This window comes from Blastococcus sp. VKM Ac-2987 (genome assembly GCF_026967805.1).
In the GTDB taxonomy this organism is placed as follows: Bacteria; Actinomycetota; Actinomycetes; order Mycobacteriales; family Geodermatophilaceae; genus Blastococcus.
In genome coordinates this window covers 1-57671 of record NZ_JAPVBG010000001.1, presented here as the reverse complement: position 1 = coordinate 57671, position 57671 = coordinate 1, and the positions used below count along the sequence as shown (strand labels likewise).

Genomic DNA, 57671 nt, shown 5'->3' with positions numbered 1-57671 from the left:
CGGCGCCGGCACCTCGAGGAGGGCTTCGACTACGTCGGGACCCCGCACATCAGCAAGAGCGGGTTGTTCGAGACCTCCGGTCACCTCCCGTACTACGAGGAGACCATGTTCCCGGGCATGGACCTGGACAACGCGAAGTACTACCTCAAGGCAATGAACTGCCCGATGCACAACCTGATCTTCCGGTCGCGCGGGCGGTCCTACCGCGAGCTGCCGCTGCGGCTGTTCGAGTTCGGGTCGGTCTACCGGTACGAGCAGTCCGGCGTGGTGCACGGCCTGACCCGGGTGCGCGGCTTCGCCCAGGACGACTCGCACAGCTACGTGACCCCCGAGCAGGCCCCGGGGGAGATCCGGCACCTGCTGCACTTCGTGCTCGGTCTGCTGCGCGACTTCGGCCTCGACGACTACTACCTGGAGCTGTCCACGCGCGACGACTCCGACAAGTTCATCGGGTCCGACTCGGAGTGGGCGGTCGCCACGACCGTCCTCGAGGAGGCGGCGAAGGAGACCGGCCTGGAACTGGTGCCGGATCCCGGCGGGGCGGCCTACTACGGGCCGAAGATCTCCGTCCAGGCCCGGGACGCGATCGGGCGCACCTGGCAGATGTCGACGATCCAGTACGACTTCAACCAGCCCGCGCGGTTCGGCCTCGAGTACACCTCCGCCGACGGCGGCCGGCAGCAGCCGGTGATGATCCACTCGGCGAAGTTCGGCTCGATCGAGCGGTTCTTCGGCGTCCTCACCGAGCACTACGCCGGCGCCTTCCCGGCCTGGCTGGCGCCGGTGCAGGTGGTCGGCATCCCGGTCACCGACGAGCAGGTGCCCTACCTGACCGACGTGGCGCTGAAGCTGCGCGCCCGCGGCATCCGGGTGGAGATCGACGACTCCGACGACCGGATGCAGAAGAAGATCCGCACCGCCAGCAAGCAGAAGGTGCCGTTCGTGCTCATCGCGGGCGGGACCGACGCCGAGGCCGGCGCGGTCTCCTTCCGGTACCGCGACGGCAGCCAGCGCAACGGCATCCCGGTGGACGACGCCGTCGGGGAGATCGCCGCCTGGGTCGCCGCCCGGAGCAACGCCGACCCCACGGCCGGGAACACGGCGGTCCCCGGATGACCACCGGCCCGAACGAGCCGTACCGGGTCGCCGTGTCCTCCGACGACGGCGGCCCGGCGACGGTGTTCGAGCACCTGTGGACGCCCTACCGGATGGCCTACATCCGCGGCGAGGGCAAGCCCACGGGCACCCACGACTGCCCGTTCTGCGTCATCCCGACCCTCGGCGACGAGGACGGGCTGATCGTGGCCCGGGGCGCGTCGGTGTTCGCCGTCCTCAACCTGTACCCGTACAACGCCGGGCACCTGATGGTCGTCCCGTACCGGCACGTGCCCGACTACACCGACCTCACCACCGACGAGGTGGCCGAGCTGGGGGCCTTCACCCAGACGGCGATGCGGGTGGTGCGGGCGGTCACCGGCGCGCACGGCTTCAACATCGGCATGAACCAGGGCTCGGTGGCCGGGGCCGGCATCGCCGACCACCTGCACCAGCACGCCGTGCCGCGCTGGGGCGGCGACACCAACTTCATGCCGGTCATCGGCCTCACCCGGGTGCTGCCGCAGGTGCTGCGGGAGACCCGGGAACTGCTGGCCGGTGCCTGGGCCGAGCAGGCCACCGAGCCCTCGTCGCCCGAGCCCACCACCCCGGTGTCGTCCGCCCACCCCACCACCCCGGCGGAGGCCTGAGTGCTCGGCGTCAACGCCCGGCCCGTCGTGGCCAAGGTGGTCAACCCGATCGTCACCCGGCTGGCCCGGGTGGGGGTCACCCCCGACATGGTGACCATCACCGGAACCGTCGGCGCGATCGCCGGGGCCGCGGGGCTGATCGCCACCGGGCACCTCCTCTGGGGCGCCTTCACCGTCACGGTCTTCGTGCTGCTCGACATGCTCGACGGCGCCCTGGCCCGGCTGCGCGGCGGCGGCTCGGTGTTCGGCGCGGTGCTGGACTCCGTGGGCGACCGGGCCGCGGACGCCGCCATCTTCGGCGCGCTGGTCTGGTGGTTCGCGGGCGCCGGGGACAACCGGCTGCTGGTCTTGCTCGCCCTGCTCTGCCTGGTCCTCGGCGTGCTCACCTCCTACATCAAGGCGCGCGCCGAGGGCGTGGGCCTGTCCTGCGACGTCGGGGTCGTCGAGCGCACCGAGCGGCTCATCCTGGTCCTGGTCGGCACCGGCTTCACCGGCCTCGGCATCCCGTACGCCGTGCACGTGGCGCTCTGGGTGCTGCTGGTCGGCAGCGCGATCACGGTGGGTCAGCGCGTGCTCGCCGTGAAGCGAGCCGCCGGCGGACGGCGGATCACGCCGTGAGCGGCGCCCGCGCCCGGCTGGCGGAGCGGCTGACCGACACCGGCTACGCGGCCGGCTGGCGCGCGGTGCGGATGTTGCCCGAGCCGGTCGCCCGGGGGGCGTTCGACCGCGCCGGCCGCTGGACGGCGGAGCGGGACGGGCGCGGTGTGCGGCAGCTCCGGGCGAACCTGCGCGTCGCCACCGGGGGCCGGCTGCCCGAGGCGGAGCTCCAGGACCTGACCGTCCGGGCGATGCGCTCCTACGCGCGCTACTGGCAGGAGGCCTTCCGGCTGCCCGCGCTCGGCACCGACCGGATCCTCGACGGCAGCGTGATCGTCGGCGCCGAGCACCTGGCGGCCGCCCGCGACCAGGGCCGCGGCCTGGTGGTCGCCCTGCCGCACAGCGGGAACTGGGACGCCGCCGGGGTCTGGTTCGTCGACTGGCTGGGTGGGCCGTTCATGACGGTGGCCGAGCGGCTGCGGCCCGAGTCGCTCTACCGCCGGTTCCTCGACTACCGGGAGACCCTCGGCATGCGCGTGGTCCCGCTCACCGGAGGGCCCCGGCCGAGCACGGAGGTGCTCCGTGACTGGCTGAAGGACGGCGGGGCCAGCTGCCTGCTCGTCGACCGCAACCTCGGCACCGGCGGCGTCCCGGTCAGCTTCTTCGGGCGACCGGCCACGATGCCCGGCGGCCCGGCGCTCCTCGCCGACCAGACCGGCGCCGCGCTGCACCCGGCCGTCTGCCGGTTCAGCGAGCACGGCTGGCGGATGCACGTCTACCCGGAGGTACCGGTGCAGGGCCCCGGCCGGCTCCGGGACCGGGTGGCCGGTGCGATGCAGGGCGTCGCCGACGCGTTCACCGAGGGGATCGCCGAGCGGCCCGAGGACTGGCACATGCTCGGTCGCATCTGGCCCGACGTGCCGCCGGATCCGCCGCGGGACGGCCGGGAGGGGATCCGCTGATGCGCATCGGCCTGGTGTGCCCGTACCGGTGGGACGTCCCCGGGGGCGTGCAGTACCACGTGCGCGACCTGGCCGAGACGCTGCGCGGCATGGGGCACCACGTCGAGGTGCTGACGCCCGCCGAGCGGGAGGAGTCGGTCAGCGATCCGTTCCTCACCTTCGCCGGGCGGACCGTCCCGGTGCCCTACAACGGCTCGATGGCGAGCCTGCAGTTCGGGCCGGTGTCGGCCGCGCGGGTGCGCCGCTGGCTGCGCGAGGGCCGCTTCGACGTCGTCCACGTGCACGAGCCGGCCACGCCGTCGGTGTCGCTGCTGGTCTGCATGATCGCGACCGGCCCCATCGTGGCGACGTTCCACGCCGCGACCACCCGGTCCAAGTGGCTGGCCGCCGTCGGGCCCATGACGCGGCCGTGGCTGGAGAAGATCAGCGGCCGGATCGCCGTCTCCGACTTCGCGCGGCGGGTGCAGGTCGAGCACCTCGGCGGGGACGCGGTGATCCTGCCCAACGGGGTGCACGTGCCGTTCTTCGCCGAGGGCCCCGGGCTGCCGGGGTTCGGGCGGGGCACCGGCGGGCCGCCGACCATCGGCTTCCTCGGCCGCTACGACGAGCCCCGCAAGGGCCTGCCGGTGCTGCTCCAGGCCATGCGCGGCGTGCTCCGGCGGCACCCCGGCGTGCGGCTGCTGGTCGCCGGGCGGGGGGACGCCGACGAGCTGTGGCGGCTGGTGGGGGAGGAGCTGCGCCCGCACGTCACGCTCCTGGGCGAGGTCTCCGAGGCGGACAAGGCGGCCTTCCTCCGCTCCGTGGACGTGTACTGCGCGCCCAACCTCCTCGGCGAGTCCTTCGGCGTGATCCTCATCGAGGCGATGGCGGCCGGCGCACCCATCGTGGCCAGCGATCTCGACGCGTTCTCGCGCGTGCTCGACGGCGGCGACGCGGGGGTGCTGGTGCGCCGCAACGACGCCGCGGCGCTGGGCCGGGCCCTGGACGAGCTGCTCGCCGACCCGGGGCGCCGGGCGGAGCTCGCGGCGCGGGGCTCGGCGGCGGCCGCGCAGTACGACTGGCAGGTGCTGGCCCGCCGGATCCTCGCCGTCTACGAGACCGTGCTGCCCGCGGGTGGCGGTGTGGTGACGGCGGGTACCGACGACGACTTCCCCGCGGTTCCGCCGACAGGCACCGCGGCGCGACCTCCCCACATCAGGCGGCCGCGCCGCTAGCCTCGCCACCGTGACGCCCGAGGCCTGGTCGCTGCTCGCCACCGGAGTCCTCCTGGTCCTGCTCGGCTGGGCCATCTGGACCCTCACCCGCCTGCGGCGGCTCGCCGCGCGGGTGGACCGGGCGTGGGCGGTGCTGGACGCCCAGCTGCAGCGCCGGGCCGGTCTGGCCGAGGAGCTGGCCCGCAACCACCCGGCGGCCCTGGGCCCGGAGCTGGCCGCCCGGCTGGCCGTGGGCGCCGCGCAGGCGCGCGCCTCGCGGACCGACGGCGACCGGGAACTGGCCGAGAACGCCCTCGGCCACGACCTGCACCAGCTGCCCGCGGACCTGCCGGGCGTGCCCGCCGCGCTGCGCACCGACCTCGCGGGCACCCAGACCCGGGTCGCGCTGGCCCGGCGCTTCTACAACGACGCCGTCCGCGACACCCGGGAGCTGCGCGGCCGCCGGTTCCCCCGCTGGACGGGGCTGCACCGGACCCATCGGCTGCCCCGGTACTTCGACATCGACGACCGGCTGGGCGCGGTGATCAGGGACGCCGACCCGGCGGGGCACCGGGGCGGCTGACGGCCGTATGGTCGGGCGCAACTCGACGCGTCCATGCAAAGGCAGACACCAGTGGCAGAGCACCTCGACCAGACGGACACCACGACCGGCACCGACCGGGTGAAGCGCGGGATGGCCGAGCAGCTCAAGGGCGGCGTGATCATGGACGTCGTCACCCCGGAGCAGGCGAAGATCGCCGAGGACGCCGGCGCGGTCGCGGTCATGGCGCTGGAGCGGGTGCCGGCCGACATCCGCGCCCAGGGCGGCATCGCGCGGATGAGCGACCCCGACATGATCGCGGGGATCATCGGGGCGGTCTCGATCCCGGTCATGGCCAAGGCCCGCATCGGGCACTTCGTCGAGGCGCAGGTGCTGCAGGCCCTCGGGGTCGACTACATCGACGAGTCCGAGGTGCTGACCCCGGCCGACGAGGCGCACCACATCGCCAAGAGCGCGTTCACCGTGCCGTTCGTGTGCGGCGCCACCGACCTCGGCGAGGCGCTGCGGCGCATCTCCGAGGGCGCGGCGATGATCCGCTCCAAGGGCGAGGCCGGCACCGGCAACGTCGTCGAGGCCACCCGGCACATGCGCGCCCTCCGCGCCGGGATCAAGCGGCTGGCCACGCTGGACGAGACCGAGCTGTTCGTCGCGGCCAAGGAGCTGCGCGCGCCGTACGACCTGGTGGCCGAGGTGGCCCGGCTGGGCGAGCTGCCCGTCGTCCTCTTCACCGCCGGTGGCATCGCCACCCCCGCCGACGCGGCGATGATGATGCAGCTCGGCGCCGAGGGCGTGTTCGTCGGCTCGGGGATCTTCAAGTCCGGCGACCCCGCCCAGCGGGCGGCGGCCATCGTCCAGGCGACGACGTTCTTCGACGACCCGGACGTCATCGCCAAGGTCTCCCGCGGGCTGGGGGAGCCGATGGTGGGCATCAACGTCGCGACGCTCCCGGAGAGCGAGCGGTACGCCACCCGCGGCTGGTGAGCGAGGAGGGCCGGCGCCGGATCACCGGGCTGGACGTCGCGCGCGGGCTCGCCGTGCTCGGCATGTTCGCCGCGCACATGCGGCTCGGCGACGAGCTGCGGCCCGATCCGCAGACCTGGTCCGCGCTGGTCGACGGCCGCTCGTCGATCCTCTTCGCCACCCTGGCCGGCATCTCGGTCGCGCTCCTCTCCGGGCGCACCCGGCCGCCCGCCGGTGCGGAGCTGTCCCGCGTGCGGCTGCGGATCCTCGTCCGTGCGCTGTGGGTGTTCGCCATCGGCTGGGCGCTGGAGCAGCTGGACACCTTCGTCGCGGTCATCCTCGGCGTGTACGGGGTGCTCTTCGTCCTGGTGCTGCCGTTCCTGCGCTGGCCGGTGCGCCGGCTGCTCCTCGCTGCGGCCCTCGTCGCCGTCGGGGTCCCGCCGCTGCTCGTCGTCGCCGGTCAGGTGCTCGTGGCGGCGGACGTCGCCGACGGGCTCGTCCCCTCGCTGCTGGTCACCGGCTACTACCCGGCGCTGCTCTGGATCTCCTTCGTCCTGGTCGGTCTGGCGGTGGGCCGGCTGGACCTGGCCTCCGGCGCGGTCCGGCGCAGGCTGGCCCTGGCGGGCGGCGCGGCCGTGGTGGTGGGCTACGGCGGGGGCTGGGCGAGCACCCGGCTGCTGGCCGACGGCGTGCCGTCCGCCGGCCCGGAGACCGGGTTCACGGTCCCCGGGGCCTTCGACGTCCGCTGGCTGACCGGCGCCGAACCGCACAGCGGGACGACCTTCGAGGTGGTCGGCTCCACCGGCCTCGCCGTCCTGGTGGTGGTGACCTGCCTGCTGCTGGCCGAGCGGCTGCCGCGGCCGGTCTCGCCGCTGGCCGCGGTGGGAGCGCTGGCGCTGACCGTGTACTCCGCGCACCTCCTGGCGATCCGGGTGCTCATGGAGGTCGTGCCCGGCCAGGTGGAGGGGCCGGGCCTGTGGCTGCGGTTCGCCGTCGCCGCGCTGGCCGGGGCGTGGCTGTGGCGGCGGATCCTGGGCCGCGGACCGCTGGAGTGGCTGCTCACCTGGACCTCGAGCCGGGTGGCCGGGCTCGCCCCGTCGTCACCCGCCGTCTGAGGGGCGCCGTAGCGTGGACCGTCGTGTCCACCGGATCCGCACGTCCCGTCATCGGGGTCCTGGCGCTGCAGGGCGACGTCCGGGAGCACGTGGCCGCGCTGCGGGCCGAGGGCGCCGAGGCCCGGCCGCTGCGCCGCCCGGAGGAGCTCGCCGACGTCTCCGGCATCGTCGTCCCCGGCGGGGAGTCGACGACGATGACCAAGCTGGCCGGCCGGTTCGGCCTGCTGGGACCGCTCCGCGAGGCGGTCCGCGCGGGGCTGCCCGCCTACGGCACGTGCGCCGGCATGATCCTGCTCGCCGACCGGCTGCTGGACGCGCCGCCGGACCAGCCGACCATCGGCGGGCTCGACGTCACCGTGCGGCGGAACGCCTTCGGCCGGCAGGTCGACTCCTTCGAGACGCGGGTCGACCTGGCCGGTCTGGACGGCGGTCCCCTGCACGCGGTCTTCATCCGGGCACCGTGGGTGGAGCAGGCCGGGTCCGGGGTGCAGGTCCTCGGGCGGGTCGTCGGTGGTCCGGCCGACGGTAGGATCGTCGCGGTCCGCCAGGGGAACGTGGTGGCCACCAGCTTCCATCCGGAGTTGACCGGGGACCGCCGGGTGCACGCGCTGTTCGTCGACATCGTGCGCCGTCACCTGGCCGAGAAGGCCGGCCCGGGCGCCGGGGACGAGAGAGGACTGCCGAACAGATGAGCGGCCATTCCAAGTGGGCGACGACCAAGCACAAGAAGGCCGGCATCGATGCCAAGCGCGGCAAGCTCTTCGCCAAGCTGATCAAGAACATCGAGGTCGCGGCCCGCACCGGCGGTGGTGACCCCGCGGGCAATCCGACGCTGTTCGACGCCATCCAGAAGGCGAAGAAGAGCTCGGTCCCGAACGACAACATCGACCGCGCCGTCAAGCGCGGCGCGGGCCTCGAGGCCGGTGGCGTCGACTACCAGGGCATCACCTACGAGGGCTACGCCGCCGGCGGCGTCGCCGTCCTCATCGAGTGCCTGACCGACAACAAGAACCGCTCGGCCATGGAGGTCCGCACCGCCATGACGCGCAACGGCGGGTCGATGGCGGACCCGGGGTCGGTCTCCTACCTCTTCTCCCGCAAGGGCGTCGTGGTCGTGCCCACCGCCGACGGCGTGGACGAGGACAGCGTGCTCATGGCCGTCCTGGACGCCGGCGCCGAGGAGGTGCGGGACCTCGGCGACACGCTGGAGGTGCTCTGCGAGCCCGGCGACCTGATCCCCGTGCGCACCGCCCTGCAGGACGCCGGCATCGACTACGACTCCGCCGAGGCCGGCTTCCAGCCGAGCGTCCAGGTGGAGCTGGACGTCGACGGCGCGGGCAAGGTGTTCCGGCTCATCGACGCCCTCGAGGACCTCGACGACGTGCAGAACGTGTACGCGAACTACGACGTGTCCGACGAGGTCATGGAGCAGGTCGCGGCCGACGCCTGAGCAAGGATTCCGGTGCCCCCCACCGCTCGCAGGCTCGCGGCGGGTCCCTGCGCCGGGGCCGTTCCAGGACGTCGCCTGGCGTGTTGGGGGCCTGTCGTCCCCGTCGCCGGTTAGCGTGGGTCGAACACCAGTTCGGCTGACGGGAGCGTGACCATGCGGGTGCTCGGCATCGACCCGGGCCTCACCCGGTGCGGGTGGGGTGTGGTCGACGGTCGCCCCGGCGCGCGCCCCGCGGCGATCGGCGTCGGCGTGGTCCGCACCATGCCGGAGCTGGACCTGGAGCTGCGCCTGCTGGAGCTGCACACCGCCGTCACGGCGCTGCTGCGGGAGCACCGGCCCGACGTCGTGGCGATCGAGCGGGTCTTCACCCAGAACAACAAGGGCACCGCCACGGGGACGGCGCAGGCGGCCGGTGTCGCCGCGCTGGCCGCGGCGCAGGCGGACCGGCCGGTCGCCTGGCACACGCCCAGCGAGGTCAAGGCGGCCATCTCCGGCAACGGCCGCGCGGACAAGGAGCAGGTCACCCTCATGGTCACCCGGGTCCTCGGGCTCGCCGCCGCACCCAAGCCGGCCGACGCCGCCGACGCGCTGGCCCTCGCCGTCTGCCACGCCTGGCGCGGCCCGGCGCAGCAGCGGCTGCGCAGCGCGGCGATCGCGAGCGGCATCGGCGCGCCGGTGCGCGCGACGACCCTGCCGCGCTGGACGGGGGTGGCGGCCCGATGATCGCCAGCCTGCACGGCCGGGTGGCCGCGGTGGGTCCCGACGGCGCCGTCGTCGAGGTGGGCGGGATCGGTCTGTCGGTGCAGTGCACGCCCGGCACGATCGCCCGGCTGCAGGTGGGCGAGGCGGCCCGGCTGGCCACCAGCCTCGTGGTGCGCGAGGACTCGCTCACCCTCTACGGCTTCGCCGACGACGACGAGCGCCAGCTGTTCGAGCTGCTGCAGACCGCGAACGGCGTCGGCCCGCGGCTGGCCCAGGCGGTGCTGGCCATCCACCCGCCGCGGGAGGTCCGGCGGGCGGTGTCGACGGCCGACGTCAAGGCACTCATGCAGGTGCCGGGCATCGGCAAGAAGGGTGCCGAGCGACTGATCCTCGAGCTGCGCGATCGCCTCGGCTCGACCAGCACCGACACCTCCCTCGACGCACCGGCGCCCGCCGGCCTGCCGGTCACGCCGGTGGCCCCGTGGCGCGACCAGCTCACCTCGGCCCTGGTCGGGCTGGGCTGGAGCGCCAAGGAGGCCGAGGGCGCGGTCACCCAGCTCGCCCCGGTGGCCGACGAGCAGGTCGTCGCCACCGGCAGCGTCGAGGTCGCCGTCCTGCTCCGCCAGGCCCTCCAGCTGCTGGGCAGGTCATGAGCGCGCCGTTCGACCGCTCGCTGACCGGGGAGCTGGCCGGCGAGGCGGCGCCGGAGTGGACGGTCTCGCCGCAGGCGGGTGACGAGGAGCGGGTCGTCGAATCGGCGCTGCGCCCGCACTCGCTGCAGGACTTCATCGGCCAGCCCAAGGTCGCCCGGCAGCTCGCCCTGGTGCTGGAGGGGGCCAAGCGGCGTGGTCGCACCCCCGACCACGTGCTGCTCTCCGGTCCGCCCGGCCTGGGGAAGACCAGCCTGGCGCTGATCATCGGCTCCGAGCTCGGCACGTCGGTGAAGATCACCAGCGGCCCCGCGATCGAGCGCTCCGGCGACCTCGCCGCCATGCTCTCCAACCTGGCGGCCGGCGACGTGCTCTTCATCGACGAGATCCACCGCATCGCCCGCCCCGCCGAGGAGCTCCTCTACATGGCGATGGAGGACTTCCGGGTCGACGTCGTCGTCGGCAAGGGGCCCGGCGCCACGGCGATCCCGCTGGAGATCAACCCGTTCACGCTCGTCGGCGCCACCACCCGCGCCGGGCTGCTGACCGGCCCGCTGCGCGACCGCTTCGGGTTCGTCGGCCAGATGGAGTTCTACGAGCCCGAGGACCTGCAGCGGGTGCTCGCCCGCAGCGCCGACCTGCTCGGCGTGGAGCTGACCGACGAGGGGTCGGCGGAGATCGCCGGCCGCTCGCGGGGCACCCCGCGGATCGCCAACCGGCTGCTGCGCCGGGTGCGCGACTACGCCGAGGTCGAGGGCGACGGCCGGGTCACCCGCGCCGTCGCCGAGGCGGCGCTGGCGCTCTACGACGTCGACCACCTCGGCCTGGACCGCCTCGACCGCGCCGTCCTGGAGGCGCTGGTCGTCAAGTTCGGCGGCGGGCCGGTCGGCGTCGCCACCCTCGCCGTGGCGGTGGGGGAGGAGCCGCACACCGTCGAGGAGGTGTGCGAGCCCTTCCTGGTGCGCGCGGGGCTGCTGGCCCGCACCTCGCGCGGGCGGGTTGCCACCGAGGCGGCCTGGCAGCACCTCGGGCAGCCGCTGCCGCGGGGCGGCGTCCCCCTCGGGCGGGTCACAGCAGACCCACAGGCACCGGGGTCGTCGTCAGAAGCTCTGTTCGACGCCTAGACTCCCGGACGCTGGCGCGCAACTCGCAGGCCGGAACGTGCGCGTCCCGTCTGGTCGCCGCGCGTGCCGGTGCCGACGTACCCGACGCGGTCCCGTCCCGGACCGCACCCACCGCGGAGCACCAGTCGCGGAAGAGAGGCACACCTGTCGTGGAGTACTTCCCGCTGATCATGCTGGCCCTGCTGGCCGTCGTGCTGTTCGTGCTGCCCGCGCGGCAGCGCAAGAAGATGCAGGAGCAGAGCGCGGCGATGCAGGCGTCGCTCACGATCGGCACCCCGATCATGACCACCAGCGGGCTGCACGGCACCGTCGCCGCGCTCGGTGACACCACGCTCGACCTTGAGATCGCGCCGGGCGTCGTCGTCACCTTCGCCCGCCAGGCGGTCCTCGAGGTGCGGCGCCCGGCCGGCGTGGACGCGGTCGGGGACGACCCGTCCCGCCCGGCCGACGGCACCGTCTGACCCGGTAGACCTCCGTGGCCAACCGCTCCCTCCCCGCGGGGCGCTACTTCGGCGCGTTCGCGCTGATCGTCGCCCTCCTCTACGGGCTGGTCTTCTTCACCGGAGACACCCGGACACCGCAGCTCGGGCTCGACCTGCGCGGCGGCACGACCGTCACCCTGACCGCCCGCACCCCCGACGGCCAGGCGCCGGCCCAGGAGGATCTGGAGCTGGCCCGCCGGATCATCGAGCAGCGGGTGAACGGCCTCGGCGTCGCCGAGGCCGAGGTGGTCACCGAGGGCGACTCCAACATCGTCATCTCCGTCCCCGGGGAGGACGGCGAGCAGGCGCGCGAACTCGGCGCCACGGCGCAGCTGCGCTTCCGCCCGGTCATCGAGGTCGCCGCGGCCACCCCCGCGGAGGACGCGACGACCGAGGAGGGCGCCGAGACCGCCGACGGCGCCGAGGCGACCGACGACACGGCGACCGACGACACCGCGACCGGGGACACGGCGACCGGGGACGAGGGGGCCGACGACGCCGTCGAGGACCCGGCGCTCCCCGACCCGGACGCCCCGGCCGTGACGCAGGAGGAGGCCGCAGCGGAGTTCGCCACGCTGACCTGCGAGGCGGAGAACGTGACCGGCGACGTCGACCGGCCGGAGTCCTACGTGGCCGCCTGCAGCGAGGACGGCGCCGCGAAGTACCTGCTCGGCCCCACGATCATCGAGGGCACCGAGATCGACGACGCCAGCGCCGCGACCGACCCGACGGACGGCAGCTGGATCGTCCTGCTGGACTTCCAGTCCGGCGGCCGCGCGACCTGGGCGGCTTACACCGCTGCCAACGTGGGGGCCAACGTCGCCTTCACCCTGGACGGCCGGGTCGTCTCCGCGCCCACCATCCAGGGCGCGATCAACGGCCAGACCACCATCACCGGTGACTTCGACCAGGAGTCGGCCACGGAGCTCGCCAACCAGCTCCGCTACGGCGCCCTGCCGCTGACCTTCACCCAGGCGACCGCGCAGTCGATCTCAACCGAGCTCGGCGAGGAGCAGCTGGAGGCGGGCCTGATCGCCGGTGGCATCGGCATCGCGCTGGTGTTCGTCTACGCGCTGCTCTACTACCGGCTGCTCGGCCTGGTCATGATCGCCAGCCTCGCTCTCTCGGCAGTGGTCGTCTACGCCTTCCTGATCCTGCTGGGCCGCGAGATCGGCTTCACGCTGAGCCTCGCCGGCATCGCCGGGTTCATCGTGTCCATCGGCATCACCGCCGACTCGTTCGTCGTCTACTTCGAGCGCCTCAAGGACGAGATCCGCGAGGGCCGCTCGCTGCGCTCGGCGGTGCCCCGGGCCTGGGTCCGCGCGCGCCGCACCATCCTCTCCGCCGACGCGGTCAGCTTCCTCGCGGCCGCGATCCTCTACGTGCTGGCGATCGGCGACGTGAAGGGCTTCGCGTTCACGCTCGGCATGTCGACGGTCCTCGACCTCGTCGTCGTCTTCCTCTTCACCCACCCGCTCATGGCGGTGCTGTCCCGGCTCAAGGGCTTCGGGAAGAACCGGTTCTCCGGCCTCGGCCAGGTCCAGCACACCCGCCGCCCGGACGCCGGCACGCCGGCCCGCGGCCGCGAGCTCGTCGGCGCCGCCTCCGGGGCGGGCCACCAGGACAGGAGCACCTCATGACCCGTCCCACCGACCCGGCGGAGCAGCCGCCGGAGGAGGCACCGGTGGGCTCAGGTGAGGACGCGCTCGCCGACGCCGGGCTGCCGCAGGACCCCGGCGGCGACGAGACCGCCGCGCCCGCCGCCCCCGGAGCGGGCCGGCGCGCCGGCCTCACCTCGCGGCTGTACAACGGCGAGGTCGGGCTGGACGTCGTCGGCCGCAGCCGGCTGATCTACAAGATCACCGCGGTGGTCGTGCTGCTCTGCCTCGCCTCGATGGTCTTCCGGGGGTTCAACTTCGGCATCGACTTCGCCGGCGGCAACAGCTTCCGGCTGCCCGGCACCGAGCAGCAGCTGCAGGACGCCCGGGCCGCCGCCGAGGACGCCGGGGCGGAGGTGTCCACCGCCCAGGTCGTCGGCGGCAACAGCCTGCTCATCCGCACCGCGCAGCTGGACAACGACACCGAGCGCGCCGTCGTCGGCGCGCTGGCCGACGCGACCGGCATCGAGCCCGACCAGGTCAGCCCCGAGTCGGTGAGCGCCGACTGGGGTCAGGACATCACCAACCAGGCGCTGGTGGCGCTGGTGGTCTTCCTCGTCGCCGTCGTGCTGTTCCTGGCCGTGCGCTTCCAGCCCAAGATGGCCGTCGGCGCGATGGGCGCCCTGGCGCACGACATCATCGTCACCGCCGGCGTCTACTCGCTGGTCGGCTTCGAGGTGACCCCCTCGACCGTGATCGGCTTCCTCACCATCCTCGGGTTCTCCCTGTACGACACCGTCGTGGTGTTCGACAAGGTCGACGAGAACACCCGGGACCTGGAGCGCAGCGCCCGCATGACCTGGGGCGAGGCGGCGAACCTCGCGGTCAACCAGACGCTGATGCGGTCGATCAACACCTCGGTGATCGCCCTGCTGCCGGTCGCCGGCCTGCTCTTCGTCGGGGCCGGGCTGCTCGGCGTCGGCACCCTCAAGGACCTGGCGCTCGTGCTCTTCGTGGGCCTGGCCGCCGGGACCTACTCGTCGATCTTCCTGGCGACGCCGATCGTGGCCGACCTCAAGGAGCGCGAGCCCGCCCAGGAGGCCCTGCGCCGCCGGGTCCTGGCCCGGCGCTCCTCGGCGGCCCGCGCCGGCGGCGCCCCGGTCGGGCCGGTCGCCAGCGCCCGCCGGCGGCGCTCCGGCGGCGCGACCGCCGCGTCCGTGGTGGCGGCGGACCTGCCGGGCGCGGTGCCCGCCGACGTCGTCGTCGAGTCGCCGTCGTCGGTGCGCCCGGAGCCGTCCCGGGGGTCCACCGCGGCCCCGCGGCCCGGTGCCCGCCCGCAGCGTCCCGACGGGCGCACCCGGCCGGCCGGCAAGCGCCGCCGGTGAGCGGCACCTCGGCCGGGCAACCGCTCGACGAGCTCATCGCCTCCCTCACCGTCGACGTCCCGGACCACCCGGAGCCCGGCGTCGTGTTCCGGGACCTCACCCCGGCCTTCGCCGACGGGACCGCGTTCCGGCGCATGGTCGAGGGGCTGGCGGCGCCGGCGGTGTCCGACCCCCGGGCGGCCGCGCTCGCCGACAGCCGGTCGGGGCCGCGGGACTTCGACGTCGTCGTCGGGGTCGAGGCGCGCGGCTTCCTGCTCGCCGCGGCCGTGGCGCTGGACGCCGGCGTGGGCGTCGTCCCGGTGCGCAAGGCCGGGAAGCTGCCGCGCGAGCGGATCGCCGCCGAGTACGCGCTGGAGTACGGCACCGCGACGCTGGAGCTGCACTCCGACTCCATCCGGCCCGGTCAGCGGGTGCTGGTCGTGGACGACGTGCTGGCCACCGGCGGCACGCTGGCGGCCGCGGTCGGCCTCGTCGAGCAGCTGGGGGGAGTGGTCGCCGCCGTCTCGGTCGTCGTGGAGCTCGCGACGCTCGGCGGGCGGCAGGTGCTGGCCCCGCACGCCGTGCAGGCCCTCTGGACCACCTGAGCGGGGGAGAAGGTCCCTGTGGGCGCGGCGCCGGGGCGCGTGGTCCCGCTAGCATGGACGGGGTCCCCCCTCCGCCAGCCGCAGGAGTCGCCGTGGCTTCCGAAGTAGCCGCCGACACGGCTGCCGCGCGGCCCGCTCCGGTTCCGGAGGCCCCGGGGACCGCGCCCGACGCGGTGGGGGAGGCGCCGGTCCGCAGCCCGCTGCCCGAGCGCCCCGTGGTGCGCCGCCCCGACGACGTCGGTGCCGAGCCCCTCGACCCCGAGTCGGGTGCGCCGCGCCGGCGGGTGCGCGACCGGCTGGCCCGGCGGATCGTCGCCGGTCAGCGCAGCGGCCTGGTCCGCCCGGTGCTCGAGCCGCTCGCCTCCCTGCACCGGCCGAGCCACCCCAAGGCCGATCTCGCGCTGCTCCAGCGGGCCTACGACGTCGCCGAGGCGGCGCACGCCGCGCAGAAGCGCAAGAGCGGTGACCCGTACATCACCCACCCGCTCGCCGTCGCCACCATCCTCGCCGGGCTCGGGATGGACACGACCACCCTGATCGCGGCCCTGCTGCACGACACCGTCGAGGACACCGGCGTCACCCTGGAGACGATCACCACCGACTTCGGGTCGGAGGTGGCCCACCTGGTCGACGGCGTCACCAAGATCGACAAGGTGAAGCTGGGCGACGCCGCCCAGGCCGAGACGATCCGCAAGATGATCGTCGCGATGTCCCGCGACCCGCGGGTGCTGGTCATCAAGCTCGCCGACCGGCTGCACAACATGCGCACGCTGCGCTTCCTCCCGCCGGAGAAGCAGGAGAAGAAGGCGCGCGAGACGCTGGAGATCCTCGCCCCGCTGGCCCACCGGCTGGGCATGAACACGATCAAGTGGGAGCTCGAGGACCTCGCGTTCGCCACGCTCTACCCCAAGCGCTACGACGAGATCGTGCGGCTGGTGGCCGAGCGCGCCCCGTCCCGGGACACCTACCTGGCCGAGGTGACCTCGACGGTCAACGAGCAGCTGAAGGCCGCCAAGATCGACGCCGTGGTGAGCGGCCGGCCCAAGCACTACTACTCGATCTACCAGAAGATGATCGTCCGCGGCCGCGACTTCACCGACATCTGGGACCTCGTCGGCATCCGCATCCTGGTGGACTCGGTGCGGGACTGCTACGCGGCGCTGGGCATCATGCACGCCCACTGGCAGCCGGTACCGGGCCGCTTCAAGGACTTCGTGGCGATGCCGAAGTTCAACATGTACCAGTCGCTGCACACCACGGTCATCGGGCCGCAGGGCAAGCCGGTCGAGCTGCAGATCCGCACGCACGACATGCACCGCACCGCCGAGTACGGCATCGCCGCGCACTGGAAGTACAAGGAGAAGGCCCGCGCCGGGGGCAAGCCGAGCGCCGGGGAGTTCGGCGCCCCGCCGAAGGCCGGCTCGCCCGACGACATGCTGTGGCTGCGCCAGCTGCTGGACTGGCAGCGCGAGGCGCAGGAGCCCGGCGAGTTCCTCGAGACGCTGCGCTACGACCTCGGCCCGCAGGAGGTCTTCGTCTTCACGCCGAAGGGCGACGTCGTCAGCCTGCCCGGCGAGGCGACGCCGGTCGACTTCGCGTTCGCCGTGCACACCGAGGTCGGCTACCGCACGATCGGCGCCCGGGTGAACGGCTCGCTGGTCTCCCTGGACAGCAAGCTGACCAACGGCGACGTCGTCGAGATCTTCACGTCCAAGTCGCCCACCGCCGGCCCGTCGAAGGACTGGCTGACCTTCGTCGGCTCCTCCCGGGCCCGCACCAAGATCCGCCAGTGGTTCACCAAGGAGCGCCGCGAGGACGCGGTCGAGGCCGGCAAGGAGGCCCTGACCCGCGCCATGCGCAAGGCCGGGCTGCCGTTGCAGCGGCTCCTGGGCGGCGAGGCGCTCTCCACGCTGGCCAAGGACCTCCGCTTCGCCGACGTCACCGCGCTGTACGCGGCGGTGGGGGAGAGCCAGCTGTCGGCCGCCTCCGTGGTCGAGAAGCTGATGGTCGCCCTGGGCGGCAGCGAGGGTGCGGCCGAGGACATCGCCGAGACCGCGATCCCCACCCGCCGGCCGGTCGCGCGTCGCTCGTCCGGCGGGGACCCGGGGATCATCGTGCACGGGATGACCGACGTCTGGGCCAAGCTCGCCAAGTGCTGCACGCCGGTGCCCGGCGACGACGTCCTCGGCTTCGTCACCCGCGGCGGCGGCGTGAGCGTGCACCGCACCGACTGCACCAACGCCGGCGACCTGCAGAGCAAGCCTGAACGTCTGGTCGAGGTCGAGTGGGCGTCGTCCCCGGGCTCGGTCTTCCTGGTCGCCATCCAGGTGGAGGCGCTCGACCGGCACCGGCTGCTCTCCGACGTCACCAAGGCGCTGGCCGACGAGCGGGTCAACATCCTGTCGGCGTCGGTGCAGACCAGCCGCGACCGCGTGGCGATCAGCCGGTTCACCTTCGAGCTCGCCGACCCGGCCCACCTCGGCGCCGTCCTGCAGACCGTGCGCAACGTGGAGGGCGTCTTCGACGTCGAGCGCGTCACCGCGTAAGGGCCTCCGAGCACGTCGAGCGGGCAGCCCGACGCCTCGTCCGCAGTAGGCATAGGAAGCTTTGCCTACGGTTCCGGGTCGGAAACCGTAGGCAAAGCCTCCTATGCCTGGGGAGTGGCAGGCGGCCGCTAGCTGACGACGGCCATGTCCTCGATGGTCACCGGGATGACCGGCGCGCCGTCACCGGGGCCCTCGGCGCCCTCGACGCCACCGGCCGCGACCTCGTCGAGGACCGCCAGCCCGGCCTCGTCGATCGAGCCGACGACGGTGTACTCCGGCGGCAGCTCGGTGTCGACGAAGGTGAGGAAGAACTGGCCGCCGGTGCTGTCGGGCGCCGCGGTCTTGGCCATGGCGACCGTCCCGCGGGGATAGGTGGTCTCCGGGGTGACCTCCTCGGCGTACTTGTAGCTGGGGCCGCCGGAGCCGGTGCCGGTCGGGTCGCCGCACTGCAGCACGCCGAAGGTCTCCGCGTTGACCAGCCGGTGGCAGGGGGTGCCGTCGTAGAAACCCTGCTCGGTGAGGTAGACGAAGCTGGCCGCCGCGCAGGGGGCCTGCGCGCGGTCCAGGGTGAGGGTGAGGTCGCCCTGGCTGGTGCTCATCAGGACGCTCGCGGTGCCCTGGGTGGGGGTCGCCTCCGGGTTCGGCGGGGTGCCCACGTCGGTGAGGTTGGTGTTCCCCGACTCGTCGGGCAGGTACTCGCAGGTGACGGTGCCGTCGGCGTTGGTGGTGCGCGCCGCCGCCGAGCTGGTCGCCGACGGGGTCGTCGGGGTGGTCGTGCCGGCGGCCTGGTCGTCGGTGCCGTCCTCGCCGCCGAGCACGCCGGTGACCAGCAGCGCCACGCCCGCGACGACGACGACGGCGAGCGCGGCGAGGAGGAGGCCCAGGTTGCGGCGGCGCTTCTTCCCCTGCTCGGCGCGGCGCTCCAGCTGACGCTGCAGGTGGCGCTGCGCGGCTTCGCGACGCTGCTTGTTCGTGGGCACGGGTGCGGACTCCTCGGGCGGACGGGGGCGCGGTGGGCGGCCTCGACGGCGGTGCGGACGGGCGGCCGGCGCGCTGGTCGGGGTGCGAGTCTAGGTGGCCGGGCTGGGTGTTCCCTGGCAGCGCCGGAACCCCCGTGCGCCCCCGCGTAACCTGCACGGGTGCTCATCCGCTCCTTCCCCGCCGGCGCGTTCGGCACCAACTGCTACGCCGTCGCTCCCGGCCCGGGGCAGGAGTGCGTCGTCGTCGACCCCGGCATGGACGCCGTCGAGCCCCTGGCCCGCATGCTCGCCGAGGACGGCCTGAAGCCGGTCGCGGTCGTGCTGACGCACGGGCACCTGGACCACACCTTCTCGGTGCTGCCGGTGTGCGACGGCTACGACATCCCCGCCTACCTGCACCCCGACGACCTCGGCATGCTGTCGGACCCTGCCCGCTGGCACGGACCGGCGCTGGCCCCGCTGATCACCGGCGTGCGGCTGCCGGACCCCTCCGACGTCCGCACGCTGGACGACGGTGCGGTGCTGTCGCTGGCGGGGGTGGACCTGACGGTGCGGCACGCGCCCGGGCACACCCAGGGCTCGGTGATGTTCTCCGTCGACCTCGGCGAGGCGCCCGGGCTGCTGGCCGGGGACGTGCTCTTCGCCGGATCGGTGGGCCGCGTCGACCTGCCCGGCGGGTCGTGGGACGCGATGCTCGCGTCGCTGCGCGACGTCGTCCTCCCGCTGGACGACGAGACGGTGGTGCTGCCCGGCCACGGCCCGGCGACGACGATCGGCCGCGAGCGGGCCACCAACCCCTACCTCGCGGAGGCTGCCCAGGCCCCCGCCAAGGGGCGCGGGCTGTGAGCGCCGGTCTCACCGCACCGAAGGGGACCTTCGACACGCTGCCGCCCGACTCGGCGCGCTTCCTCGCCGTCCGGGACACGCTCACGGCGCCGCTGCGCCGGGCCGGGTACGGCTACGTCGAGACGCCGGTGTTCGAGGAGACCGCCGTCTTCTCCCGCGGGGTGGGGGAGTCCACCGACGTCGTCACCAAGGAGATGTACACCTTCGACGACCGCGGCGGCCGCTCGCTGACCCTGCGCCCGGAGCTGACCGCCGGCCTGATGCGCGCCTTCATCGAGCACCGGCTGCACGACGGCGCCCTCCCGGTGAAGCTCTGGACCGTCGGCTCGGCGTTCCGGTACGAGCGCCCGCAGGCCGGGCGCTACCGGCACTTCACCCAGGTGGACATGGAGGCCCTCGGCACCGACGACCCGGCGTTGGACGCCGAGGTGGTGGCGCTCGGGGTGCAGGGGTTCCGCGACCTCGGGCTCACCGACTTCGAGCTGCTGCTCACCTCGCTGGGTGACGCGACGTGCCGCCCGCAGTACCGCGAGCTGCTCGTCGCCTACCTCGCGAAGCTCGATCTCGACGAGGAGACCCGGCGGCGCGCGGCGATCAACCCGCTGCGGGTGCTCGACGACAAGCGGCCCGAGGTGCAGGCCCAGCTCGGCGACGCCCCGCTGATGGTCGACCACCTCTCGGACTCCACCCGGGCGCACTACGACGCCGTCCGGCAGCACCTCACCGACCTCGGGGTCACCTGGACCGAGGCCCCCCGGCTCGTGCGCGGCCTGGACTACTACACGAAGACCACGTTCGAGTTCGTGCACTCCGGGCTCGGCGCGCAGTCGGCCATCGGCGGCGGCGGGCGCTACGACGGGCTGTCGGCGGCCCTGGGCGGTCCGGACGTCTCCGGGATCGGCTACGCCGTCGGCGTCGACCGCACGCTGCTCGCCGTCCAGGCCGAGGGTCTCGACATCGGCGCGGTGGCCGGCGTGCAGGCGTTCGTCGTCCCGCTCGGGTCCGAGGCCAAGCGGCTGGCGGTCCGGCTGGTCGGGCAGCTGCGCCAGGCCGGCGTCGCGGCCGACACCGTCTACGGCGACCGCGGGCTCAAGGGCGCGATGAAGGCGGCCGACCGGTCCGGCGCCTCGCACGTCGTCGTCGTCGGCGAGCGCGACCTCGCCGAGGGCGTGGGTCAGCTGAAGGACATGCGCACCGGTGAGCAGCGGGCGGTGCCGGTGGCCGAGCTGTTCGATGCACTGCGACGTGCGACGGTGGGGGAGTGACTTCCATGGAGCAGCGCCCGCTCGGGCGGACCGGAGCAGACGTCGGCGTGATCGGCCTGGGCACCTGGCAGCTCGGCGGGGACTGGGGCGACGTCGACGAGGACACCGCGGGCGACGTCCTCGACGCCGCGCTCGACGCGGGCGTGACCCTGCTGGACACCGCGGACGTCTACGGCGACGGCCGCTCGGAGGAGCGCATCCGCAAGGCGCTGGCGCCCCGGGTCGACCGGCCGTTCGTGGCGACCAAGGCCGGCCGGCGCGCCGACCCGTTCGAGGCCGCGCAGTACACGCCCGAGAACCTGCGGGCCTGGGTCGACCGGTCCCGCCGCAACCTCGGCGTCGACACCCTGGACCTGGTGCAGCTGCACTGCCCGCCGACCGCGGTCTACTCCGACGAGCGGGTGTACGACACCCTCGACGGGTTCGTGGCCGACGGCTCTATCGCCGCCTACGGGGTGTCGGTGGAGACCGTGGCGGAGGGCCTGACGGCCCTGCAGCACGAGGGCGTCCAGACGATCCAGGTCATCCTCAACATCTTCCGGCGCAAGCCGCTGGAGGAGCTGCTGCCCGCCGCGCGGGAGGCCGGCGTCGGGATCCTGGCGCGCGTGCCGCTGGCCAGCGGGTTGCTGACCGGCAAGTACGACGAGACGACGACGTTCGCGGCCGACGACCACCGGAACTTCAACCGCAACGGCGAGGCCTTCGACGTCGGCGAGACGTTCGCCGGCGTGCCCTTCGACGTCGGTGTCGACGCCGCCCGGGAGGTGGCCGCCATCGCCGGTGACGCCGTGCCCACGGCGGCCTTCGCGCTGCGCTGGATCATCGACCAGCCCGGCGTCACCACCGTCATCCCGGGGGCGCGCAACGTCACCCAGGTGCGGGGCAACGTCGCGGCGGCCACGATGGCGCCGCTGTCGGACGCCCAGCTCGCCGACCTCGAGCGGCTGTACGACGAGCGCATCCGCGCCCACGTGCACGACCGCTGGTAACCCACCTTCCGTCCTGAGAGGCCCGACCTTGCTTCGCACCCACGACGCCGGCGCGCTCCGCGCGTCCGACGCCGGTACCACCGTCACCCTCGCCGGCTGGGTCGCCCGCCGTCGCGACCACGGCGGGGTGGTCTTCCTCGACCTGCGCGACGCCTCGGGCTACGTCCAGGTCGTCGTCCGGGAGGAGGAGGCCCACCACCTGCGCAACGAGTACTGCGTGCTCGTGACCGGGGAGGTGCGCCGCCGTCCGGAGGGCAACGAGAACCCGGAGCTGCCGACCGGGGGGATCGAGGTCGCGACGAGCGAGCTGCGGGTGCTGTCGGCCGCTGCGCCGCTGCCGTTCCCGGTCGAGTCCGACCAGGCGGCCTCCGACGACGTCCGCTACCGGTACCGCTACCTGGACCTGCGCCGGCAGGGCCCGGCGAAGGCGATCCGGCTGCGGTCGGAGGTCAGCCGGGTCGCGCGCGAGGTGATGCACCGCCACGGGTTCGCCGAGGTGGAGACGCCGAACCTGACCCGCTCCACCCCCGAGGGCGCCCGCGACTTCCTCGTGCCGGTCCGGCTGCAGCAGGGCAAGTGGTACGCGCTGCCGCAGTCGCCGCAGCTGTTCAAGCAGCTGCTGATGATCGGTGGGCTGGAGCGGTACTACCAGATCGCCCGCTGCTTCCGGGACGAGGACTTCCGCGCCGACCGGCAGCCGGAGTTCACCCAGCTGGACTTCGAGATGAGCTTCGTCGAGCGCGACGACGTGCTCGCCGTCGCCGAGGACGTCGTCCGCTCGCTGTGGCGGGAGCTCGCCTCGTACGAGGTGCCGGAGATCCCGCGGATGACCTACCGCGAGGCGATGGACCGGTTCGGCTCCGACAAGCCCGACCTGCGCTTCGGCGTCGAGCTCACCGAGCTGACGTCCTACTTCGCCGACACCCCGTTCCGGGTCTTCCAGGCCCCGTACGTGGGCGCCGTCGTCATGCCCGGCGGCGGGTCGCAGCCGCGCCGGGCGTTCGACGCGTGGCAGGACTGGGCCAAGTCGCGGGGCTATCGCGGGCTGGCCTACGTGACGATCGCCGAGGACGGCACCCTCGGGGGTCCGGTCGCCAAGAACATCTCCGAGGCAGAGCGCGAGGGCCTGGTCGAGGCGGTCGGGGCGCAGCCCGGTGACTGCGTCTTCTTCGCCGCCGGCGCGCGGCGCTCGGCGCAGGAGCTGCTGGGCGCCGCGCGCAACGAGATCGCCAAGCGGCTCGAGCTCGTCGAGCCGGGTTCCTGGTCGTTCCTGTTCGTCGTCGACTTCCCGATGTTCGAGGAGACCGAGGACGGCGACTGGACGTTCATGCACCACCCCTTCACCTCGCCCACCCCCGAGTGGCGGGACCGGTTCGCCGAGGACAAGGGCGCGGCGCTGTCCGACGCCTACGACATGGTGATCAACGGCAACGAGGTGATGAGCGGCTCCGTCCGCATCGCCGACGCCGAGCTGCAGGAGCGGGTGTTCCAGACCCTCGGCATGACGCAGGAGGAGGCCCGCGCCCAGTTCGGCTGGTTCCTGGAGGCATTCGCCTACGGGCCCCCGCCGCACGCCGGCGCGGCCCTGGGCTGGGACCGGCTGACCGCGCTGCTGTCGGGCGTGGAGTCGATCCGCGAGGTCATCGCCTTCCCGAAGACCGGCGCCGGGTTCGACCCGCTGACCGGTGCGCCGACGCCGATCACCGACGCGCAGCGCAAGGAGGCCGGGATCGACGCGGAGCCGGAGGAGCCCGCGGCGCCCGGCCAGCCCGGCGCCCCCGGTCCCTCCGACCCGACGAAGTAAGACCGCCTCAGCCGGCGACCTCGGGGGGCCACACGACGCGGAAGCGCTCGAAGACCACCTCGAGGTCGTCGGACCAGGTCCGGCCGCGGGCCGTGAGCGTCCGGCGGAAGTAGCGCTCGTGCGCCTCGAGCCAGGAGGCGCGGGTGCGGTCGCCCTCGCCCTCGTCCCAGGCGAAGGCGTCGTCCACGCTGGCCAGCGGGCCGATCCGGAGCTCCACGCTGCGCAGCACGCAGCGGGGCCGGCCGGCACCGTCGCAGGCCACCCAGTGCCCGCCGATCGCCGGGAGCGGCTCGGCCGCGTCGCGGAAGTCCAGTACCAGACCGGCGGTCGCGCGCTTGGGGCCGTGCAGGACGAGGCCGAGCAGCTCGTCGGCGAGCGCGGCGGTGTCCCCGAACCGCTCGACGGCCGGCTTCTCTCCGGGGCCGACCGCGTCCGGGTGCGCCGCGGCGTAGGTCCGCCACATCACCGCGGCGTCGTCGCGGCGCAGCTCGCCGGGCTCGTCGGTCACGTGTGTCCTCCCGGGGTCGGCCGCACCGGGGGCGCGGCACGCCTGCTCGCCGGTAGCGTCCCAGGCATGTCGCTGCGCGCCCGCACCCTGCTCGGTCCCGGCCCGTCCAACCCGTACCCGGAGGCGCAGGTCGCCCTCGCCCAGCCGCTGCTGGGGCACCTCGACCCGGTGTTCCTCGGCATCCTGGACGAGACCTCCGAGCGGCTCCGGCAGGTGTTCGGGACGGCGAACCGCCGCACCCTGCCGCTGTCGGCGACCGGCTCGGCGGGCATGGAGGCGGCGTTCGTCAACACCGTGGGCCCCGGGGACGTCGTCGTCGTCGCGGTGAACGGCCTGTTCGGGCAGCGGATGGTCGACGTCGCCTCGCGGTGCGGGGCCGAGGTGGTGGCCGTGGACCACGAGTGGGGGCAGCCGGTGGACGCCGAGCGCGTGCTGGCCGCGCACCCGTCGCCGAAGCTGATCGCCGCCGTGCACGCCGAGACCTCCACAGGTGTGCTGTCGGACCTGGCGCCGCTGGCGGCCGGGAAGGGCGACGCGCTGCTGCTCGCCGACTGCGTGACCTCGCTCGGCGGCATCCCGGTGCAGCTCGACGACTGGGGCGTGGACCTCGCCTACTCCGGGTCGCAGAAGTGCCTGGGCGTCGCCCCGGGGCTCGCACCCTTCACCATCAACGACCGCGCGTGGGACCGCCGGATCGAGAAGCCGCAGAGCTGGTACCTCGACCTCGGCATGCTCGGCGGGTACGCCGGCGAGGCGGCCGGCACCGGCGGGCGGACCTACCACCACACCGCCCCCACCGGGATGGTCGTGTCGCTGCACGCCGGCCTGGGCCGGATCCTCGACGAGGGCCTGGACGCCGTGCACGCCCGGCACGCCGCGGCCGGCCGGCAGCTGCACGAGGGTCTGGCCGCGCTGGGGCTGGAGCTCTTCGCCGCCGAGGGCCACCGGCTGCCCGAGCTCACCACGGTGAAGGTGCCGGACGGCGTCGACGCGGGCGCGGTGCGCGCGGAGCTGCTCGAGCGGTTCGACCTGGAGATCGGCGGTGGAGTGGGCGCCTACGCCACGACCGTCTGGCGGATCGGCCTGATGGGCCCGAACGCCTCGCCGGCCAGGGTGGCGCTCGTCCTGGCGGCGCTGGGCGAGGTCCTCGGACGCTGATGTCGCGCCCCCGCTCCCGGTTGATCATCGGCGTATGGCTGGCCCCGTCGGCGCGTCGGCCCGCCACCCGCCGATGATCAACCGCGAGGATCGCGCCAGCCGCGACTGAGCAACGCCCGGCGGGTGCGGTCGAGCACCATGGAGCGGGACCTCAGGTGCCGCCGGGCGAATCTCAGGACGAGCCAGCCGTCGGCCGCCATGAGCGAGTAGCGGTCGACGTCCCGGTCGAACTGGTCGGGGTCGGCGTGCTGCCTGCCCTCGTACTCCAGCGCGACCTTCCATTCCTCGTAGCCGAGGTCGGCGTGCGTCACGGCGCGGCCCCACCGGTCGTGCACCGGCGCCTGTGGTGTCGGTGTCGGGAGGTGGCTCACCGCCAGCCAGTACCGGATCACGCTCTCCGGGCGCGACATGGCCAGCGGCGACAGCAGTGGCGCGCACTCCCGCGCGCGGACGACGCCGCGCACCCGCGCCGCCCGCTCCAGACGTCGCGCCACGGCGACCGGGTCGAGGTGGCCGGCTCGCATGAGGGCGTCGCCGACCGCCACCAGGTCCGCCGGCGGCATCGTCGCTGCCAGGTCGAGGAAGGTCTGCGCACCGGACGTGACCCGGAGACCCAGGTGCTGGACGACGTCCTCCGGCAGCAGTCGGCGTGCGTGCGTCACGAACTCCGCTCGCTGCGGGAGTACCCGTCGCGGGGTCAGGACGATGTGCGCCCGGCGTGCTGTGTCGACGGGCGCGCCCAGGAGGGCGGCGGCGGTCCCGTGGCTGTACGCCGCGTCCGCCGGGAGCACGCGGGCGAGCAGCCGGAGCCGCTCCGCCTCGTCGACGGCGTCGTCCAGCCGGGCCGTGAACCCGTGTGCGAGTCGTACGAAGGAGGCGCCGCGCAGGCGAGCACGGGTGAGGCCGGCCGCCCGCGCCTCGTTCGTCGTCCAGGTCGGAGGGAGGGACATGCCGCCGACGCTGGTCGCGCGGGTCCCACCGGCCGAGCCGGCGGCGAGATCTGTGGATTCCTGCGGGTGCTGTGGATGCGGTCACCTCGCGTTGATCATCGTCACGTGGCTGGTAGACACGCCGATCGGGCCAGCCGGATGACGATGATCAACGCGGAGGATCAGGCGGCGTCGAGGCGGGCCAGCTGGTCGGGGGTCAGCACCACGTCGGCCGCGGCCGCCGAGTCGACGACGGACTGCACCCTCGACGCGCCGGGGATCGGGACGACGACGTCGCTCTGCGCCAGGTGCCAGGCGAGCGTCACGCGGTACACCGACACGCCCAGCTCGTCGGCCAGCTCGGCGAACGCGGGGGAGCTCGACCCCAGCGACCCGGCGGCGCCCACCCCGCCGAACGGGCTCCACGGGAGGAAGGCCAGCCCGTGCTGCGCGCAGTGGGCGAGCTCGTCGGCGGAGCCCCGCCAGCCGGGCGAGAACTGGTTCTGCACGCTCACCAGCGCCTCGCCGAGGATCGACCGGGCGACGTCGATCTGCGCGATGTCGGCGTTGGAGATGCCGACCGCCCGCACCAGGCCGTCGTCGGCCAGCGCGCGCAGCGCCCCCATCGAGTCCTCCCACGGCGTGGCCGGGTCGGGCCGGTGGAACTGGTACAGGCCGATGGCGTCCACCCCGAGCCGGCGCAGCGACGCCTCGCAGGCCCGCCGCAGGTAGGCCGGCGACCCGTCGAGCTCCCAGTCGGTGCCATGCCGGGTGTGCCCGCCCTTGGTCGCCACCAGCACGTCGGCGGCACCCGGGCCGTAGGACCGCAGGGCGTCGGCCACCAGCGACTCGTTGTGCCCGAACTCCGCCTCGTCGCGGGAGTACGCGTCGGCGGTGTCGACCAGCGTCACGCCCGCGTCCAGGGCCGCGTGGACGACCGCGACGCCGTCGTCGTGCGAGGGCCGGTCGGCCTTCGTGGACAGGGGCATGGCGCCGAGGCCGATGGCGCCCACGGTCAGGTTCCCGATGCGTCGCTGCTGCATGGGGACCGTCGTGCCCCGCGGGTAGCGTCGCAACCGTGAGCGGACAGGTGCGTGAGCATCGCAGCGAGGAACGAGCGAGGAGCGGAGCGCACCGCGGCAGCGAACCGGTGGTGTCGTGAGTTTGTTCGACCAGCCGGCCGACGAGGGGCAGGACGGTCCCGTCGTCGACCCGGGAGCGCCGCTGGCGGTGCGGATGCGGCCGCGCGCGCTGGAGGAGGTCGTCGGCCAGCAGCACCTGCTCGGCGACCGCGCCCCGCTGCGCCGGCTGGTCGAGTCCGACGAGCCGATGTCCCTCGTGCTCTACGGCCCGCCCGGCACCGGCAAGACCACGCTGGCGCACGTCATCTCGCTGGCCACCAAGCGGCAGTTCGTGCAGCTCTCCGCCCTGGACGCCGGGGTGAAGGAGGTGCGCGCGGTCATCCAGAGCGCCCGGCGCGAGCTCACCTACGCCGGCCGCCGCACCGTGCTCTTCATCGACGAGGTGCACCGGTTCTCCAAGACCCAGCAGGACAGCCTGCTGTCGGCGGTGGAGGACCGGATCGTCAGCCTGATCGCCGCCACCACCGAGAACCCGTTCTTCTCCGTCGTCAGCCCGCTGCTGTCCCGGAGCCTCGTCCTGGCGCTGCAGCCGCTCACCGACGACGACGTCCGCGCGGTGCTGCACCGGGCGCTCACCAGCGAGCGCGGCCTGGCGGGGGCGCTGACGCTCAGCGCCGAGGCCGAGGACCACCTGGTGCGGGTGGCCGGCGGCGACGCCCGCAAGGCGCTCACCGCGCTGGAGTCGGGCGCCGGTGCGGCCCGGGCGGTCGGCTCGGGCGAGATCGACCTCGCCACGCTGGAGACGGCGGTCGCGCAGGCGGCCGTGCGCTACGACCGGCAGGGCGACATGCACTACGACGTCGCCAGCGCGCTGATCAAGAGCATCCGCGGCAGCGACGTCGACGCCGCGCTGCACTACCTGGCGCGCATGGTCACCGCGGGGGAGGACCCGCGCTTCATCGCCCGGCGGCTGGTCATCAGCGCCAGCGAGGACATCGGCATGGCCGACCCGACGGCTCTGCTCACCGCGGTGGCCGCCGCGGACGCGGTCGCCTTCATCGGCATGCCCGAGGGGCACTTCGCGCTGGCCCAGGCGGTGGTCCACCTGGCCACGGCGCCGAAGTCGAACGCCGTCACCGCGGCCATCGGCGAGTCGATGTCCGACGTGCGGGCCGGGCTGGGCGGTCCGGTGCCGGCCGGGCTGCGGGACGCCCACTACGGCGGCGCGAAGAAGCTCGGCCACGGCACCACCTACGTCTACCCGCACGCCCACCCCGACGGCGTCGTCCCGCAGCAGTACCCGCCGGACGCGCTGGTCGGGAAGGACTACTACCGGCCGACCGGGCGCGGCGCCGAGGCGCGGCTCGGCGAACGGCTGGCCAAGCTGCGGGCGATCATCCGGCGGCAGCGGTGACCGCCCGGCGGGGCACGGACGGCGGCGGGGGCCCACGACTACTGTGACGAGGCCGGAGTCCGCTCCCGGCGCCGAGACCCCCGAGAACAGGAGCACGCGTGTCCGTAGGAGAGATCGCCGGGCTGATCGCAGCCGGCGCCCTGGTGCTGCTGGTGGTGCTCGTCGCCGTGCCGCTGCTCAAGCTGGGCCGGACGCTGGACGAGACCACCCTGACCATCCGCCAGGTCCGTGAGCAGAGCGCTCCGATCCTCGGCCAGGCGAGCACCACGGTGGCGCACGTGAACAGCAACCTGGAGCGGGTCGACGACATCACCGGCAACGCCGCCAACGTGTCCAGCAACGTCGCCGCGCTCACCAGCGTCGTCGCCGCCACGCTGGGCAGCCCGCTGATCAAGGTGGCTGCGTTCAGCTACGGCGTCCGCAGCGCGACCAGGAAGAAGCGCGAGGGCCAGGCCCTGGCCGACGCCGCCGCGCGCGACAAGGCCGAGCGCCGCAGCCGCCGCGCCGCCCGGCGGGCCGCCTGATGCGCCGGCTGTTCTGGCTCGCGATGGGGATCACGATCGGTGCGCTCGTCGTCCGCAAGCTCTCCGCCGCCGCCGAGAAGATGACGCCGGCCGGCATCGGCGCCTCGATCGCCGAGGGCCTGCGCGACCTGGCCGACGCGATCGGCGACTTCGGCGCCGACATCCGCGAGGCGATGAGCGAGCGGGAGCTGGAGCTGCGCGCCGGCACCGGCCTGGACGCGCCGCTGCCCGACGCCGCTGACGCCGCGGCCCTGCGCCGCGGATCGCACGCCGCCGACCTCTGATCCCCGGGGCCGGCCCGAGCACCGCACCGGCCCCCGACACCGAGAAGACCTGATGCAGACCGCCGAGATCCGCCGCCGCTTCCTGGAGCACTTCGCCCAGCGCGGCCACACCGTCGTCCCCAGCGCCTCGCTGGTCTCCCCGGACCCGTCGCTGCTGTTCACCGTGGCCGGCATGGTGCCGTTCATCCCGTACCTGACCGGCCGGGAGCCGGCGCCGTTCCCGCGGGCCACCAGCGTGCAGAAGTGCGTGCGCACCCTCGACATCGAGGAGGTGGGCAAGACCACCCGCCACGGCACGTTCTTCCAGATGAACGGCAACTTCTCCTTCGGCGACTACTTCAAGGACGGTGCGATCCAGCACGCCTGGGACCTGCTCACCGGGCCGGTGGCGGACGGCGGCCTGGGCTTCGACCCCGACCGGCTCTGGGTGACGGTCTACCTGGACGACGACGAGGCCGCCGAGGCGTGGCACCGCATCGCGGGACTGCCGGCCGAGCGGATCCAGCGGCTGGGCAAGAAGGACAACTACTGGCACACCGGGGCCGCGGGCCCCGGCGGCCCGTGCTCGGAGATCTACTTCGACCGCGGTCCGCAGTTCGGCCCCGACGGCGGGCCCCTGGTGGACACCGCCGGCGACCGGTTCCTGGAGATCTGGAACCTCGTCTTCATGCAGTACGAGCTGACCGACGTCCGGAGCAAGGAGGAGTTCACGGTCGTCGGCGAGCTGCCGAAGAAGAACATCGACACCGGCATGGGCCTGGAGCGGGTCGCGTACCTGCTGCAGGGCGTCGACAACATGTACGAGATCGACGAGGTCGCCCCGGTGCTGCGGCGCGCGGCCGAGATCGCCGGCGTGACCTACGGCAAGGACCACGAGGCCGACGTCCGCCTGCGCGTGGTCGCCGACCACGTGCGCAGCGGGTTGATGCTCATCGGCGACGGCGTCACCCCGGGCAACGAGGGCCGCGGCTACATCCTCCGCCGGCTGCTGCGCCGCGCCGTCCGGTCGATGAAGCTGCTGGGCGTCGACGACGCAACCCTCCCCGAGCTGCTGCCGGTCTCCCGGGACGCGATGAGCGCCAGCTACCCCGAGCTGGGCACCGACTTCGCCCGGATCTCCGGCGTCGCCTACGCCGAGGAGGAGGCGTTCCGCCGCACCCTCACCTCCGGCACGGCGCTGTTCGACACGGCCGTGCGGCAGGCCAAGCAGGCCGGCACCCCCAAGCTCTCGGGCGACCAGGCCTTCAGCCTGCACGACACCTACGGCTTCCCGATCGACGTCACCCTCGAGATGGCCGCCGAGCAGGGCGTCACCGTCGACGAGGCGGGCTTCCGGGCCCTCATGACGGAGCAGCGGGACCGGGCCCGCGCCGACGCGCGCGCCAAGCGCACCGGCTCGGTCGACGTCCTGGCCTACCGCCGGCTGCTGGCAGATCACGGGCCCACCGACTGGCAGGCCTACGAGACGCTGCGCACCGACTCCCGCGTCCTCGGCATCGTGCGCGAGGGCGACGACCAGGGCGAGCGCCCGGCCGGCCCCGGGGAGATCACCCGCGTGGTCCTGGACCGGACGCCGTTCTACGCCGAGTCCGGCGGGCAGGTCGCCGACGCCGGCATCCTCACCTGGGACGGCGGGCGCGCCGAGGTCATCGACGTGCAGCGGCCGGTCAAGGGCCTCGTCGCCCACCAGGTGCGGGTGCTGGAGGGCGAGCTGCGCGACGGCGCCGAGCTGACCGCCGAGGTCGACCGCGAGTGGCGGCTGTCGGCCTGCCAGGCGCACTCGGGCACCCACGTGGTGCACGCCGCGCTGCGCCAGGTGCTCGGACCGCAGGCCCTGCAGTCGGGTTCCTACAACCGGCCCGGCTACCTGCGGCTGGACTTCGCCTGGCAGGGCGCGCTCACCGCGCAGCAGCGCACCGACATCGAGGACGTCGCCAACGCCGCCGTGCGCGCCGACCACGCGGTGTCGGCGTCCTGGATGACGCTGCCCGAGGCGCAGGCGTTCGGCGCCCTGGCGCTGTTCGGCGAGACCTACGGGGAGCAGGTCCGGGTCGTGGAGATCGGTGGCCCGTGGTCGCGCGAGCTCTGCGGTGGCACCCACGTGCGGGGCAGCGCCCAGATCGGCACCCTGGCGCTCACCGGGGAGTCCTCGGTCGGCTCGGGTTCCCGCCGCGTCGAGGCGGTCGTCGGGCTGGAGGGGTTCCGGTACCTCGCCCGCGAGCGGGACCTGGTGCGCCAGCTCGCCGATCTCCTCAAGTCGCCGCAGGACGGGCTGGTCGACCGGGTGAGCGGCATGGTCGCCCGCCTGCGCGACCTGGACCGGGAGCTGGCCGACCTGCGCGCCCAGCAGAGCGTCGCCGCGGCCGGTGACCTGGCCGCCGGGGCCCGGGACGTCGGCGGGGTCGCCGTCGTCACCGGCTCGCCGGCGGGTCTGGGCGGCGGCGACCTGCGCACTCTTGCCCTCGACGTCCGGGGGCGGCTGGGGGCCGACCGGCCGGTGGTCGTGCTGCTGGCCTCGGAGACTGGTGGCAAGGTGGCACTGGTGGCCGCGCTGAACGCGACCGCGGTCGCGCAGGGGCTGTCGGCCAACGACGTCCTGAAGGCGGCCTCGGCCCCCGTCGGCGGTCGCGGTGGCGGGAAGTCCGACGTCGCCCAGGGGGGCGGAACCGATGCTGCGGGTATCCCCGCGGCGTTGCAGGCCGGCGAGCAGGCGGTCGCGGCCGCCAGTGGGAGGTAGACCAACGTGTCCGGATCCGAGCACAGCCCCGAGGACACCGGCCCGGTCGGTGGGCGGCGGCGCGAGCTGCCGGCCGTGCCGCCGGCGCGGCCCCGGCCGTCCACGGGGGAGCAGCCGACCTACCACCCGACGACCGAGATCGACCTCAGCCAGGGGTTCCCTCCGGTCAAGCACGAGACCACCGAGATCGACCTGTCCGGCGGCTGGCCCCAGCACCTGAAGGTGCCCCCGCGCCGAGCGGACGCCCCGGCCGTGCGCGGCCGGGTGCTGGGTGTCGACGTCGGGACCGTCCGGGTGGGCGTGGCCCTGTCCGACCCGACCGGGGTGCTCGCCAGCCCGCTGGAGACCCTCCGGCGGGCCAAGGACAAGGCCGACCTGGACCAGCTCGCCGCCCTCGTGGTGGAACACGAGGTGACGGAGGTGGTCGTGGGGGAGCCGGTGCACCTGTCGGGTGCGTCGGGCAGCTCCGCCCAGGACGCCGCCGATTACGCTCAGGAACTGGCCGACCGCATTCCGGATGTGCCGGTGAACCTGATCGACGAGAGGCTTTCCACCGTGACCGCAGCCAGCCACCTCCGTGAGGGCGGCATCGACAGCCGCCGCCAGCGCGCAGTGATCGACCAGGCGGCTGCCGTGGTGATCCTCCAGCAGTATCTCGACAGCCGGCGGGCGCCCTCGTGACCGCGCCCGGCGGGCCGCCGCGGCGGGGCCGGCACTCCTCCGACGGCGGCGCCGGTGCGTCGCCGTTCCGGACGGGCCCCGGCGCCCCAGCAGCCGACGGCTTCCCGCCGGGCCCCTCCGCGTACCCCTCCCAGCACCGGTCCGACCGCGGCCCGGGCGGTCCCCGCCCCGGGTCCCGGCCGACCGATCACGGCGTGGACGCGACCGGTCCGCTCGTCGGGCCGGACCGGTGGTCGGCCGGCTCCGGTGACCACCCCTCCCACCCGCTCAGGTCCCGGCACGGCGGCGACGAGCACGGCGGCGGCCGCCAGCACCCCTCGGCGCCGCTCCCGCCGCTGCCCACCGGGACCTGGGGCCGGTTGCACCCGCGCCAGGAGGACGGGGACGACGACGCCACCGTCGCGGCGCCCCGGCTGAGCAGCCGTCCCGGCGACGACCTCCCCGACGACGACCTCCCCGACGACACCCGCACCCCGGGCGGCTCGTCCGCCTGGGAGGAGACCGGTGGGCTGGACGTCATCGGTGCGAACGTGGACGACGACCGCCCACGGCGCCGCGGTCTGCTCCGCCGCCGCGGCGCCGCCGCGCCCGTGCCCGCCGACGAGTCCGGCCACGCGCCGCACGACGACGTCCTCGACGACGGCCACGAATTGCTGGGGGTCTCCGACGACCCGGTCGCCGACGGCTCGCTGACCGACGACGACATCCCGGTCGCGCCCTACGACGCGCGCGGCGACCGGCGCCGCCGGCGACGTCGCCCCTTCGCCGTCGCCGCGGCCCTGCTGGTGCTGGGCGGCCTCGTGGCGGGCATCGTGCTCGGCGGCCAGCAGCTGCTGTCCCTGTTCAACCCCGCCGCGCAGGACTACACCGGTGCGGGCACCGGCAGCGTCGACGTGCGCGTGCAGGAGGGGGACACGCTCAGCGACATCGCCCGCACGCTGCAGGAGGCCGACGTCATCGCCTCCACCGGCCCGTTCGTCGACGCGGCGGCGGCCAACCCCGACGCGACCAGCATCCAGCCCGGTGTCTACACCGTGCGGCAGCAGATGAGCGGCGAGGCGGCGCTGGAGCTCCTGCTCGACCCGGCGTCCCGCCAGGTGTCCCGGGTGACCGTTCCCGAGGGCTTCACCGTGGAGCAGGTCCTCGCCCGGCTGGCCGAGGAGACCGGCACGCCGATCGAGGAGCTGCGGGCGGCGGCCGACCCGAACGTCCTCAGCCTGCCCGAGTACGCCAACGGGCAGCTGGAGGGCTTCCTGTTCCCGGCGACCTACGACTTCGAGCCCGACACCACGCCGCAGCAGATGCTGCAGCAGATGGTCGACACGTTCACCGCCACGGCCGACCGGCTGCAGCTGACCGAGCGCGCCGCTGCGCTGGGGCTCACCCCGTTCGAGGTCGTCACGGTGGCGTCCATGATCCAGTCGGAGACGCGGCTGGACGAGGAGCGTCCCGACGTGGCCCAGGTGATCTACAACCGGCTGGAGCAGGGGATCGCCCTCGGCATCGACGCCACGCTGGCCTACGGGCTGGACAAGAGCGGCAACGAGCTGACCGTCACCGATCTGGCGTCGGACAACCCGTACAACACCCGGAACCGCCAGGGCCTGCCGCCGACGCCGATCAGCGTCCCCGGCGAGGCCAGCCTCGAGGCGGCCCTGGCACCGAGCAGCGGGGAACTCCTGTACTACGTGCTGGAGTCCCAGGAGGGCGCGCACTTCTTCACCAGCGACTACGGCGAGTTCCAGGCCGCCCGGCAGCGGTGCGCCGCGGCCGGTCTCGGCTGCGGTGGCTGAGCGGCACCAGCGGGCGGCGGTCCTCGGGCGGCCGGTGACGCACTCGCTCTCCCCGCTGCTGCACCGGGCCGCCTACGCGGCGCTGGGCCTCGACGACTGGACCTACGACGCCCTCGACGTGGGGTCGGCGGACGTCCCGGTGCTGCTGGCGGGGCTGGGTGAGGAGTGGCGCGGCTTCTCGGTCACCATGCCCTGCAAGCAGGCCGCGGTCGAGGCCGCCGACGTGGTAGAGCCGCTGCCGCGGCTGCTGCGGGCGGCCAACACGCTGGTCCGCACCGAGGCCGGGTGGCGCGCGGAGAACACCGACGTCACCGGCATCGGCATGGCGTTGCAGCTGGCCGGGGTCGAGCAGGTGGAGGAGGCCGCGGTCCTGGGCGCCGGGGGGACGGCGGCGGCCGCCGCCGTCGCGCTCTCGTCGCTGGGCGCCCGCCGGGTGGACGTCGTCGTCCGGGAGCCGTCCCGGGCCGGTGAGCTGGTGCGGGTGCTGGACACCCTCGGCGTGGACAGCCGCGTCCTCCCGCTGGCCGGCGCGCGGGTCGTGGCCCCGGTCGTCGTCAGCACCGTGCCCGTCGACGGCCAGCCGGCCGTGGCGGCGCTGGACTGGGGATCCGGTCAGACGGTGCTCGACGTCCTGTACTCCCCGTGGCCCACGCCGCTGGCCGAGCGGGTGACCGCGGCCGGCGGCACGGTCGTCAGCGGCCTCGAGGTGCTGTTCTGGCAGGCCACCGAGCAGGTGGAGCTGATGACCGGGCAGCCGGCGCCCATCGGGGCCATGCGGGCCGCGCTCGACGCCCGCTGACCGCCGGCGTGGAGCTCTCCCGCCCGCTCCTGGTCGGCGCGGCTCTGGTCGTGGCGCTGGCCGTCGGCCCCTGGCTGGCCCGCACCGCCGCCCGGCTCGCCGCCCGCGACGGCCGGGCCCGCGCCGCGCCCGGTCCCACCGCGCTGGCGACCGGCCTGCTCGCCGCCGGGCTCGCCGGCGCGGTCCTGCTCTGCGGGGTCCGGCCGGCGACGGTCGCGCTCGCCTGGGCGGCGGGCGCCGCGGTGGTCCTGGCCGCGGTCGACCTCGCCGTCCACCGGCTGCCCGACCGGGTGCTGCGGCCGGCGCTGGTCGTCTGCGGGGCGGCCCTGCTCGCCGACGCCGCCGTGCTCGGCACCTGGCCGGCGCTGGCGCGGGCCGTCGCGGCGGGCGCCGCGGCGTTCGCCGTCCCGGCGGCGGCCCGGCTGCTGGCCCCGGCCGCCCTGGGGTTCGGCGACGTCAAGCTGCTGGGCCTGATCGGGCTGGTGCTGGGCTGGTTCGGCTGGGGGGTCCTGCTCGCCGGGATCTTCCTCGGCCTGCTTACCGGGGCCCTGGTCTCGGTGGCCCTGGTGGTGACCCGCCGGGTGGGCTGGCGCAGCTCCGTCCCGTTCGGCCCGCCGCTGCTCGTGGGGGCTGCACTGGCCCTCGCGCTGGCCGGCCGGGCGGTCCTGCCGTGACGCCGGTCGGCCTTGTCCCGACCGGGTCGGCCTAACTCAGGCCTTGACGGCCAGCACGGGGCGGTCGGCCTCCAGCAGGATCCGCTGTGCAGTGCTCCCCATGATGAGCTTGCCGACCGGGGACCGGTGACGGAGCCCGATGACGATCACCGATGCGTCGGTCTCCTGGGCGACGCGCACGACGCGGTCGGCCAGTTCCCCGGTGTAGGGCTCCTGGCGGATGTGGGCGCGGACGCCCGATCGGGAGGCCCGGGCGAGCAGCTCCTCGACCGCCGTGTCGCCGGCGAGCGCGGCGCTGACCGGTGCACCCTCCCGCGGCGAGTTGAGCACCACCAGGTCCTCGTCGCGGCGCTGTGCCTCGGAGAGCGCTGCCGAGAAGGCCGCCTCGCCCTGCGCGGTAGGGATGTAGGCGACCAGGACAGGCATGCGCATTCCTCGGGTGTGGTGGGTGAGGCGTCGGGCCGCGAGCCGGCCGGCCTGCCGCGGCGGAGCCCCGGCGCCCTTAGGATACGAGATACCAAGAGGGTACGGTAGGACCTACAGCTCCGCGGTCACCCGTGCCGGGTGGGATCGGCACGCCGGTGCCCGTGCGCCGGGTCGCCCGGGGGAGCTCCAGCCGCAGAGGAGCCGCATGGCCGCCGACATGCCCGCCGCCGTGAGTGGCGATGCCCCACGTCCGGACCTCGGCGCCGCGGTCCTCGACCGGATCGAGTCCGTGACGCTCTCGTCGATCACCCTCCCACTGGGGGCTGCGATCAGCGACGCCAAGGTGCTGACGGGCCGGCAGCGGCCCATGACCGAGGTGGCGTTCCTCTTCGCCGAGGTCCGTACCGAGGGTGGCCATGAGGGTCTGGGGTTCAGCTACTCGAAGCGTGCCGGTGGGCCGGCGCAGTTCGCCCATGCCCGGGAGATCGCCCCCGGCCTGATCGGCGAGGACCCGAACGACATCGGACGGCTGTGGACGAAGCTGGTCTGGGCCGGGGCGTCGGTCGGTCGCAGCGGGGCGTCGACGCAGGCGATCGCCGCTGTCGACATCGCCCTGTGGGACCTCAAGGCCAAACGGGCCGGCTTGCCGCTGGCCAAGCTCCTGGGGGCACACCGGGACTCGGTCCGCTGCTACGACACCTCCGGCGGGTTCCTGCACGAATCGATCGAGCAGGTCATGGACAACGCCAGCGCCTCGATGGACGCCGGCATCGGCGGCATCAAGATCAAGGTCGGTCAGCCCGATTCGGCGCAGGACCTGCGCCGCGTGCGCGCGGTGCGCGAGCACATCGGTGACGACTTCCCGTTGATGGTGGACGCCAACCAGCAGTGGGACCGGCCCACCGCACGACGGGTCGGCCGGGCGCTCGAGGAGTTCGGCCTGACCTGGATCGAGGAGCCGCTCGACGCCTACGACGCCGAGGGGCACGCCCAGCTCACCCGCTCCCTGGACACGGCGATCGCCACGGGCGAGATGCTGACCAGCGTCGCCGACCACCACGAACTGCTCCGCCTGGGCGCCGTGGACATCCTCCAGCCCGACGCCCCGCGCATCGGCGGCATCACCCAGTTCCTCCGCCTGGCAACTCTCGCCGAGCACCGGAACGTGCTGCTTGCCCCGCACTTCGCCATGGAGATCCACCTGCACCTGGCGGCGGCCTACCCCCACGAGTCCTGGGTGGAGCACTTCGACTGGCTCCACCCGTTGTTCGACGAGCGCCTCGGAATAAGCGGCGGGCGGATGCACCTCTCCGGCCGTCCGGGCCTCGGTATCACGTTGAGCGACCAGGCCCGGGCCTGGACCGTGGACCGGTCCCACATCGACGCGCCGTGGTGACCACCGGCCACGGCGACGACCGCATCCCTGGAGGACGACCGCCCATGCCCGACGTCATCAGCACCGATCCCCGCTCCGGCCAGGGGCTGGCGATCGGCGTCCCGGAGACAGCTGCTGCCGAGGTCGATCGGTTGTGCGGGGCAGCCCTGGCGGCCGCACCGGACCTGGAGGCGCTGGGTCGCGTCGGCCGAGCGGCGCTCCTGCGGTCGCTGGCCGACGCACTGGACGACGAGCGCGCCGACGTCGTCGCGGTCGCCGACCGGGAGACCGCTCTCGGTGCCCCCCGGCTGGACGGGGAACTCACCCGGACCTGCTTCCAGCTCCGCCTGTTCGCCGACGTGCTCGACGAGGGGAGCTACCTCGAGGCGGCGATCGACCACGCCGTGGACACCCCGATGGGGCCGCGCCCAGACCTCCGCCGCATGCTGCTGCCGATCGGCCCCGTCGCCGTCTTCGGCGCCAGCAACTTCCCCCTGGCCTTCTCCGTCCCGGGCGGTGACACCGCCTCCGCCCTGGCGGCCGGATGCCCGGTCGTCGTCAAGGCGCACGGCTCCCACCCCGCGACCTCGCAGCTGTGCTTCGACGTGCTGTCCGAAGCCGTCCGCGCGGCGGGTGCGCCGGACTCCTCCCTGGCGATCGTGCACGGTCTGCAGGCCGGGGCCGATCTGGTCGCCCATCCCGCGGTGCGCGCCGTCGGGTTCACCGGCTCGGTCAACGGCGCTCGCGCGCTGCTGGACATCATCGAGGACCGGGCCGACCCGATCCCGTTCTTCGGCGAGCTGAGCAGCCTGAACCCCGTCGTGGTCACGCCGCTGGCAGCCCGCGAGCGTGCGGAGGAGATCGGCAGCGGCCTGGTCGGGTCCTTCACCCTCGGGGCGGGCCAGTTCTGCACGAAGCCCGGACTCGTGTTCGTCCCGGCGGGTGCGGACGGGGACGCCGTCGTCCGGCGGATGGCCGAGACGGTGCGGGACACCCCCGTCCAGGTCCTGCTCAACGAGGGCATCGCCGCCTCCTACGGGCGGATCACCCGTGAACTGATCGGCCGTGCCGACGTGGACGTGGTCGCGCACGGTGGCGAGCCCACCGGCACCGGGTTCGAGGCGGTGCCCACGCTCCTGGCCACCTCGGCCGCCGACCTGACCTCCGGTCTGACGGAGGAGTGCTTCGGGCCGGTGTCCGTCGTGGTGCGCTACGACGGCGAGGCCGACCTGTTCCGGGCACTGGCGCTCATGCCGTCGTCGCTGACCGCGACCGTGCTGCGCGGCGAGGGGGAGGACGCGTTGCCTCTCGAGGTGTCCCGGCGCCTGCGCGGCCGTGCCGGACGGCTGGTCTACGACTCCTACCCGACGGGTGTGGCGGTTTCCTGGGCCCAGCACCACGGTGGCCCCTGGCCCTCGACCAACAGCCAGCACACCTCGGTGGGTGCAACGGCCGTCCGCCGCTTCCTGCGCCCGGTCACCTGGCAGGGGGCACCGGAAGCTGTCCTGCCCGAGGAGCTGGCGGACGACTACCGCGGCATCCCGCGGCGGGTCGACGGCGTGCTGAGAGCAGCCGGTGCCTGAGGTGCCGGCGGGGGCCCGGGTCGCCCTGGTCACGTCGGAGCGAGGACTGCCGCTGGACCCCGACCTCCCGTTGGCCGTCCCGGCCCTCGTGGCGGCTGGTCTCGAGCCGCTCGTCGTCCGCTGGGACGACCCCGGCGTCGACTGGAACGCCTTCGCGCTGACCGTGGTGCGGTCCTGCTGGGACTACACGTGGCGCCTCCCCGAGTTCCTCGGCTGGGCGGCGCAGGTGCCCCGGCTCCGCAACCCGGTGGAGGTCATGCGCTGGAACGCGGACAAGTCCTACCTGAGGGACCTCGAGCGGGCGGGTGTCGCCGTGGTACCGACCGTCTGGGCCCCCGGCGCCGTCGACGAGCTGCCCGAGGGGGCGGAATGGGTGGTCAAGCCGTCCGTGTCCGCCGGCTCACGGGACACCGCCCGGTGGACCGACCCGCACGCGGCGCTGGCGCACGCCGCGGACCTCGCCGCCGCCGGCCGGGTCGCCATGGTGCAGCCGTACCAGGCCAGCGTCGACCGGGCGGGGGAGACGGCGATGCTGTTCCTCGGGGGCCGGTTCTCCCACGCCGTGCGGAAGGGGCCGTTGCTGCGCCGGGGTGAGGGCGTGCGCCAGGACAGGGACAGCCGGGGTGATCTGGCCCCCGTCCGGGCGAGCGCCGCTCAGCGCGACGCCGCCGAATCGGTGCTGGACGCCGTCGCGGCGCTGCTGCCCGCCGTGGCGCCGCTCCTGTACGCGCGCATCGACCTGGTGGAGGACCCGACGGGCAGACCGACGGTCCTGGAGGTCGAGCTCACCGAACCGAGCTTCTTCCTCCCGCAGGCGCCGCACGCTGCGGCCGGTCTGGCTGCCGCCGTGGCCGACCTCGTGGGGTGAGCCCGCCGTCTCACCGAGCCCAGGTGCGGGCTGCATGTGCTCCCGCCTCCTCGGCCCACCGGCTCGGATCGGCCATGGCCTCTCGCGCCGAGCCGGCCAGCTCGCTCAGGGACACGGCCCGGACCCCCGGGACCTCCAGGGAGGCGTCCTGCTGCCCGCAGACCACGCCGACCGGCAGCCGGCGCGAGCGGGCCTGCTCGATGACGTGGCCGCAGACCTTGCCGCCGAGGCTCGTACCGTCGAAACGGCCCTCGCCGGTCAGCACCAGGTCGGCCGAGGAGTCCAGGGCGGCGTGCAGTCCGGCCAGGCGTGCGACGTGAACGGCGCCTGAGCTGAGTGACGCGCCCCACAACGCCTGAAGGCCGAAGGCCGTCCCCCCTGCGGCGCCGGCGCCCGGTTGCTCCGGATCGCCGCCGCAGATGGCCGCCCACCGGGTGAGGGCCTCGTCGAGCAGGCGGATCTGCTCGGGCGTCGCCCCCTTCTGCGGGCCGAACACCGCCGCCGCTCCGGCCGGACCGAGCAGCGGGTTGCGCACGTCGGTCAGGACCGTGACGCCGCCGGGCGGCGGGGCCACCAGCTGCGACCGGTCGAGGCCGGCGACCCGGGCGAGGGCTGCTCCGCCGTCCGGCAGCTCGTCCCCCCGTGCGCCGAGCAGCCGCAGGCCGAGGGCTGCCAGCAGGCCTGCGCCGCCGTCGGTCGATGCCGAACCGCCCACGGCCACGACGATCTCCGTCGCACCGCGGCGGAGCGCTGCCAGCACGACCTCGCCCACGCCCCTGGTCGTGGCACCGAGGGGATCCAGCCGTGATGCCAGCGGCAGGCCGCTACTCCGGGCCAGCTCGATCACAGCTGTCCCGTCGCCTGTCATGAGGTACTGGGCGGTGACCGCCGCTCCGCACGGCCCCGTGACCGCCGGCACGTCGATCCACTCGGAACGGCGGTCGGCGGCGGCTATCGCCTCGAGGGTGCCCTCTCCGCCGTCGGCCAGGGGCAGCAGCGTGATCGAGTCCTCCGGGCGGGCGCTCCGCCAGCCGGCGGCGATGCACGCTGCTGCCTCGGTCGCGGGGAGCGTCCCCTTGAAGGAGTCCGGCGCGATGAGGACCTTCATCAGTCGCTCCCTTACCTCTCGTCCACGGTGCGGAGGGGGGCATCCTCGCGGCGACGTGGCGCCACCCCTGTGGGACCGCTGAGAGCCAGGCCACATGTGACCCTTGTCCCACTTCGCCCTACGGTATACCGTGCACCACATGCCTCAGGTCAGCAGTGCGCAGCCGACCGCCTTCCGGTCGTCGCCGACGGCCCCCGCCCGTCCGCGGGCGCGTCGGCCCGGACGGCCGTAGCATGTCGGCTCCGCGGCCCGTGGTCTACGTGACCCAGCCCGTGCACCCGAAGGCGCTCCGTCTGCTCGAAGGCAGTGCCGACGTGGTTCTCGGCTACGGCGACGACCCGACACCACTCGATGACGTCCTGCCGGTCGTCGAAGGAATCCTGGTGCGGACCCGGGTCCTGAGCGGTGAGGAACTGCGGCGTGCTCCCCGGTTGCGCGTGGTGGCGCGCCACGGGGTGGGCGTGGACAACATCGCCGTCGCCGACGCGACGGCCCTGGGCATCCTGGTCGCCAACACCCCCGATGCCAACATGCAGTCGGTCGCCGAGCACGTCTTCGCCCTGCTGCTCGCGGTGAAGCGCAAGGTGGTCGCTGCCGACGCCGTCGTCCGAGGCGGCCGGTTCGAGATCCGCGACAGCCTGGTCGGGAGCGAGCTCGGCGGCCATCGGCTCGGAGTGATCGGCATGGGGCGCATCGGCACGCACGTGACACGCATCGCCGGCCAGGGGTTCGGCATGGACGTGCTCGGCTTCGACCCGCAGCTCAGCGCGGCGGAGATCCGGGAACGCGGGGCCGAGCCGGTGGCCCGGCTCGGCGACCTCCTCCGCACGTCCGATGCCGTCACCGTCCACGTGCCCCTGACCGCCGAGACCCGGGGCTTCATCGGAGCGGCGGAGCTGGCACAGCTGGGCCCGCACGCGGTTCTCGTCCACACAGCCCGGGGCGGTGTGGTCGACGAGGAGGCGCTCATCGACTGCCTCCGGCGGAACAGCATCGCCGGCGCGGGGGTGGACGTGTTCGAGAGCGAGCCGCCCGCTCCGGACTGCGGCTTCTTCGACCTGCCGAACGTCGTCATGACCCCGCACACCGCCGCGCACACCGGCGGTGCCCTGGAGCGGATGTCCGTCGGTGCCGCCGAGGCCGTCGTCGCGGTCCTCAGCGGTGGTCGCCCGGCCGCGGTGGTGAACCCGGCAGTGCTCGAGTCGGCACGGCAACGGGTCGTCGCCAGCCCGTCCGGCGGGCTGAGCCGGTGACGGCGCCCGGCGCATCCCGGCCCGCAGACCCCCGGCAGTCCTGGAGGGGGACGTGAGGAAGACGCAGTTGAGAAGGCCCTGCCCGCATCGCTCGACGGAGGAAACATGAACACGTACGGACATGGGCGCGTAACGAGCCCGAGCACGCACCGGCGCAGGTCTTTGGTGATCGCAGCGACGGCGAGCCTGACGCTCGCCGCCTGCGCGCAGGGCGGGAACGCCGACCCGGAGGCGGGTGGTGACGCCGCCGCCGCTGCTGCCGAGGAGTTCCCCACCAAGCCGATCGAGCTGGTCGTCCCCTACGCGGCCGGGGGGAGCAGCGACCTCCTGACCCGCGCGGTGGCACAGTGCCTCTCGGAGCAGGTCGACGAAGAGGTCCTCGTCGAGAACCGGCCGGGGGCGAACGGGGTCGTCGGCACGCAGTACGTGGTCAACGGGGAGCCGGACGGGCACCGTCTGGCGCTGGCGGCCAAGTCGATGTTCGCGGTCACTCCGATCTTCTTCCCGGAGGAGAGCCCGCTGACCCTCGACGACATGACGGTGGTGACCGGCGCCGTCCGGGAGCCGGCTGTGCTCGTGGCCAACGCCGACGGCCCGTACCAGACGGTGGAGGACCTCATGGCGGCCACGGCTAGCGGTCAGCCGGTCACCTTCGGCACCTCCGGGCTCGGCAGCACGACGTCGTTCGCGCTGACGCTGTTCTTCGAGGAGGCGGGCATCCCTGCGACGGAGGTGCCGTTCGAGGGCGGTGGGCCCGCACGGACGGCCCTGCTGGGTCAGCAGGTCGACTTCTCGGGCGCGCACCCGTCTGAGGTGGCCGAGCAGATCGAGGCCGGCGCGCTCACCCCGCTGGCGATCTTCGCCGAGGAGCGCAGCCCGCTGCTGCCCGAGGTGCCGACCGCGAAGGAAGTAGGGGTCGACGTCGTGATCGACCGCACCGCCTTCTACGTGGGCCCGCCCGGGATCCCGGAGGAGACGACGGCGCGGCTCCAGCAGCTGCTCGGTGACGCCATCGAGAGCGAAGAGTGCTCGTCGTTCATGGAGGACAACCTCATGGAGCCCTACGTCGTGGGCGGCGACGAGGTCAAGGAGGAGGTCGAGTCCGACCGCGCTCGGTTCGAGCAGCAGATCGAGGAGCTCGGGATCGACGTGGGCGGCGGGGCTTGAGTTCGGTACCTGAGTCCGCCGCGGCGCGGGGCGGGGCCTCGCCGGCCCCCGCCCCGCGCCAGGGCGCCGAGCACACCGCTTCGGAGTACGAGGACGAGGACCTCGGCGGGCCGCTGTCCCCGCTGCCCGACGAGGAGCCGGCCCTCCCGCGCTGGGTCGGGATCGTGACCGCCGCGGTTCCCCTGGCCCTCGGGATCGCGGGCGCCTTCGGCGCGGTCGACCTCGGCGTCGGCTCGATCAGCAACCCGGGGCCCGGGCTGTGGCCGCTCGTGCTCAGCGCCGCCATGGTCGTCGCCTCGGTGGCCCTGCTGGCTCTCGGGCACGGACTGCACGGCGCCGAGCGCTTCGGCCGGGGCTGGCGGATCACGGCCGTGGCCACCCTGAGCCTCATCGTGTTCACGTACCTCTTCGAGCCGCTCGGGTTCGAGATCACGACCCTCCTCCTGATGGCCTTCTGGCTGAAGATCATCGGGAAGGAGACGTGGCGGATGACGCTGACGATCGCGGTCGGCACCACCGTCGTCGTCTATCTCGTCTTCATCATGGGCCTGAGCGTCAACCTCCCACGCCTGCTCTTCTTCTGAGGGAACGGTAGCTACGGTGGATTTCCTGGACCCGATCCTCTTCGGATTCGGCGTCGTCCTCACCCCGACCAACCTCGTCTTCTGCCTTCTCGGCGTCACTCTCGGCATGGTCATCGGGGTGCTGCCGGGGCTGGGCCCGACGGCGACTATCGCGATCCTGCTGCCCGTCACGTACGCGATCCCCTCCGAGACGGCGATCATCATGCTCGCCGGCATCTACTACGGCGCCCAGTACGGCGGCACGATCACGTCGGTGCTCCTGTCCTTGCCGGGAGAAGCCTCGACCGTGGTCACGACCTTCGACGGCTACCAGATGGCGCGAACCGGCCGCGCGGGGAACGCGCTGGGCATCGCGGCGGTCGGCTCCTTCATCGGTGCCACGATCTCCATCGTCGCGATGACGTTCGTGGCGCCGGTGGTGGCCGGGTTCGCCCTCGACTTCGGCCCGCCGGAGTACACGGCGCTCGCTGTCCTCGGCATCCTGCTCGTCTCCACGCTCGGTACGGGAGCGCCGCTCAAGTGCGCCATCGCGGCCCTGCTGGGGCTCCTGCTGGCCACGGTCGGGCGGGACCCGATCGTGGGCGCGCAGCGGTTCACCTTCGACGTCCTCTACCTCACCGACGGCTTCGACTTCGTCCCCATCGTCATGGGCCTGTTCGGCCTGGGCGAGATCCTGTACCAGCTCGGTGCCCGCGCCGAGGCTGCCGTCGCCACCTCCGAGGTGGGCCGGGCCTGGATCAGCAAGCAGGACTTCCGGCAGTCCCGCGGCGCGATCGCCCGCGGCAGTGTCATCGGCTTCTTCCTGGGCATCCTGCCCGGCGGGGGAGCGACCCTCGCCTCCCTGGTCGCGTACGGGACGGAGAAGCGGCGGTCCAAGACGCCGGAACGGTTCGGCAAGGGGGCGATCGAGGGCGTCGCGGGGCCGGAGTCGGCGAACAACGCGGCGGCGACGTCGTCGTTCATCCCACTGCTGACGCTCGGCATCCCGGCGAACTCCACCATGGCGATCATCTTCGGTGCCCTGTTGTTGCAGGGCATCTCGCCGGGACCCCTGCTGATCACCAACAACCCCGAGGTCTTCTGGGGTGTCATCGACTCGATGTACATCGGCAACCTGTTCCTGCTCATCCTGAGCGTGCCGATGGTGGGCCTCTTCATCCGCATCGTCCGGGTCCGGGCCTCGATCCTCTCGCCCATCACGGTCGTCGTGATCATGCTGGGCGTCTACACGGTCAACACGAGCTTCTACGACATGCTCGTCGTGATCGGGTTCGGCATCCTCGGGTACCTCATGAAGAAGTACGGCTTCGAGCCCGGACCGCTCGTCCTCGCTTTCGTCCTGGGCGGACTGCTGGAGACGGCGTTCCGCCAGTCCCTGCGGATCTTCAACGGGGACCTGCTCGGCTTCGTCGAGCGGCCGATTTCCGGGACGCTGTTCGGTGCCGTCGTCCTCTTCGCCGTCGTGCTGCCGCTGATCCGCTACCTCCGGAAGGGCCGGAGCGCCAGGAAGGCCCGGGCCGAGGACGAGTCGAAGGCCGACGTAGGGGCCTGAGCGGCGGCGCCGCTCGATCGACCGGCTCGTGCGACAGGCACCGGTCGGCACGGCACCGCCAGGGCGGCCGAGGTCCCATGGCAGGCGCGGCCGGACGCCCGGCACCCATCAGGAAGGACACCCATCAGGAAGGATCAGCACATGGACAGCCACGTCAGTCACTGGGTCGACGGAGCGCCGTGGGCCGGTGCCGGCAGCGGCTCGGCCGAGGTCTACGACCCGGCCAGCGGCAGCGTCGCACGGACGGTGGCCCTGGCGTCCGAGAGCGACGTCCAGGTCGCGGTCGCCAGCGCTCGCCACGCGTCGGAGGCCTGGAGCCGGACCTCGCTGACCGCGCGGACGAGGGTGCTGTTCGCCTTCCGCCAGCTGCTGGAGGAACGCAAGCACGAGCTCGCCGCCATCATCACGGCCGAGCACGGCAAGGTGCTCTCGGATGCGCTCGGCGAGGTCACCCGCGGGCTCGAGGTGGTCGAGTTCGCATGCGGGATTCCACAGCTGCTCAAGGGTGGCTACTCCGAGGCGGTGTCCACCGGCGTCGACGTCCATTCCGTCCGCCAGCCGCTCGGGGTCGTGGGAGTCATCAGCCCGTTCAATTTCCCGGCGATGGTCCCGATGTGGTTCTTCCCGGTGGCGATCGCCGCCGGCAACGCCGTGATTCTGAAGCCGAGCGAGAAGGACCCGTCGGCCGCCATCTGGATCGCCCGGCTGTGGCAGGAAGCGGGGCTCCCGGACGGCGTGTTCACCGTTCTCCAGGGGGACAGGGTGGCCGTCGACGGTCTGCTGGACCACCCCGACGTCAGGGCCATCTCGTTCGTCGGATCGACCCCCGTCGCCCGCTACGTCTACGAGCGCGGGACCACGAACGGCAAACGGGTCCAGGCTCTCGGTGGTGCCAAGAACCACATGGTGGTGCTGCCGGATGCCGATCTGGACCTGGCCGCGGACGGAGCGGTGAACGCCGGCTTCGGCTCAGCCGGGGAGCGGTGCATGGCCATCTCGGTCGTCGTCGCCGTCGATCCGGTCGGGGACGAGCTCGTCGACCGGATCACCAAGCGGATCTCGTCCATCACGGTGGGGGACGGACGGTCGGCCGACAGCGACATGGGTCCGCTGGTGACCGGAGCGCACCGGGATCGGGTGGCGTCCTACGTCGACGGGGCGGAGCGGGACGGCGCACTCCTCGTGGTCGACGGCCGGGACGCCGTCGTCCCCGAGCAGCCGGACGGTTTCTGGCTGGGGCCGACACTCGTCGACCACGTGCGGCCGGAGATGACCGTCTACCGGGACGAGGTGTTCGGTCCCGTCCTGAGCGTGGTCCGCGTACCCACCTACGACGCCGCGCTCGAACTGGTCAACCGCAACCCTTACGGAAACGGAACGGCCATCTACACCAATGACGGCGGCGCCGCGCGCCGCTACCAGTCCGAGGTGGAGGTCGGCATGGTGGGCGTCAACGTGCCCATCCCGGTGCCGATGGCCTACTACTCGTTCGGGGGCTGGAAGTCTTCGTTGTTCGGCGACACCCACGCGCACGGTGCGGAGGGGGTGCACTTCTTCACCCGCGGCAAGGTCGTCACGTCGCGGTGGCCCGATCCCGAGCACGGCGGGCTGAATCTGGGGTTCCCGCGCAACGACTAGGCGTATCGACCAGCTCGCCCGGCGTTCCGGCCGCCCCCGTCCGCGGCCGGGACGCTGCACGTGACGGGCCGCCCGGATCGTGCAGGCGCCCGTGCCCTGCCCGGCTCGCCCCATCGGGGGACGCGGAGTCGGACAGGGCACGGAGGAGATGGCGGGGTGTGGCAGGGGTCAGCCGCGGAGTGCGGAGACGTTCGCGGCTGACTGGTCCACGATGATGTCGATGTCGCTGCTGACCGACACCATCTGGTAGCCCTCGGCGATCAGCGACTTCGCCAGGTCGAGGTCGAAGAGGTGGATGCCGGCGACCTTGCCCGAGGCCTTCGCGGCGGCCAGCACGGCCTGGTAGGCCTCACGCATCTGCGGATGCGTGGCCTGGCCGGTCAGGCCCATGTCGACCGAGAGGTCGAAAGGGCCGACGAAGAGGGCGTCGACACCGTCGACGGCGGCAAGCGCCTCGGCGTTCTTGAGCGCTTCCCGACTCTCGATCTGGATGGCGATGGTCGTCTCGTCGTTCGCCCGCGCCATGTACTCGACCGGCGGGTTCTTCCGGTAGTCGCTGTGCCCGCGGCGGAGGGCCGTGCCCCGCTGCCCCTGGGGGGCGTACTTGGCGTGCCGGACGATCTCCTCTGCCTGCTCCACCGTGTCCACCATGGGGACCAGCAGGCCGGCCGCGCCGGCGTCCAGGGGCTTGAGCACCGTCTCCCGGCGGATCTCGGGGATGCGCACGACCGGCTGGATGCCGGCGCCGCGGGCGGTCCCGATCATGGCTGCCATGTCGGACCAGTCGAAGGGGCCGTGCTCCATGTCCAGGATGAGGTAGTCCATCCCGGCGGAGGACAGCATGGTGGCCGCAGCGGGATTGCTCACCCCGGACAGCATCATCCCGAGGGCCACGCCGTCGTTCTCGAACAGCTGTTTCATGGACACGAATCCTCCTGTCGACGTCGGCGCCCCAGCGTCAGACGTGCGCAGGGTCCGGCGTTCGGTGAATCGAACGTGAGTGGTGCACCGGGCCTCGGAGCCCCGCTGCCGCGGACGTCGCCGCGGCCCTGGTGTACCGGGGGCCGGCGTTCCGGGGACGGCGGAGTCATGTGGGCTCGATCCCTCCGCGGGCGGCCCCCGTCACCCCTGCCTTTCCGGGCTTGCATGCCGTACGGTATACCAAGCGCCAGTGCCGGACAAGCGATCCGTGTGGTGCCCCGGGGGCACGCCGGCGTGCCCACGGGGCACCGGTCCGGGCGCTCCATGCAGTTCTCACCGCGGCGGGACCGCCGCGACCGGACGAAGGAGAGATCTGTGGCCGGTGGCCGCCTTCCGTACGCCGTCAACCTCTCGTTGCTCTTTACGGAGCTCCCGCTCCTGGAACGGCCCGCCGCTGCCCGCGAAGCCGGCTTCACGGCTGCGGAGTTCTGGTGGCCCTTCGCCGAGGCGGTGCCGTCGGACGACGCGGTCGACGCGTTCGTCGGTGCCCTCCGGGATGCCGGGGTGCAGCTGATCGGCCTCAACTTCTTCGCCGGGGACATGGCTGCCGGGGACCGCGGGCTGGTGTCCGTCCCGAACCGCCGGTCGGAGTTCCGGGACAACGTCGACGTGGTGGTCGGGATCGGTGACCGGCTGGGCTGCCGCGCCTTCAACGCGCTGTACGGCAACCGCAACCACGATGCGGACCCGTCGGCCCAGGACGAGGTGGCTCTGGAGAACCTGGCCATCGCCGGTCGCGCCGCAGGCGCTCTGGGCGGCACCGTCCTGGTCGAACCGGTGAGCGGGGCACCGGACTACCCGCTGCTCACCGCTGCTGACGCGGTCGCAGTGATGGACCGGGTGGCGGCCGGCACCGGCGTCACGAACCTCGGCCTGCTCTGCGACCTGTACCACCTCACGGTCAACGGCGACGACGTCGCCCAGGTGATAAGCAGCTGCGCCGACCGCATCGCGCACGTCCAGATCGCCGACGCGCCGGGCCGGCACGAGCCGGGGACCGGGGCGATCGACCTGGACGGGCACCTCGAGCAGCTCGCCTCGGCCGGCTACTCGGGCTGGGTGGCGCTGGAGTACAAGCCGAGCACGACCACCGCGGAGAGCCTCGGCTGGCTGCCCCGCGACCGACGCGCCGGCGCCTGACCCCCGACCGCTCCACGAGAGGAAGATCGTGACCAGGATCGCATTCATCGGGCTCGGCATCATGGGCGGCCCGATGGCCGCCAATCTCGTCGAGGCCGGGCACGACGTCATCGGCTTCAACCGCAGCCGCGCGAAGGTCGATGCCCTGGTGGACCGGGGTGGGCGTGCCGCCGCCAGTGTCCAGGAGGCCGTGCGGGAGGCAGACGTGGTGATCACCATGCTCCCCGACTCGCCGGACGTGGAGAGGGTCGTGCTGGGGGAGGACGGCGTCCTGGCGGCCGCGCGTCCCGGAACCCTCGTCGTCGACGCGAGCACCATCCGTCCTGATGTCTCGGTGCGCATCGCCGAGGCGGCCCGCGCCAAGGACGTCGGCGCCCTGGACGCGCCCGTCTCCGGTGGCGAGCCCGCCGCGATCGAGGGCGCCCTGTCGATCATGGTCGGTGGCGAGAGCGCCGACGTGGAGACGGCCAGACCCGTTCTGGAGGCCGTCGGCTCCACCGTCGTCCACGTGGGTCCCGCCGGATCCGGCCAGATCGTGAAGGCCGCCAACCAGCTCATCGTCGCCGGCACGATCCAGCTCGTGGCAGAGGCGATCGTCTTCCTCGAGGCCCACGGCGTGGACGCCGAGCAGGCGGTGAAGGTGCTGGCCGGGGGGTTGGCCGGCAACCGCATCCTCGACCGGAAGAGCGCCGGCATGCTCGGGCGTGAGTTCACCCCGGGGTTCCGCGTGGATCTGCACCACAAGGACCTGGGCATCGTCACGTCGGCGGCCCGGGAGGTCGGCGTCGCCATCCCGCTCGGTGCGCTCGCGGCCCAGCTGATGGGAGCGCTGCGCGCCCAGGGGCGCGGCGGGCTCGACCACTCCGCCCTGCTGCTGCTGGTCGAGCAGCTGTCCGGCCGGGCCCGGAGCTGACCCCCGTGCCCGCCGTGGTCGGTCCTGCCAGGGTCGCCCGCGGCGGGCGCGGCGCCGACTGCTCGCACGTGGGTGACCGCCCGCGCCGCACCCTTCCTTGGGGTGGGCCCGCAGGGACGTAACGTTCCCGTAACGGGAGGCTGGTGGTATACCAGGATGGTGACGCAGACAGAGCCGGTCGGCTCGGTGGTCGACGGTTCGCTGAGCCCGCTGCCGGCAGCGACGACCCGATCCGACACGGTGGCCGACTCCATCCGACGCGCCATCCTCTCCGGCCGCCTGCGGCCGGGCGAGGTGCTCGTCGAACGCCGGCTCGCGGAGGCGCTCGGCGTCTCCAAGACCCCGGTGCGCGAAGCGCTGATCGCGCTGACCTCGTCCGGGTTGGTGACGATCGCGCGCAACCGCGGGGTCACGGTGCGGCGCCTCGAGAAGGAGGATCTCGAACGCGTCCGGCAGATGAGGCTCCTCCTGGAGCCGTGGACCACCGCCTGTGCCGCCGAGCGGTCCGGTGAGTACGTCCCGCAGGCGCGCCTGGCGCTGGACGAGGCGCGCGAGCGGCTCACCGACGGCGACCACGTCGGGCTGAGCCTGGCCAACCGCCGGTTCCACCGCAGCCTCTACCGCGAGTGCGGGAACGAGTTGATCATCGCGGCCCTCGACGGGCTCCAGGACCTGACCGCCCTCGGAGCCGTCAGCCTCCTCTGGGCCGCGACCCCCAGTTGGGCCGACGAGTACACCCAGCACCAGCAGATCCTCGAAGCCGTGGAAGCCGGGCGCGCCGAGGAGGCGCGGGAGCTGATGCTCCGGCACATCACCCAGGCGGCGACGCCCGAGACGGGCGGCGACGGGAGGGCCTGCGCCATCCACGGCTAGACCCCCGCCACGGGTGGGCGCCCCGGCGAAGCGGCTGGTGCAGGCCGTGCGGCGTGCCGGCCGAGCGGTCGGTCGTGCTGGACGGTGGCCGGCCGCCGGATGCCACCGGGGCGGTGGAACGGAACGGAGGCCTGCGGGCTCTTCTCGGTTCGGCACTGCGCTGGTATATTGGTATACCAAGCACGCCGAGCCCTTCCGGAGGCGATCCGCATGGCCCTCTCACCGGCTCCTGTTCCCGAGCAGTCGGAGCAGGTCCCCGACGCCGTCCTCGACGTCCTCCGGGAGGTCAGCACAGCGACGCTGACCACCCAGTTGATGGCCCGTGGCCTGCGGAACACGTTCCTGGGCGGACCGCGGCCGCTCCGGCCGGGCGGGCCCCGGATGGTGGGCCCGGCGTTCACCCTCAGGTACATCCCGGCACGCGAGGACATCGACGTGCTGGCGGTCTTCCAGGACTACGACCACCCGCAGCGCCTGGCCGTGGAGTCCGTTCCGCGCGGCGCCGTCCTGGTGATCGACTCACGCGGGCAGACGCGCGCCGCCTCGCTGGGGGAGATCCTGGCCACCCGCCTCTTCCGTCGCGGAGTCGCGGGGGTCGTGACGGACGGGTCGGTGCGGGATGCGGCGGGCATCGCCGCCGTCGACATGCCGACCTTCGCCGCCGGTGCCTCCCCGACGACGAACCTGGTCCAGCACCATGCCGTCGACCTGCAGGTTCCCATCGGCTGCGGCGAGGTCGCCGTCTATCCGGGCGACATCATGGTGGGTGACGACGACGGCGTGGTGTGCCTGCCGCGTTCCCTCGCCGCCGAGGTGGCCGAGGCCGCGGCCGAGCAGGAACGCCTGGAGGAGTTCGTCCTGTCCCGGGTCGACGGGGGCGCGCCCCTGCGGGGCACCTACCCACCGGACGAGAGCACACGGGCGGACTACCAGCGGTGGGTGGCCGGCCGATCGGGCCCGGCGAGGACCGGCGCAGGTCGTTGACCGCCGGCTGGGTGGGCCGACCGCCCGCCCGGTGACAGGCGCAGCGCGGCAGGGCGTTCACGCTCGCTGCCGAACCGGACCAGGACAGGAGACCTCCATGAACGTGCCGGCCGAGCAGGTCCGGAAGCAGATCCTCGGCGTGCTCGACGCGTGGGGGATGGACCCCGAGCTCGCCCGTACGACCGCTGACGTCATGGTGGACACCGACCTGGCGGGTATCGACTCGCACGGGCTGTCCATGCTGATGTACTACGAAGGCATCCGGGACAGGGGCGAGCTCAGGCTCGACGTCCGTCCGGTCGTGGTCCGGGAGCACGGGGCGACGGCTCTCATCGACGCGCGCGGGGGCCTCGGGCATCCCGCCGGTGTCATGGGCATGGAGCTGGCGGCGGACAAGGCTGCCGCTTCCGGCGTCGGTGTGGTGACGGTGTTCAACTCCCACCACTTCGGAGCCACCGGGTACTACGCCTCCGTGGCCGCTGGGCGCGGGCTGATCGGCCTGGTGACCACCTCCGGCAGGACGGTGGCGGTGCTGCCCACCCGTGGCGCGGTACCCAGGCTGTCCACCAACCCGATCGCGTTCGCGGCGCCGGCCGGCCGCAACCGTCCGTTCGTGCTGGACATGTCGACCAGCACGGTCGCCGCCAACAAGGTGAAGGTCTACGACTTCCACGGCAAGCCGTTGCCGGAAGGCTGGGTGCTGGACGAGAAGGGCACGCCGGTCCGGGACGCCGCGGTGGCCATGCAGCACATCTTCGACCGTCCGGACGGGGGGCTGACCGCTCTGGGCGGCACCCCGGAGATGTCCAGCCACAAGGGTTACGGCCTGAGCGTCATGGTCCAGATCCTCTCGGCCACCCTGTCCGGCGGCGCCTTCGCGCCCATCCGGGAGGAGCGGCCGGGCGATCCCGACAACATCGGCCACTTCTTCCTGGCGATCGATCCGAAGGCGTTCCGTCCGCCCGGCGAGTTCGAGGCGGACCTCGATGCCGCCATCGACGTCCTGCACGCGACGCCGCCGGTGGACCCGGCGCTGCCCGTGCTCGTGCCGGGCGACCCCGAGGCGGCGTCACGGGAGCAGCGCTCACGCGACGGCATCCCGGTGCCGCAGACGCTGAAGCACAAGATCCGCGCCGTCTGCGAGCGTGCGGGCGCCGAGTACCTGCTCAGCTGAGACGGCGGACGTCAGCCCGTCGACCGGCGGGGCGACCGGCACCACACGGAGAAGAGATTGCTGTGACGACGACGAACGCGCACACCCCCTCGGGCGCTGCCTCCGACCGGTTGCACCCGGGTCTCCTGATCCTCAGCCCGGCGGACAACGTCGGGGTGGCGATCGGCGACGTCGACTCGCCGACCGGCCCGGTTCCCCGTGGACACAAGGTGGCGACCCGCGCCGTGCGGTCCGGTGAACCGGTCCTCAAGTACGGGCAGGTCATCGGGTTCGCCTCCATCGACATCGCGCCGGGTGACCACGTCCACTCGCACAACCTGCGCTTCGGCCACTTCTCCCGGGAGGGCGGCGTCGACGAGGGGCTCGTGGCGGCGGACGTCCTGCCCGTGGCGCAGCAGGCGACCTTCGAGGGGTACGTGCGTTCCGACGGTCGGGTCGGGACCCGCAACTACCTGGGGATCCTCACGTCGGTGAACTGCTCGGCCACCGCGGCGCGGCAGATCGCCGAGCGCTTCCGGTACTCGGGGCTCCTCGAGCAATTCCCGAACATCGACGGCGTCGTCCCGCTCGCGCACGGGACCGGATGCGGGATCGGCGACCCCGAGACACTCGCCGTGCTCCGCCGCACCATGGCCGGCTACCTGATGCACCCGAACTTCGGCGGCTTCCTCGTGCTGGGCCTCGGCTGCGAGCACAACCAGATCGCGGAGCTGACGAGGAACGTCCCCGTGCGCCCCGACCTGCCGATCGTCGCGACGACGATCCAGGAACTCGGCGGCACCAGGCGGACCGTGGAAGCGGGCGTGGCCACGCTGACAAGCATGCTCCCCGAGGTGGACAAGGCCCGCCGTTCCACGGTGCCCGCCAGCGAGCTCGTCCTCGGCACCAACTGCGGTGGCTCGGACGCCTACTCCGGGATCACGGCCAACCCGGCCGTCGGGTCCGCTGTCGACCGGCTGGTCCGCAACGGTGGGACGGGCGTCGTCGCCGAGACGCCGGAGGTCTACGGCGCCGAGCACCTGCTCACCCGCCGGGCGGTGGCCCCGGCCGTCGCCGAGAAGCTCCTCGCGCGCATCGGCTGGTGGGAGGAGTACCTCGCGAAGTCCGGGGGCACGCTGGACAACAACCCGACCCCGGGCAACAAGGCCGGCGGGCTGACGACGATCCTCGAGAAGTCGCTCGGCACCATCTCCAAGGGCGGGACCACGCCGCTGGCCGACGTCGTCGACTACGCCGAGCAGGTCACCAGCAAGGGCTTCGTGTTCATGGACACCCCCGGCTACGACCCCGTCTCCGTCACCGGCATCGTCGCCGGTGGTGCCCAGGTCATGGTCTTCACGACCGGTCGCGGCTCGGCCTTCGGCTGCAAGCCGGTGCCCAGCATCAAGGTCGCCACCAACAGCGAGCTGTACCGGCGCATGACCGACGACATGGACGTCAACGCCGGCGCCATCGTCGACGGCGACCGCTCCCTCGACGAGGTGGGGCAGGAAATCTTCGACCTGGTGCTGGAGACGGCGTCCGGCAGGGCCACCAAGAGCGAGGACCTCGGCTACGGCGACGAGGAGTTCGTGCCCTGGCGGGTCGGCGCGGTCATCTGAGTCCACCGGGCGACCACCCCGGAGCCGGCGGTCGCCCGTCGGTCGAGACGGCCGGCCCCCCCACCCCACGAGAGAGGAACGTCCATGGGCACCACCGTCGCCCAAGCCGTCGTGCGACTCCTGGTCCGCAGCCAGGTCCGACGCGCGTACACCGTCCCGGGGGAGTCGTTCCTGGGCCTGCTCGACGCACTGGAGGCCGAGCCGTCCACCACCCTCGTCTCCACCCGGCACGAGGGCGGCGCGTCCTTCATGGCCGAGGCCGACGGCAAGTTCTGCGGCGTTCCCGCCGTGGTGCTCGGCAGCCGCGGCCCCGGCGCGGCGAACCTGTCCATCGGCGTGCACACGGCCTTCCAGGACGAGACCCCGATGCTGGTCCTGCTCGGTCAGGTCGAGTCGGGCGACCTGGGGCGGGAGAGCTTCCAGGAGGTCGATCTGGCCGCCTTCTTCGCACCGCTGGCGAAGTGGTCGCGGGAGGCAGCCACGGCCGCCGAGGTCCCCGCACTGGTCGCCGAGGCGCTGGGGGTGGCGACGACGGGCCGGCGCGGCCCGGCCGTGCTGTCCGTGCCGGGCGACTTCTGGGCGCAGCCCTACGACAACGAGCTTCCGCCGGCCAGTACGCCTCCCGGACAGGACGACGCGGCAGCCGTCGCACGTGCGATCGCCGACGCGCTGGACACCGCCGCCGCGCCGGTCGTCATCGCCGGCCACGGCGCCCGACCGGCGCGCGCCGAGCTCGTGGCGACCGCCGAGCGGCTGGGCCTGGCCGTGTACACGGCGTTCCGTCGGCAGGACGCGTTCCCGGAGGACCATCCGCAGTACGCCGGCCACCTCGGGATGGGCCTGACCGCGGAGGTCCTCAGCGCGCTGGAGCAGGCCGATCTGGTGCTGGTCCTGGGCACCCGGCTCGACGAGACCACCTCGCAGAGCTACCGCTTCCCGCTGCCGGGGCAGCGGCTGATCATGGCGGGCAGCGGTGTGCGGGCCCCCGACCGCGACGGCCCGACGCAGGCCTTCGACGTCGGCGTCCGTTCGCTGCTGCAGCACCTGTCCGGTCTCGCGGCGCCCGCCTCACGGGACTGGTCGCACGCGCGAGCCGCGGTCGACCGGTTCACCACGCCGGGCGACCGGCCGGCCTCCGACCGGGTGCACCCCACCGACGTTGTCACGACGCTGCGGCGGCTGGTACCCGCCGGCACGGTGGTGACCAACGACGCGGGCAACTTCGCCGGCTTCGTGCACCGCTACTGGCGTTTCACCGACCCGGACACCCAGTTGGCCCCGGCCAACGGGGCGATGGGGTACGCCGTGCCCGCCGCCGTGGCGGCGAAGATGGCCGCGCCGGACACCACCGTGGTGGCCACGGTGGGGGACGGCGGGGTGCTGATGACCGGCCAGGAGGTGGAAACCGCGGTCCGGCACGGTGCCGGCATCGTGGTCGTCGTCTTCCAGAACGGCCTGTACGGAACGATCGCGATGCACCAGGCCAAGGTCCACGGGCGGCTCGCCGGGGTGACCATCGGGCCGCTCGACCTGGCAGGCTGGGCGCGTGGGCTAGGTGCCGAAGGGCTGACCGTCGACCGGCCGGAGGACCTCGAGCCCACCCTCGCCCTCGCGCTCGCCTGTGACCGTCCGTGCGTGGTCGACGTGCGCACCGATCCTGATGTCATCACCGCTGACTCCCGGTTGGGCGCGTTGCTCGGCCGATGAGCGGCCGGCGGGTCCCTCGGAGCTCCCGCACCGCCGCCGGCGCCTGCGCCGCGTGGGCGGAGGCCCGGCCCGGGCCGTCACCCGGCCCGCCTCGGTGTCCTGCCCGCTTCCTCGTGGGTGCGCTGGCGGTCCCGGTCCGCGCCGACCTCGGGGGGTCCGGCTGGCTCGCCGACAGGCATTGCGCCCGCAGCCGTTACGTCGTCATCGCCGACCTGCTGGTCTCGGGGGCGGTCGGCTACGCGCTCCTGACCCCGGGCACCCCCCGTTCCACTTCGCCGTCATCCGCGACAACCGGTCCGCGGCCGCAGGCCCACCGGCGCCTGCCGGCCCAGGACGGTCTGATTTCCTGAGAGCCGGCCGGACCCGCCGATCAGGCCGTCGGGCGGCGCGGTCCGCGTCGCCCGCTCCGTCACCCCGGCCGGCGGTCGAGGAGGGCGCCCACGATGTGCTCGGCGATCGCCAGCGACGAGGTGGCGGCCGGCGAGGGGGCGTTGCGGACGGCGACCACCGCGCCGTTCTGGGTGATGCGGAAGTCGTCGACCAGGCTGCCGTCGGCCTCCAGCGCCTGCGCCCGGATCCCCGCGGCGACCGGGACGAGGTCCGCGGCGGTCAGCTCGGGCAC

Annotated in this window: 53 protein-coding genes and 1 pseudogene (1 of these 54 running past the window's edge); 46 read left to right on the top strand and 8 right to left on the bottom strand. The window is 73.6% G+C overall.

Going from position 1 to position 57671, the window contains the following annotated elements; translation table 11 throughout:
- From thrS to O2W17_RS00185, 18 genes are all read left to right on the top strand, one after another.
- Positions 1–1116, top strand: the 3' portion of a protein-coding gene (thrS, locus tag O2W17_RS00270) for a threonine--tRNA ligase (RefSeq protein WP_269190390.1). 870 nt of this gene lie to the left of the window's left edge; the window shows 1116 of its 1986 coding nt (coding positions 871–1986); its start codon lies beyond the left edge, outside the window; its stop codon occupies positions 1114–1116.
- Positions 1113–1745, top strand: coding sequence for an HIT family protein (locus O2W17_RS00265; RefSeq protein ID WP_269190389.1), 633 nt, complete (start codon positions 1113–1115; stop codon positions 1743–1745). Before thrS ends, O2W17_RS00265 begins: the two co-directional genes overlap by 4 nt.
- Entirely contained in the window at positions 1746–2363 is a 618-nt protein-coding gene (pgsA, locus tag O2W17_RS00260) for a phosphatidylinositol phosphate synthase (RefSeq protein ID WP_269190388.1), read from the top strand.
- Positions 2360–3304 (top strand): phosphatidylinositol mannoside acyltransferase, encoded by a 945-nt coding sequence (locus tag O2W17_RS00255; protein WP_269190387.1) that lies wholly within the window; start codon positions 2360–2362, stop codon positions 3302–3304. The genes pgsA and O2W17_RS00255 overlap by 4 nt, the downstream gene beginning before the upstream one ends.
- On the top strand, positions 3304–4518 hold the full coding sequence (locus O2W17_RS00250) for a glycosyltransferase family 4 protein (RefSeq protein WP_269190386.1): 1215 nt from the start codon (positions 3304–3306) through the stop codon (positions 4516–4518). Before O2W17_RS00255 ends, O2W17_RS00250 begins: the two co-directional genes overlap by 1 nt.
- 10 nt (positions 4519–4528) lie before the next feature.
- Complete coding sequence (locus O2W17_RS00245; RefSeq protein WP_269190385.1) at positions 4529–5080, top strand: LemA family protein; 552 nt, start codon at positions 4529–4531, stop codon at positions 5078–5080.
- 51 nt (positions 5081–5131) lie between these two features.
- Positions 5132–6040 carry a pyridoxal 5'-phosphate synthase lyase subunit PdxS gene (gene pdxS / locus O2W17_RS00240; protein WP_269190384.1) on the top strand — a complete coding sequence of 303 codons (909 nt, stop codon included), beginning with the start codon at positions 5132–5134 and terminating at the stop codon, positions 6038–6040.
- A complete protein-coding gene (locus tag O2W17_RS00235) occupies positions 6037–7134 on the top strand; it encodes a heparan-alpha-glucosaminide N-acetyltransferase domain-containing protein (protein ID WP_269190383.1) in 1098 nt (365 codons plus the stop codon). Before pdxS ends, O2W17_RS00235 begins: the two co-directional genes overlap by 4 nt.
- A 23-nt stretch (positions 7135–7157) precedes the next feature.
- Positions 7158–7826 (top strand): pyridoxal 5'-phosphate synthase glutaminase subunit PdxT, encoded by a 669-nt coding sequence (gene pdxT, locus O2W17_RS00230; RefSeq protein WP_269190382.1) that lies wholly within the window; start codon positions 7158–7160, stop codon positions 7824–7826.
- Complete coding sequence (locus O2W17_RS00225) at positions 7823–8584, top strand: YebC/PmpR family DNA-binding transcriptional regulator (protein WP_269190381.1); 762 nt, start codon at positions 7823–7825, stop codon at positions 8582–8584. The genes pdxT and O2W17_RS00225 overlap by 4 nt, the downstream gene beginning before the upstream one ends.
- Before the next feature lie 153 nt (positions 8585–8737).
- Positions 8738–9307 carry a crossover junction endodeoxyribonuclease RuvC gene (gene ruvC, locus O2W17_RS00220; RefSeq protein ID WP_269192032.1) on the top strand — a complete coding sequence of 190 codons (570 nt, stop codon included), beginning with the start codon at positions 8738–8740 and terminating at the stop codon, positions 9305–9307.
- Positions 9304–9939: a Holliday junction branch migration protein RuvA gene (gene ruvA / locus O2W17_RS00215; RefSeq protein ID WP_269190380.1), complete on the top strand. Its 636-nt coding sequence runs from the start codon at positions 9304–9306 to the stop codon at positions 9937–9939. Before ruvC ends, ruvA begins: the two co-directional genes overlap by 4 nt.
- The gene (gene ruvB / locus O2W17_RS00210; RefSeq protein WP_269190379.1) at positions 9936–11060 is read left to right on the top strand and encodes a Holliday junction branch migration DNA helicase RuvB; all 1125 of its coding nucleotides are present in this window, start codon (positions 9936–9938) and stop codon (positions 11058–11060) included. Before ruvA ends, ruvB begins: the two co-directional genes overlap by 4 nt.
- 149 nt (positions 11061–11209) lie before the next feature.
- A complete protein-coding gene (gene yajC / locus O2W17_RS00205) occupies positions 11210–11521 on the top strand; it encodes a preprotein translocase subunit YajC (RefSeq protein ID WP_269190378.1) in 312 nt (103 codons plus the stop codon).
- A gap of 14 nt (positions 11522–11535) precedes the next feature.
- The gene (gene secD / locus O2W17_RS00200) at positions 11536–13182 is read left to right on the top strand and encodes a protein translocase subunit SecD (protein ID WP_269190377.1); all 1647 of its coding nucleotides are present in this window, start codon (positions 11536–11538) and stop codon (positions 13180–13182) included.
- On the top strand, positions 13179–14525 hold the full coding sequence (gene secF / locus O2W17_RS00195) for a protein translocase subunit SecF (protein ID WP_269190376.1): 1347 nt from the start codon (positions 13179–13181) through the stop codon (positions 14523–14525). Before secD ends, secF begins: the two co-directional genes overlap by 4 nt.
- Positions 14522–15109, top strand: coding sequence for an adenine phosphoribosyltransferase (locus O2W17_RS00190; protein ID WP_331254259.1), 588 nt, complete (start codon positions 14522–14524; stop codon positions 15107–15109). The genes secF and O2W17_RS00190 overlap by 4 nt, the downstream gene beginning before the upstream one ends.
- Before the next feature lie 92 nt (positions 15110–15201).
- The gene (locus O2W17_RS00185; protein ID WP_269190375.1) at positions 15202–17655 is read left to right on the top strand and encodes a RelA/SpoT family protein; all 2454 of its coding nucleotides are present in this window, start codon (positions 15202–15204) and stop codon (positions 17653–17655) included.
- Positions 17656–17783: 128 nt separating this feature from the next.
- On the opposite strand, the gene O2W17_RS00180 is transcribed toward O2W17_RS00185, so the two are convergent.
- The gene (locus tag O2W17_RS00180) at positions 17784–18635 is read right to left on the bottom strand and encodes a peptidylprolyl isomerase (RefSeq protein ID WP_269190374.1); all 852 of its coding nucleotides are present in this window, start codon (positions 18633–18635) and stop codon (positions 17784–17786) included.
- A 159-nt stretch (positions 18636–18794) separates the two neighbouring features.
- Between O2W17_RS00180 and O2W17_RS00175 the strand changes: the two genes are divergently transcribed.
- The 4 genes from O2W17_RS00175 to aspS are packed head-to-tail and all read left to right on the top strand — an operon-like array spanning position 18795 to position 23539.
- Positions 18795–19481 (top strand): MBL fold metallo-hydrolase, encoded by a 687-nt coding sequence (locus O2W17_RS00175; RefSeq protein ID WP_269190373.1) that lies wholly within the window; start codon positions 18795–18797, stop codon positions 19479–19481.
- Positions 19478–20746, top strand: a complete 1269-nt coding sequence (hisS, locus tag O2W17_RS00170) for a histidine--tRNA ligase (protein ID WP_269190372.1) — start codon at positions 19478–19480, stop codon at positions 20744–20746. Before O2W17_RS00175 ends, hisS begins: the two co-directional genes overlap by 4 nt.
- A 5-nt stretch (positions 20747–20751) precedes the next feature.
- Positions 20752–21735 (top strand): aldo/keto reductase, encoded by a 984-nt coding sequence (locus tag O2W17_RS00165; RefSeq protein WP_269190371.1) that lies wholly within the window; start codon positions 20752–20754, stop codon positions 21733–21735.
- 28 nt (positions 21736–21763) lie between these two features.
- Complete coding sequence (gene aspS / locus O2W17_RS00160) at positions 21764–23539, top strand: aspartate--tRNA ligase (RefSeq protein ID WP_269190370.1); 1776 nt, start codon at positions 21764–21766, stop codon at positions 23537–23539.
- A 7-nt stretch (positions 23540–23546) separates the two neighbouring features.
- Here the strand turns inward: aspS and O2W17_RS00155 are convergent, their stop codons facing one another.
- Positions 23547–24047, bottom strand: a complete 501-nt coding sequence (locus O2W17_RS00155; RefSeq protein WP_269190369.1) for an ASCH domain-containing protein — start codon at positions 24045–24047, stop codon at positions 23547–23549.
- A gap of 66 nt (positions 24048–24113) precedes the next feature.
- On the opposite strand from O2W17_RS00155, the gene O2W17_RS00150 reads away from it, so the two are divergent.
- Positions 24114–25205: a pyridoxal-phosphate-dependent aminotransferase family protein gene (locus tag O2W17_RS00150; RefSeq protein WP_269190368.1), complete on the top strand. Its 1092-nt coding sequence runs from the start codon at positions 24114–24116 to the stop codon at positions 25203–25205.
- Between the two features lie 77 nt (positions 25206–25282).
- Here the strand turns inward: O2W17_RS00150 and O2W17_RS00145 are convergent, their stop codons facing one another.
- On the bottom strand, positions 25283–26155 hold the full coding sequence (locus tag O2W17_RS00145) for a hypothetical protein (protein ID WP_269190367.1): 873 nt from the start codon (positions 26153–26155) through the stop codon (positions 25283–25285).
- A 161-nt stretch (positions 26156–26316) separates the two neighbouring features.
- Positions 26317–27177 carry an aldo/keto reductase gene (locus tag O2W17_RS00140; protein ID WP_269190366.1) on the bottom strand — a complete coding sequence of 287 codons (861 nt, stop codon included), beginning with the start codon at positions 27175–27177 and terminating at the stop codon, positions 26317–26319.
- A gap of 115 nt (positions 27178–27292) precedes the next feature.
- Here O2W17_RS00140 and O2W17_RS00135 point away from each other — a divergent pair, with 115 nt between their 5' ends.
- From O2W17_RS00135 to O2W17_RS00100, 8 genes are all read left to right on the top strand, one after another.
- Complete coding sequence (locus O2W17_RS00135; RefSeq protein WP_269190365.1) at positions 27293–28630, top strand: replication-associated recombination protein A; 1338 nt, start codon at positions 27293–27295, stop codon at positions 28628–28630.
- A 98-nt stretch (positions 28631–28728) separates the two neighbouring features.
- Positions 28729–29154 (top strand): DUF948 domain-containing protein, encoded by a 426-nt coding sequence (locus O2W17_RS00130; protein ID WP_269190364.1) that lies wholly within the window; start codon positions 28729–28731, stop codon positions 29152–29154.
- Positions 29154–29438: a hypothetical protein gene (locus O2W17_RS00125; protein WP_269190363.1), complete on the top strand. Its 285-nt coding sequence runs from the start codon at positions 29154–29156 to the stop codon at positions 29436–29438. The genes O2W17_RS00130 and O2W17_RS00125 overlap by 1 nt, the downstream gene beginning before the upstream one ends.
- A 52-nt stretch (positions 29439–29490) precedes the next feature.
- Entirely contained in the window at positions 29491–32175 is a 2685-nt protein-coding gene (gene alaS, locus O2W17_RS00120; protein ID WP_269190362.1) for an alanine--tRNA ligase, read from the top strand.
- Positions 32176–32181: 6 nt separating this feature from the next.
- Positions 32182–32856, top strand: coding sequence for a Holliday junction resolvase RuvX (gene ruvX / locus O2W17_RS00115; RefSeq protein WP_269190361.1), 675 nt, complete (start codon positions 32182–32184; stop codon positions 32854–32856).
- A gap of 194 nt (positions 32857–33050) precedes the next feature.
- Positions 33051–34649 (top strand): endolytic transglycosylase MltG, encoded by a 1599-nt coding sequence (gene mltG, locus O2W17_RS00110; RefSeq protein ID WP_269190360.1) that lies wholly within the window; start codon positions 33051–33053, stop codon positions 34647–34649.
- The gene (locus O2W17_RS00105; RefSeq protein WP_269190359.1) at positions 34642–35448 is read left to right on the top strand and encodes a shikimate dehydrogenase; all 807 of its coding nucleotides are present in this window, start codon (positions 34642–34644) and stop codon (positions 35446–35448) included. The genes mltG and O2W17_RS00105 overlap by 8 nt, the downstream gene beginning before the upstream one ends.
- A gap of 8 nt (positions 35449–35456) precedes the next feature.
- Complete coding sequence (locus O2W17_RS00100) at positions 35457–36122, top strand: prepilin peptidase (protein WP_269190358.1); 666 nt, start codon at positions 35457–35459, stop codon at positions 36120–36122.
- Positions 36123–36158: 36 nt separating this feature from the next.
- Here the strand turns inward: O2W17_RS00100 and O2W17_RS00095 are convergent, their stop codons facing one another.
- Positions 36159–36548, bottom strand: coding sequence for a universal stress protein (locus O2W17_RS00095; protein WP_269190357.1), 390 nt, complete (start codon positions 36546–36548; stop codon positions 36159–36161).
- A 205-nt stretch (positions 36549–36753) separates the two neighbouring features.
- Between O2W17_RS00095 and O2W17_RS00090 the strand changes: the two genes are divergently transcribed.
- From O2W17_RS00090 to O2W17_RS00080, 3 genes are read left to right on the top strand one after another with little or no spacing between them, the layout of a single operon-like run.
- Positions 36754–37944, top strand: coding sequence for an L-talarate/galactarate dehydratase (locus O2W17_RS00090; RefSeq protein WP_269190356.1), 1191 nt, complete (start codon positions 36754–36756; stop codon positions 37942–37944).
- 44 nt (positions 37945–37988) lie between these two features.
- The gene (locus O2W17_RS00085; protein WP_269190355.1) at positions 37989–39506 is read left to right on the top strand and encodes an aldehyde dehydrogenase (NADP(+)); all 1518 of its coding nucleotides are present in this window, start codon (positions 37989–37991) and stop codon (positions 39504–39506) included.
- A complete protein-coding gene (locus tag O2W17_RS00080; RefSeq protein ID WP_269190354.1) occupies positions 39499–40374 on the top strand; it encodes an ATP-grasp domain-containing protein in 876 nt (291 codons plus the stop codon). The genes O2W17_RS00085 and O2W17_RS00080 overlap by 8 nt, the downstream gene beginning before the upstream one ends.
- Positions 40375–40384: 10 nt before the next feature.
- On the opposite strand, the gene O2W17_RS00075 is transcribed toward O2W17_RS00080, so the two are convergent.
- Entirely contained in the window at positions 40385–41482 is a 1098-nt protein-coding gene (locus tag O2W17_RS00075) for a glycerate kinase (RefSeq protein ID WP_269190353.1), read from the bottom strand.
- A 233-nt stretch (positions 41483–41715) separates the two neighbouring features.
- On the opposite strand from O2W17_RS00075, the gene O2W17_RS00070 reads away from it, so the two are divergent.
- From O2W17_RS00070 to O2W17_RS00050, 5 genes are all read left to right on the top strand, one after another.
- On the top strand, positions 41716–42735 hold the full coding sequence (locus O2W17_RS00070; protein ID WP_269190352.1) for a hydroxyacid dehydrogenase: 1020 nt from the start codon (positions 41716–41718) through the stop codon (positions 42733–42735).
- A 165-nt stretch (positions 42736–42900) separates the two neighbouring features.
- Entirely contained in the window at positions 42901–43902 is a 1002-nt protein-coding gene (locus tag O2W17_RS00065) for a tripartite tricarboxylate transporter substrate binding protein (protein WP_269190351.1), read from the top strand.
- On the top strand, positions 43899–44486 hold the full coding sequence (locus O2W17_RS00060) for a tripartite tricarboxylate transporter TctB family protein (RefSeq protein WP_269190350.1): 588 nt from the start codon (positions 43899–43901) through the stop codon (positions 44484–44486). The genes O2W17_RS00065 and O2W17_RS00060 overlap by 4 nt, the downstream gene beginning before the upstream one ends.
- A 16-nt stretch (positions 44487–44502) precedes the next feature.
- A complete protein-coding gene (locus O2W17_RS00055; protein WP_269190349.1) occupies positions 44503–46038 on the top strand; it encodes a tripartite tricarboxylate transporter permease in 1536 nt (511 codons plus the stop codon).
- Between the two features lie 141 nt (positions 46039–46179).
- Positions 46180–47676 carry a CoA-acylating methylmalonate-semialdehyde dehydrogenase gene (locus O2W17_RS00050; RefSeq protein ID WP_269190348.1) on the top strand — a complete coding sequence of 499 codons (1497 nt, stop codon included), beginning with the start codon at positions 46180–46182 and terminating at the stop codon, positions 47674–47676.
- A gap of 168 nt (positions 47677–47844) precedes the next feature.
- Here the strand turns inward: O2W17_RS00050 and O2W17_RS00045 are convergent, their stop codons facing one another.
- On the bottom strand, positions 47845–48597 hold the full coding sequence (locus tag O2W17_RS00045) for an HpcH/HpaI aldolase family protein (RefSeq protein ID WP_269190347.1): 753 nt from the start codon (positions 48595–48597) through the stop codon (positions 47845–47847).
- A 375-nt stretch (positions 48598–48972) separates the two neighbouring features.
- On the opposite strand from O2W17_RS00045, the gene O2W17_RS00040 reads away from it, so the two are divergent.
- The 7 genes from O2W17_RS00040 (at position 48973) to O2W17_RS00010 (ending at position 57049) form a co-directional block, all read left to right on the top strand.
- Entirely contained in the window at positions 48973–49797 is an 825-nt protein-coding gene (locus tag O2W17_RS00040; protein ID WP_269190346.1) for a hydroxypyruvate isomerase family protein, read from the top strand.
- 28 nt (positions 49798–49825) lie between these two features.
- The gene (locus O2W17_RS00035) at positions 49826–50710 is read left to right on the top strand and encodes a 2-hydroxy-3-oxopropionate reductase (RefSeq protein ID WP_269190345.1); all 885 of its coding nucleotides are present in this window, start codon (positions 49826–49828) and stop codon (positions 50708–50710) included.
- A 156-nt stretch (positions 50711–50866) separates the two neighbouring features.
- Positions 50867–51583 (top strand): GntR family transcriptional regulator, encoded by a 717-nt coding sequence (locus tag O2W17_RS00030; RefSeq protein WP_269190344.1) that lies wholly within the window; start codon positions 50867–50869, stop codon positions 51581–51583.
- Positions 51584–51793: 210 nt separating this feature from the next.
- Positions 51794–52567 (top strand): ribonuclease activity regulator RraA, encoded by a 774-nt coding sequence (locus tag O2W17_RS00025; protein WP_269190343.1) that lies wholly within the window; start codon positions 51794–51796, stop codon positions 52565–52567.
- A gap of 97 nt (positions 52568–52664) precedes the next feature.
- Positions 52665–53741, top strand: a complete 1077-nt coding sequence (locus tag O2W17_RS00020; RefSeq protein WP_269190342.1) for an Ldh family oxidoreductase — start codon at positions 52665–52667, stop codon at positions 53739–53741.
- Positions 53742–53803: 62 nt separating this feature from the next.
- Positions 53804–55342, top strand: coding sequence for a UxaA family hydrolase (locus O2W17_RS00015; protein WP_269190341.1), 1539 nt, complete (start codon positions 53804–53806; stop codon positions 55340–55342).
- 84 nt (positions 55343–55426) lie between these two features.
- The gene (locus O2W17_RS00010; protein WP_269190340.1) at positions 55427–57049 is read left to right on the top strand and encodes a thiamine pyrophosphate-dependent enzyme; all 1623 of its coding nucleotides are present in this window, start codon (positions 55427–55429) and stop codon (positions 57047–57049) included.
- A gap of 409 nt (positions 57050–57458) precedes the next feature.
- Here O2W17_RS00010 and O2W17_RS00005 read toward each other — a convergent pair.
- Positions 57459–57671, bottom strand: a pseudogene (locus tag O2W17_RS00005) (L-2-hydroxyglutarate oxidase); the annotation flags it as partial.

Excerpts from the sequence above, each read along its gene's own strand:
- O2W17_RS00150 (WP_269190368.1), top strand. The coding sequence starts at position 24,114 with ATGTCGCTGCGCGCCCGCACCCTGCTCGGTCCCGGCCCGTCCAACCCG.
- O2W17_RS00145 (WP_269190367.1), bottom strand. The coding sequence starts at position 26,155 with ATGTCCCTCCCTCCGACCTGGACGACGAACGAGGCGCGGGCGGCCGGC.
- O2W17_RS00265 (WP_269190389.1), top strand. The coding sequence starts at position 1,113 with ATGACCACCGGCCCGAACGAGCCGTACCGGGTCGCCGTGTCCTCCGAC.
- O2W17_RS00070 (WP_269190352.1), top strand. The coding sequence starts at position 41,716 with ATGTCGGCTCCGCGGCCCGTGGTCTACGTGACCCAGCCCGTGCACCCG.
- O2W17_RS00165 (WP_269190371.1), top strand. The coding sequence starts at position 20,752 with ATGGAGCAGCGCCCGCTCGGGCGGACCGGAGCAGACGTCGGCGTGATC.
- O2W17_RS00075 (WP_269190353.1), bottom strand. The coding sequence starts at position 41,482 with ATGAAGGTCCTCATCGCGCCGGACTCCTTCAAGGGGACGCTCCCCGCG.
- ruvC (WP_269192032.1), top strand. The coding sequence starts at position 8,738 with ATGCGGGTGCTCGGCATCGACCCGGGCCTCACCCGGTGCGGGTGGGGT.
- O2W17_RS00045 (WP_269190347.1), bottom strand. The coding sequence starts at position 48,597 with ATGAAACAGCTGTTCGAGAACGACGGCGTGGCCCTCGGGATGATGCTG.
- ruvA (WP_269190380.1), top strand. The coding sequence starts at position 9,304 with ATGATCGCCAGCCTGCACGGCCGGGTGGCCGCGGTGGGTCCCGACGGC.
- O2W17_RS00025 (WP_269190343.1), top strand. The coding sequence starts at position 51,794 with ATGGCCCTCTCACCGGCTCCTGTTCCCGAGCAGTCGGAGCAGGTCCCC.
- ruvB (WP_269190379.1), top strand. The coding sequence starts at position 9,936 with ATGAGCGCGCCGTTCGACCGCTCGCTGACCGGGGAGCTGGCCGGCGAG.
- O2W17_RS00030 (WP_269190344.1), top strand. The coding sequence starts at position 50,867 with ATGGTGACGCAGACAGAGCCGGTCGGCTCGGTGGTCGACGGTTCGCTG.
- O2W17_RS00225 (WP_269190381.1), top strand. The coding sequence starts at position 7,823 with ATGAGCGGCCATTCCAAGTGGGCGACGACCAAGCACAAGAAGGCCGGC.
- O2W17_RS00250 (WP_269190386.1), top strand. The coding sequence starts at position 3,304 with ATGCGCATCGGCCTGGTGTGCCCGTACCGGTGGGACGTCCCCGGGGGC.
- O2W17_RS00050 (WP_269190348.1), top strand. The coding sequence starts at position 46,180 with ATGGACAGCCACGTCAGTCACTGGGTCGACGGAGCGCCGTGGGCCGGT.
- O2W17_RS00090 (WP_269190356.1), top strand. The coding sequence starts at position 36,754 with ATGGCCGCCGACATGCCCGCCGCCGTGAGTGGCGATGCCCCACGTCCG.
- alaS (WP_269190362.1), top strand. The coding sequence starts at position 29,491 with ATGCAGACCGCCGAGATCCGCCGCCGCTTCCTGGAGCACTTCGCCCAG.
- O2W17_RS00095 (WP_269190357.1), bottom strand. The coding sequence starts at position 36,548 with ATGCCTGTCCTGGTCGCCTACATCCCTACCGCGCAGGGCGAGGCGGCC.
- secF (WP_269190376.1), top strand. The coding sequence starts at position 13,179 with ATGACCCGTCCCACCGACCCGGCGGAGCAGCCGCCGGAGGAGGCACCG.
- O2W17_RS00020 (WP_269190342.1), top strand. The coding sequence starts at position 52,665 with ATGAACGTGCCGGCCGAGCAGGTCCGGAAGCAGATCCTCGGCGTGCTC.
- O2W17_RS00010 (WP_269190340.1), top strand. The coding sequence starts at position 55,427 with ATGGGCACCACCGTCGCCCAAGCCGTCGTGCGACTCCTGGTCCGCAGC.
- O2W17_RS00125 (WP_269190363.1), top strand. The coding sequence starts at position 29,154 with ATGCGCCGGCTGTTCTGGCTCGCGATGGGGATCACGATCGGTGCGCTC.
- O2W17_RS00140 (WP_269190366.1), bottom strand. The coding sequence starts at position 27,177 with ATGCAGCAGCGACGCATCGGGAACCTGACCGTGGGCGCCATCGGCCTC.
- O2W17_RS00085 (WP_269190355.1), top strand. The coding sequence starts at position 37,989 with ATGCCCGACGTCATCAGCACCGATCCCCGCTCCGGCCAGGGGCTGGCG.